The 57671-nt window shown below is 59.8% G+C and carries 49 protein-coding genes, 1 tRNA gene and 3 pseudogenes (2 of these 53 cut by a window edge); 34 read left to right on the forward strand and 19 right to left on the reverse strand.

The window, feature by feature from the left end:
- From dnaG to BLS87_RS09460, 7 genes and pseudogenes are all read left to right on the forward strand, one after another.
- A protein-coding gene (dnaG, locus tag BLS87_RS09430; RefSeq protein WP_074752234.1) for a DNA primase crosses the window boundary here: on the forward strand, positions 1-916 show its 3' portion. The gene continues 1055 nt to the left of window position 1, outside the view; only the last 916 of its 1971 coding nucleotides appear in the window; its start codon lies beyond the left edge, outside the window; it ends in the stop codon at positions 914-916.
- Positions 917-983: 67 nt separating this feature from the next.
- Complete coding sequence (gene rpoD, locus BLS87_RS09435; RefSeq protein WP_074752235.1) at positions 984-2828, forward strand: RNA polymerase sigma factor RpoD; 1845 nt, start codon at positions 984-986, stop codon at positions 2826-2828.
- Positions 2829-3251: 423 nt separating this feature from the next.
- Positions 3252-6209, forward strand: a pseudogene (locus BLS87_RS09440) (sensor domain-containing protein); the annotation flags it as partial.
- 16 nt (positions 6210-6225) lie between these two features.
- Positions 6226-6302 (forward strand) — tRNA-Ile (locus tag BLS87_RS09445).
- A 106-nt stretch (positions 6303-6408) separates the two neighbouring features.
- A pseudogene (locus tag BLS87_RS09450) lies at positions 6409-6795 on the forward strand (hypothetical protein); the annotation flags it as partial.
- 226 nt (positions 6796-7021) lie between these two features.
- Positions 7022-7366 (forward strand): annotated as a pseudogene (locus BLS87_RS09455) (type II toxin-antitoxin system RelE/ParE family toxin).
- Positions 7367-7503: 137 nt separating this feature from the next.
- The gene (locus BLS87_RS09460) at positions 7504-7788 is read left to right on the forward strand and encodes a helix-turn-helix domain-containing protein (protein WP_074752236.1); all 285 of its coding nucleotides are present in this window, start codon (positions 7504-7506) and stop codon (positions 7786-7788) included.
- Between the two features lie 81 nt (positions 7789-7869).
- On the opposite strand, the gene BLS87_RS09465 is transcribed toward BLS87_RS09460, so the two are convergent.
- Positions 7870-8562: a CatB-related O-acetyltransferase gene (locus BLS87_RS09465; protein WP_074752237.1), complete on the reverse strand. Its 693-nt coding sequence runs from the start codon at positions 8560-8562 to the stop codon at positions 7870-7872.
- Positions 8563-8681: 119 nt separating this feature from the next.
- On the opposite strand from BLS87_RS09465, the gene BLS87_RS09470 reads away from it, so the two are divergent.
- Positions 8682-9728 (forward strand): FUSC family protein, encoded by a 1047-nt coding sequence (locus BLS87_RS09470; protein WP_074752238.1) that lies wholly within the window; start codon positions 8682-8684, stop codon positions 9726-9728.
- 22 nt (positions 9729-9750) lie between these two features.
- Here the strand turns inward: BLS87_RS09470 and ppk2 are convergent, their stop codons facing one another.
- The 5 genes from ppk2 to BLS87_RS09495 all read right to left on the reverse strand — a co-directional run bounded on the left by ppk2 (position 9751) and on the right by BLS87_RS09495 (position 14924).
- Positions 9751-10674 carry a polyphosphate kinase 2 gene (gene ppk2 / locus BLS87_RS09475; protein ID WP_074752239.1) on the reverse strand — a complete coding sequence of 308 codons (924 nt, stop codon included), beginning with the start codon at positions 10672-10674 and terminating at the stop codon, positions 9751-9753.
- 125 nt (positions 10675-10799) lie between these two features.
- Positions 10800-11564, reverse strand: coding sequence for a DeoR/GlpR family DNA-binding transcription regulator (locus BLS87_RS09480; protein WP_074752240.1), 765 nt, complete (start codon positions 11562-11564; stop codon positions 10800-10802).
- Positions 11565-11618: 54 nt separating this feature from the next.
- Positions 11619-12620, reverse strand: a complete 1002-nt coding sequence (gene pdxA / locus BLS87_RS09485) for a 4-hydroxythreonine-4-phosphate dehydrogenase PdxA (RefSeq protein ID WP_074752241.1) — start codon at positions 12618-12620, stop codon at positions 11619-11621.
- Positions 12613-13908 carry a four-carbon acid sugar kinase family protein gene (locus BLS87_RS09490; protein ID WP_074752242.1) on the reverse strand — a complete coding sequence of 432 codons (1296 nt, stop codon included), beginning with the start codon at positions 13906-13908 and terminating at the stop codon, positions 12613-12615. The genes pdxA and BLS87_RS09490 overlap by 8 nt, the downstream gene beginning before the upstream one ends.
- Positions 13905-14924: a 2-keto-3-deoxygluconate permease gene (locus BLS87_RS09495; protein ID WP_074752243.1), complete on the reverse strand. Its 1020-nt coding sequence runs from the start codon at positions 14922-14924 to the stop codon at positions 13905-13907. Before BLS87_RS09495 ends, BLS87_RS09490 begins: the two co-directional genes overlap by 4 nt.
- Before the next feature lie 264 nt (positions 14925-15188).
- On the opposite strand from BLS87_RS09495, the gene BLS87_RS09500 reads away from it, so the two are divergent.
- The 11 genes from BLS87_RS09500 to BLS87_RS09555 all read left to right on the forward strand — a co-directional run bounded on the left by BLS87_RS09500 (position 15189) and on the right by BLS87_RS09555 (position 27592).
- Positions 15189-15956: a class II aldolase/adducin family protein gene (locus tag BLS87_RS09500; RefSeq protein WP_244165821.1), complete on the forward strand. Its 768-nt coding sequence runs from the start codon at positions 15189-15191 to the stop codon at positions 15954-15956.
- Between the two features lie 455 nt (positions 15957-16411).
- On the forward strand, positions 16412-16873 hold the full coding sequence (locus BLS87_RS09510) for an Lrp/AsnC family transcriptional regulator (protein WP_062385556.1): 462 nt from the start codon (positions 16412-16414) through the stop codon (positions 16871-16873).
- A 139-nt stretch (positions 16874-17012) separates the two neighbouring features.
- Positions 17013-18707, forward strand: coding sequence for a flavin monoamine oxidase family protein (locus tag BLS87_RS09515; protein WP_074752246.1), 1695 nt, complete (start codon positions 17013-17015; stop codon positions 18705-18707).
- A gap of 11 nt (positions 18708-18718) precedes the next feature.
- The gene (locus BLS87_RS09520) at positions 18719-19519 is read left to right on the forward strand and encodes a carbon-nitrogen hydrolase family protein (protein WP_074752247.1); all 801 of its coding nucleotides are present in this window, start codon (positions 18719-18721) and stop codon (positions 19517-19519) included.
- 223 nt (positions 19520-19742) lie between these two features.
- Entirely contained in the window at positions 19743-22199 is a 2457-nt protein-coding gene (gene pqqF / locus BLS87_RS09525) for a pyrroloquinoline quinone biosynthesis protein PqqF (RefSeq protein WP_074752248.1), read from the forward strand.
- A gap of 156 nt (positions 22200-22355) precedes the next feature.
- Entirely contained in the window at positions 22356-22427 is a 72-nt protein-coding gene (pqqA, locus tag BLS87_RS09530) for a pyrroloquinoline quinone precursor peptide PqqA (protein ID WP_008365141.1), read from the forward strand.
- A gap of 94 nt (positions 22428-22521) precedes the next feature.
- A complete protein-coding gene (gene pqqB / locus BLS87_RS09535) occupies positions 22522-23433 on the forward strand; it encodes a pyrroloquinoline quinone biosynthesis protein PqqB (protein ID WP_062385268.1) in 912 nt (303 codons plus the stop codon).
- A 174-nt stretch (positions 23434-23607) separates the two neighbouring features.
- On the forward strand, positions 23608-24363 hold the full coding sequence (gene pqqC, locus BLS87_RS09540; protein ID WP_074752519.1) for a pyrroloquinoline-quinone synthase PqqC: 756 nt from the start codon (positions 23608-23610) through the stop codon (positions 24361-24363).
- Positions 24360-24635, forward strand: a complete 276-nt coding sequence (pqqD, locus tag BLS87_RS09545; RefSeq protein ID WP_074752249.1) for a pyrroloquinoline quinone biosynthesis peptide chaperone PqqD — start codon at positions 24360-24362, stop codon at positions 24633-24635. The genes pqqC and pqqD overlap by 4 nt, the downstream gene beginning before the upstream one ends.
- 34 nt (positions 24636-24669) lie before the next feature.
- Positions 24670-25800: a pyrroloquinoline quinone biosynthesis protein PqqE gene (gene pqqE, locus BLS87_RS09550; protein WP_074752518.1), complete on the forward strand. Its 1131-nt coding sequence runs from the start codon at positions 24670-24672 to the stop codon at positions 25798-25800.
- On the forward strand, positions 25766-27592 hold the full coding sequence (locus BLS87_RS09555; RefSeq protein ID WP_074752250.1) for an alpha/beta hydrolase family protein: 1827 nt from the start codon (positions 25766-25768) through the stop codon (positions 27590-27592). Before pqqE ends, BLS87_RS09555 begins: the two co-directional genes overlap by 35 nt.
- 222 nt (positions 27593-27814) lie before the next feature.
- Here BLS87_RS09555 and BLS87_RS09560 read toward each other — a convergent pair whose 3' ends face one another.
- From BLS87_RS09560 to BLS87_RS09570, 3 genes are all read right to left on the reverse strand, one after another.
- Complete coding sequence (locus tag BLS87_RS09560) at positions 27815-27976, reverse strand: YqaE/Pmp3 family membrane protein (protein ID WP_074752251.1); 162 nt, start codon at positions 27974-27976, stop codon at positions 27815-27817.
- A gap of 189 nt (positions 27977-28165) precedes the next feature.
- A complete protein-coding gene (locus BLS87_RS09565; RefSeq protein WP_074752252.1) occupies positions 28166-28867 on the reverse strand; it encodes an aminotransferase class III-fold pyridoxal phosphate-dependent enzyme in 702 nt (233 codons plus the stop codon).
- On the reverse strand, positions 28864-29562 hold the full coding sequence (locus BLS87_RS09570) for an MOSC domain-containing protein (protein WP_074752253.1): 699 nt from the start codon (positions 29560-29562) through the stop codon (positions 28864-28866). Before BLS87_RS09570 ends, BLS87_RS09565 begins: the two co-directional genes overlap by 4 nt.
- 102 nt (positions 29563-29664) lie before the next feature.
- Between BLS87_RS09570 and BLS87_RS09575 the strand changes: the two genes are divergently transcribed.
- Positions 29665-30573 (forward strand): LysR family transcriptional regulator, encoded by a 909-nt coding sequence (locus BLS87_RS09575; protein ID WP_074752254.1) that lies wholly within the window; start codon positions 29665-29667, stop codon positions 30571-30573.
- Positions 30574-30820: 247 nt separating this feature from the next.
- Here BLS87_RS09575 and BLS87_RS09580 read toward each other — a convergent pair whose 3' ends face one another.
- From BLS87_RS09580 to BLS87_RS09595, 4 genes are all read right to left on the reverse strand, one after another.
- On the reverse strand, positions 30821-32599 hold the full coding sequence (locus tag BLS87_RS09580) for an acyl-CoA dehydrogenase C-terminal domain-containing protein (RefSeq protein WP_074752520.1): 1779 nt from the start codon (positions 32597-32599) through the stop codon (positions 30821-30823).
- Positions 32600-32822: 223 nt separating this feature from the next.
- A complete protein-coding gene (locus tag BLS87_RS09585; protein ID WP_074752255.1) occupies positions 32823-34118 on the reverse strand; it encodes a GGDEF domain-containing protein in 1296 nt (431 codons plus the stop codon).
- A 280-nt stretch (positions 34119-34398) separates the two neighbouring features.
- Positions 34399-36204, reverse strand: coding sequence for a phenylacyl-CoA dehydrogenase (locus BLS87_RS09590; RefSeq protein ID WP_074752256.1), 1806 nt, complete (start codon positions 36202-36204; stop codon positions 34399-34401).
- 368 nt (positions 36205-36572) lie between these two features.
- Positions 36573-36869: a pyrroloquinoline quinone biosynthesis protein PqqE gene (locus BLS87_RS09595; protein WP_074752257.1), complete on the reverse strand. Its 297-nt coding sequence runs from the start codon at positions 36867-36869 to the stop codon at positions 36573-36575.
- Between the two features lie 321 nt (positions 36870-37190).
- On the opposite strand from BLS87_RS09595, the gene BLS87_RS09600 reads away from it, so the two are divergent.
- From BLS87_RS09600 to BLS87_RS09625, 6 genes are all read left to right on the forward strand, one after another.
- Positions 37191-38000 (forward strand): helix-turn-helix transcriptional regulator, encoded by an 810-nt coding sequence (locus tag BLS87_RS09600; protein ID WP_074752521.1) that lies wholly within the window; start codon positions 37191-37193, stop codon positions 37998-38000.
- A gap of 209 nt (positions 38001-38209) precedes the next feature.
- Positions 38210-39346, forward strand: coding sequence for an ABC transporter ATP-binding protein (locus BLS87_RS09605; protein ID WP_074752522.1), 1137 nt, complete (start codon positions 38210-38212; stop codon positions 39344-39346).
- A gap of 63 nt (positions 39347-39409) precedes the next feature.
- On the forward strand, positions 39410-40561 hold the full coding sequence (locus BLS87_RS09610; protein WP_074752258.1) for an ABC transporter substrate-binding protein: 1152 nt from the start codon (positions 39410-39412) through the stop codon (positions 40559-40561).
- A 30-nt stretch (positions 40562-40591) separates the two neighbouring features.
- A complete protein-coding gene (locus BLS87_RS09615) occupies positions 40592-41521 on the forward strand; it encodes an ABC transporter permease (protein ID WP_074752259.1) in 930 nt (309 codons plus the stop codon).
- Between the two features lies 1 nt (position 41522).
- Positions 41523-42341, forward strand: coding sequence for an ABC transporter permease (locus tag BLS87_RS09620; protein WP_074752260.1), 819 nt, complete (start codon positions 41523-41525; stop codon positions 42339-42341).
- Positions 42334-43806: an aldehyde dehydrogenase family protein gene (locus tag BLS87_RS09625; RefSeq protein ID WP_074752261.1), complete on the forward strand. Its 1473-nt coding sequence runs from the start codon at positions 42334-42336 to the stop codon at positions 43804-43806. Before BLS87_RS09620 ends, BLS87_RS09625 begins: the two co-directional genes overlap by 8 nt.
- A 134-nt stretch (positions 43807-43940) precedes the next feature.
- On the opposite strand, the gene bioD is transcribed toward BLS87_RS09625, so the two are convergent.
- The 5 genes from bioD to bioB form a co-directional block, all read right to left on the reverse strand.
- Positions 43941-44621, reverse strand: coding sequence for a dethiobiotin synthase (bioD, locus tag BLS87_RS09630; RefSeq protein WP_074752523.1), 681 nt, complete (start codon positions 44619-44621; stop codon positions 43941-43943).
- Between the two features lie 88 nt (positions 44622-44709).
- Complete coding sequence (gene bioC / locus BLS87_RS09635; RefSeq protein ID WP_083370653.1) at positions 44710-45558, reverse strand: malonyl-ACP O-methyltransferase BioC; 849 nt, start codon at positions 45556-45558, stop codon at positions 44710-44712.
- Positions 45551-46282: an alpha/beta fold hydrolase gene (locus BLS87_RS09640; RefSeq protein ID WP_074752262.1), complete on the reverse strand. Its 732-nt coding sequence runs from the start codon at positions 46280-46282 to the stop codon at positions 45551-45553. Before BLS87_RS09640 ends, bioC begins: the two co-directional genes overlap by 8 nt.
- Entirely contained in the window at positions 46275-47465 is a 1191-nt protein-coding gene (gene bioF / locus BLS87_RS09645; RefSeq protein ID WP_074752263.1) for an 8-amino-7-oxononanoate synthase, read from the reverse strand. Before bioF ends, BLS87_RS09640 begins: the two co-directional genes overlap by 8 nt.
- Before the next feature lie 138 nt (positions 47466-47603).
- The gene (gene bioB, locus BLS87_RS09650) at positions 47604-48659 is read right to left on the reverse strand and encodes a biotin synthase BioB (RefSeq protein ID WP_062385290.1); all 1056 of its coding nucleotides are present in this window, start codon (positions 48657-48659) and stop codon (positions 47604-47606) included.
- Between the two features lie 108 nt (positions 48660-48767).
- Between bioB and BLS87_RS09655 the strand changes: the two genes are divergently transcribed.
- The 8 genes from BLS87_RS09655 (at position 48768) to rarD (ending at position 57227) form a co-directional block, all read left to right on the forward strand.
- Positions 48768-49502: a ComF family protein gene (locus BLS87_RS09655; protein ID WP_074752264.1), complete on the forward strand. Its 735-nt coding sequence runs from the start codon at positions 48768-48770 to the stop codon at positions 49500-49502.
- 202 nt (positions 49503-49704) lie between these two features.
- Positions 49705-49836 carry a hypothetical protein gene (locus tag BLS87_RS34905; protein WP_279616209.1) on the forward strand — a complete coding sequence of 44 codons (132 nt, stop codon included), beginning with the start codon at positions 49705-49707 and terminating at the stop codon, positions 49834-49836.
- Between the two features lie 55 nt (positions 49837-49891).
- Positions 49892-50392, forward strand: a complete 501-nt coding sequence (locus tag BLS87_RS09660) for a glycine-rich domain-containing protein (RefSeq protein WP_074752265.1) — start codon at positions 49892-49894, stop codon at positions 50390-50392.
- The gene (locus BLS87_RS09665; RefSeq protein ID WP_074752266.1) at positions 50379-51644 is read left to right on the forward strand and encodes a hypothetical protein; all 1266 of its coding nucleotides are present in this window, start codon (positions 50379-50381) and stop codon (positions 51642-51644) included. The genes BLS87_RS09660 and BLS87_RS09665 overlap by 14 nt, the downstream gene beginning before the upstream one ends.
- Before the next feature lie 517 nt (positions 51645-52161).
- Positions 52162-52926: a TOBE domain-containing protein gene (locus tag BLS87_RS09670; RefSeq protein ID WP_074752525.1), complete on the forward strand. Its 765-nt coding sequence runs from the start codon at positions 52162-52164 to the stop codon at positions 52924-52926.
- A 104-nt stretch (positions 52927-53030) separates the two neighbouring features.
- On the forward strand, positions 53031-54959 hold the full coding sequence (locus BLS87_RS09675) for a PhoX family protein (protein WP_074752267.1): 1929 nt from the start codon (positions 53031-53033) through the stop codon (positions 54957-54959).
- Positions 54960-55217: 258 nt separating this feature from the next.
- Positions 55218-56192 (forward strand): serine/threonine protein kinase, encoded by a 975-nt coding sequence (locus BLS87_RS09680; protein ID WP_074752268.1) that lies wholly within the window; start codon positions 55218-55220, stop codon positions 56190-56192.
- Between the two features lie 141 nt (positions 56193-56333).
- Positions 56334-57227 (forward strand): EamA family transporter RarD, encoded by an 894-nt coding sequence (rarD, locus tag BLS87_RS09685; RefSeq protein ID WP_074752269.1) that lies wholly within the window; start codon positions 56334-56336, stop codon positions 57225-57227.
- 96 nt (positions 57228-57323) lie between these two features.
- On the opposite strand, the gene BLS87_RS09690 is transcribed toward rarD, so the two are convergent.
- Positions 57324-57671, reverse strand: the 3' portion of a protein-coding gene (locus BLS87_RS09690; RefSeq protein ID WP_074752270.1) for a glycine cleavage system transcriptional repressor. The gene runs 171 nt beyond the window's last position; 348 of the gene's 519 nt are visible here — the last part of the coding sequence; the start codon falls outside the window, past its right edge; it ends in the stop codon at positions 57324-57326.

The following is a 57671-nucleotide window of genomic DNA, read 5'->3' on the forward strand; positions in this document are numbered from 1 at the left end:
TCGCGCCGAAGGCACGGATGCCTTCAAGGCGAGGATCAACCAGCATGCACAACCGCTGGCTGATTATTTCTTTGAGCAACTGACCAAAGAAGCCGATCCGCGCTCGCTGGAAGGCAAGGCGCACATGGTGACGCTGGCAGCGCCGCTGATCGAAAAAGTGCCAGGGGCCAACCTGCGTGAACTGATGCGCCGCCGTCTGAAGGAGATTACCGGCCTGGACACGGCAGCCGTGAACCAGTTGGTGCAGAGCGCACCAGCCGAGGCGCCGCCCGCCTACGATCCAGGTTTCGACTACGATTCAGTGCCGGACTACAGCGACTACCAACCGCATGACGCGTACGAAGCCCAGCAAGAGTGGACGCCAAAAGCGCCCGGCGGTCAGCAGAAAAAATGGGAAAACAAGCCTTGGGAGAAAGGCAAGAAATGGGACAGGAACGGCAAGCGGCCCGACTTTGAACCCCGGGCACCCCGCACACCGGCAACGGTTGAGCCACCGACACTGACCGCACTCAGGACCTTACTGCATCACCCTGAGCTGTCGCAGAAGGTGGAAGATGCCAGCCATTTTGCAGCCGAAGACAACGTTTACTCGCAACTGCTTGTCGCATTGCTCGAAGCGCTGCAAAAAAATCCCAAGCTGCGATCGCTGCAATTGATCGCTCGCTGGCACGGGACCGATCAAGGACGATTATTAAGACAACTGGCGGAAAAGGAATGGCTGATCTCGGCCGATAACCTTGAACAACAGTTTTTCGACACTATAACTAGCTTGTCCGCCCGCCAACGCGAGCGAAGCCTGGATCAATTGATCAGGAAGGAACGGCAGACAGGGTTGAGCGCAGATGAAAAAGTTCAGCTTCTCAACCTGTTAAATCGCAAAGTTCCTGCACAAACCCCGACCTCAACTGGCGCGTGAGGTCCTAGCTCGGGTATAATCCTCGGCTTGTTTTTTGCCCGCCAAGACCTTCAGTGGATAGGGTGTTATGTCCGGAAAAGCGCAACAGCAGTCTCGCCTCAAAGAGTTGATCAGCCGTGGTCGTGAGCAGGGTTACCTGACTTACGCGGAGGTCAACGACCACCTGCCGGAGGATATTTCAGATCCGGAACAGGTGGAAGACATCATCCGCATGATTAACGACATGGGGATCAACGTATTCGAGAGTGCTCCGGATGCGGACGCCCTTCTGTTGGCCGAAGCTGACACTGACGAAGCGGCCGCTGAAGAAGCAGCCGCAGCGTTGGCGGCAGTCGAAACCGACATCGGTCGCACGACAGACCCGGTGCGCATGTATATGCGCGAAATGGGTACGGTCGAGCTTCTGACACGTGAAGGCGAGATCGAAATCGCCAAACGTATCGAAGAAGGCATCCGTGAAGTGATGGGCGCTATCGCGCACTTCCCGGGCACGGTCGAGCACATTCTCTCCGAATACACTCGGGTTACCACCGAAGGTGGTCGCCTGTCCGACGTTCTGAGCGGCTATATCGACCCGGACGACGGCATTGCGCCGCCAGCCGAAGTCCCTCCGCCGATCGATCAGAAAGCCGAAAAGGCTGACGCCGCGGACGATGACGACGAAGAGTCGGACAGCGATGACGAGGAAGAGGCCGAAAGCGGTCCGGACCCTGTCGTGGCTGCCCAGCGCTTCGGTGCCGTTTCCGATCAGATGGCAATCACCCTCAAGGCCCTGAAAAAGCACGGTCGTGGCAGCAAGCAGGCCAACGAAGAGCTTCTGGCTCTGGCCGAGCTGTTCATGCCGATCAAACTGGTTCCAAAACAGTTTGAAGGCCTGGTCGAGCGTGTTCGCAGCGCCCTGGAGCGTCTGCGTGCACAAGAGCGTGCCATCATGCAGCTGTGTGTACGTGATGCACGCATGCCGCGCGCCGACTTCCTGCGCCAGTTCCCGGGTAACGAAGTCGATCAGAGCTGGACCGACGCACTGGCCAAAGGCAAAAGCAAATACGCTGAAGCCATTGGTCGCCTGCAAGCCGACATTCAACGTTGCCAGCAGAAGCTGACAGCGCTGGAAGAAGAAACCGGCTTGACCGTCCTGGAAATCAAGGACATCAACCGTCGCATGTCGATCGGTGAGGCCAAGGCCCGCCGTGCGAAGAAAGAGATGGTTGAAGCGAACCTGCGTCTGGTGATCTCGATCGCCAAGAAGTACACCAACCGCGGCCTGCAATTCCTCGATCTGATCCAGGAAGGCAACATCGGCCTGATGAAAGCGGTGGACAAGTTCGAATACCGTCGTGGTTACAAGTTCTCGACCTATGCCACCTGGTGGATCCGTCAGGCGATCACTCGCTCGATCGCCGACCAGGCCCGCACCATCCGTATTCCGGTGCACATGATCGAGACGATCAACAAGCTCAACCGTATTTCCCGCCAGATGCTGCAGGAAATGGGTCGTGAACCGACGCCGGAAGAGCTGGGCGAACGCATGGAAATGCCTGAGGATAAAATCCGCAAGGTATTGAAGATCGCAAAAGAGCCGATCTCCATGGAAACCCCGATCGGTGACGACGAAGATTCGCACCTGGGTGACTTCATCGAAGACTCGACCATGCAGTCGCCAATCGATGTCGCCACTGTTGAAAGCTTGAAAGAAGCGACGCGCGAAGTGCTCTCGGGCCTCACCGCCCGCGAAGCCAAGGTTCTGCGCATGCGTTTCGGTATCGACATGAATACTGACCACACCCTTGAGGAAGTCGGTAAGCAGTTCGATGTAACCCGTGAGCGTATCCGTCAGATCGAAGCCAAGGCGCTGCGCAAGCTGCGTCACCCGACCCGAAGCGAACATCTGCGTTCGTTCCTGGACGAGTAAGCGAAAAACGCGTCAACCAAAACCCCCGGCCCTGCCGGGGGTTTTGCGTTTTAAAGAATAAGATTTCGGCAGTGTGCCACCTTCCTCCAGCCCGACTACACTCGACTCATTCTCACCATTGAAACTATTGAGGCTGCCATGTTTTGGATGCCGGCCATTGTTTTCTTGTGCTTGATGGGGTCGACAAACGTCGACGCTCAGGTTCTTCCCCAAGGGGAAACGACCTCGCAGGGCATGCATGAGAAATCAATGCAGAGTACGGATGCTGCACCGCCCGACATCGAACACCCAGGCGACGCCCGTGCACAGGAGGCCTCTGAGGATCACCTTCCGACCATCAGCGGTCATTTGTACGCTCCAGCGAGCGAACTCCCGCAAACGTCTACCGATGCACCCCCTTTTACCTCGCCGGAACCTCTGCGTTTTTGGCGCGATTTCCTGCTCTACGGCCTGCCCGGCCTGCTGTTGCTGTCTTCGATCCTGGCGGTTGTCGTGCGCATCAACCGGCGCCTCAGCTCGGAAATCTCACGACGCGTCGCACTCGAACAGGAACTTCGCAGCAGCGAGTATCACTATCGCGGCATGATCGAGAGCCTGTCGGCCATTGCCTGGGAAGCCAACACGCACGACTACTCCTATAACTACGTTTCCCCGCACGCCGAGAACCTGCTCGGCTACCCGCTGCACCAATGGCGCCGATCGGGCTTCTGGCGCAGCATCGTGCATCAGGCCGATCTGGAGCGGGCTGAAACCTACTGCGACCAGCAAACAAGACTGGGCAACGATCACAGCGTGGATTACCGGGTGATCAGCGCCGACGGACGAGTGGTCTGGGTGCGGGACATCGTCAGCCTCATCACCTATGGCCGCGAGCCTGTCATGCGCGGATTGATGATCGACATCAGCGAGGCCAAGCAAACCGAAGAAGCCTTGCGCCTGTCTGAAGGCAAATTTGCCTCCGTGTTCGCTCAATGCCCGGACATCCTGGTGATCGCGCGGCTGTCCGATGGCTGCTTTCTGGAAGCCAACCAGGCCTTCGTCGAGCAGATCGGCCTGTCCGCCAGCGAAATCATCGGGAAGACCCCGAGCGAACTGAATATCTGGGGAATTCCGGACATCGGGCCAAGCCTGCTGCAGCGCCTGCAAAAGGGCAGCATCCGCAACCTGGAGATGCCGTTCCGGCGCAATAACGGACAGACGTTTACTGGCCTGTTATCGGCGGAGCCTTTCGATCTGGACTCAACGCCGGCGCTCGTCGTGGTCGTGCGCGACATCACCCCGCTCAAGGAAGCCCAGCAGCAACTGCAGATGTCCGAGGAGAAGTTCGCCAAAGCGTTTCACTCCTCCCCCGACGGCCTGTTGATTACCCGGCAAAGCGACGGCTTGCTGGTGGAAGTCAACGATGGCTTCAGCCGTATCACCGGTTATCACAGCGCGCTTTCACTGGACCGCACGACGCTGGACCTGGGCATCTGGGTCGACCTGAACGAGCGTCAGCAGTTGCTCGAGCAACTGAATCGCGACGGGTTCGTTAAAGACTTCACCAGCCATATTCGTCGCAGGGACGGGCAAATCAGGCTGTGCGAAATTTCATCGCGACCGCTGCCGATTGGCGGTGAAGATTGCATGCTGACCATCGCTCGGGACATCACTGAACGGCACCAGATGCAGGAGAAGCTGCAACTGGCGGCCACGGTGTTCGAGAGCACCGCTGAGGGTGTCTTGATCACCGATACTCGCCAGCGCATCAACGCGGTCAACCGGGCCTTCAGTGAGATCACGGGTTATAGCGAAGGTGAAGCGATCGGTGAAACCCCTCGCCTGCTCGCCTCGGGTCTGCACGACAGCGCGTTCTATGCCGCCATGTGGTATCAGCTGACGGCCGAAGGCCATTGGCAGGGCGAGATCAGTAATCGACGCAAGAACGGCGAAATCTACCCGAGCTGGCTGACCATCAGCGCTGTACGTAATCGCGACAAGTTCATCACCCACTTCGTCGCGGTGTTCGCCGACATCTCCAGCCTCAAGCAGGCTCAGGCGCGACTGGATTACCAGGCCCACCACGACCCACTGACCGGTCTGCCAAACCGCACCCTGTTCGAAAGCCGCTTGCACGCCGCACTCAGCCATTGCAAAGAGGCCAAGAGCCTCGGCGCCGTACTGTTCCTGGACCTCGACCGGTTCAAGCACATCAACGACAGCCTCGGCCATCCGGTCGGCGACTTGCTGCTCAAGGGCATTGCTCAGCGGCTGAAGGAAAACCTGCGGGATATCGACACGGTTGCGCGGTTGGGCGGCGATGAATTCATCATTCTTCTGCCCGGCCTTCAAACGGCAGGCGATGCCGATGTCATCGCCACCAAACTGCTGAACAGCTTCTCGGCGCCATTTCAGGCCGGGGAGCACGAGTTCTTCATCAGCACCAGCATCGGCACGGCGCTGTTCCCCACCGACGGAGCAGACGTCGCGACGCTGATCAAGAATGCCGACGCCGCTATGTACCGCTCCAAGGCCAAAGGCCGTAATCGCGTCGAGAACTACACCCGGGACTTGACCGCCCAGGCCAGTGAACGCATCGCCCTGGAGCACGAGCTGCGCCGGGCGATCGAGCGCAATGAATTCACGCTGTCCTACCAACCGAAGGTCAGCCTGCTGACACAACGGTTGGTCGGTGCGGAGGCTCTGATTCGCTGGACTCACCCCACGTTCGGAGAAGTCCCACCGGAACGCTTCATTCCTCTGGCGGAAGAGAACGGCATGATCCTGCAGATCGGCGAGTGGGTGCTCGAAATGGCCTGCCAGCAGCTGCATCAGTGGAACCAGCGGTATGACGTGTTCGGGTCACTGTCTGTAAACCTCGCAGGGGCACAGCTGCGCCAACCCAATCTGGTCACGCGCATCGAGCAACTGCTGACTCAATACGAGCTCCAGCCGGGCTGCCTGCAACTGGAGATCACCGAAAACTTCATCATGTCGCAAACCGAGGAAGCCCTGTCGGTGTTGCATCGCCTTAAAAAGCTCGGCGTGCAACTGGCGATCGACGATTTCGGCACAGGCTACTCGTCACTGAGCTACCTCAAACGCTTGCCACTGGACATCCTCAAGATCGACCAGTCATTCGTACGCGGCCTCCCCGACGACCCTCACGACGCCGCCATCGTTCGCGCCATCATCGCCCTGGGCCGCAGCATGCAACTGACCGTCATCGCCGAAGGCGTGGAGAACCTCGAACAGCAGCGATTCCTGGCCGATGAAGGCTGCGAACAGATCCAGGGCTACATCGTCAGCCTGCCCCTGCGCCCCGAAGAATTCTGCGCGACGTTTCTTCGTATAACGGTTTCGGACTTTTCGGATAGCACAGCTCGGAAACCATCGTTATAATCCGCCGCCTGACTGAGGGCCTATAGCTCAGTTGGTTAGAGCAGAGGACTCATAATCCTTTGGTCCACGGTTCGAGTCCGTGTGGGCCCACCATATAAATCAAGGGCTGCAGCGCTGCTGCAGTTTCGAGAGGGTGTTTTGGAATGCCCCCGAGGTACAGTTTCGGTACAGTCCGTGCCGATGTCCTTCGGAGAACAGCATGGCAACTCTCGTAAAAACCCCTTCCGGTACATGGAAAGCAGTCATCCGAAAACAAGGATGGCCCACAGCTTCCAAGACTTTCCGCACCAAACGTGACGCTGAGGACTGGTCACGTCGAGCCGAAGACGAGATGGTCAGAGGCGTCTACATTCAGCGAAGCGGCTCAGAGCGCATGACTCTAGAGGCGGCCCTGAAGCGTTATCTTTCCGAAGTCACTCCCACCAAGAAGCTCTCCACTCAGCGTGGCGAAACGAGCAAGGCAAAAAAGCTCACCGCCGAGTTGGGTAAGTACTCGCTCGCAGCTTTATCCAGCGAGATCATCGCAGCTTACCGCGACAAGCGACTGTTTCAGCCTGCTGACCGGAAACGGACACTAACCAGCAACAGAACGGTATCGAGCCTGACAGCCACAAGGCCTGCACTCAACTGGCATATATTCATTTCGAGATAAGTTTTCGTCGACCGATTGGTCTTATATCGATATCGAGATAAATTGCGTTTACTGACGGCACTATCCCCCTACAGGAGCCCATGATGAGTCAGCGGGGGATTAAGTGAGACCGTAAGCGCTATGGAGGGTCGGCAAATGGCAAACGCAAGGCAATATTTCTATGCAAGGAATCAGATCAAGGCAGGACGGCGTCAAACCAATCGTATGGGTGGGCACCAGTAAAGAAGATATGGGTGACTTTCCACCCGTCGCTCGACAACGAGCCGGGTATTAGCTGGAACTGATCCAGGAGGGCGATGAACCTGCCGACTGGAAGCCGATGGAAAGCGTAGGGCAAGGTGTGCGGGAGATCCGCATCACGTGTAAAGATGGGGCTTTTCGCGTGTTTTATGTGGTGAAGCGGTCGGACGGCATCTATGTCCTTCATGCGTTTCGCAAAACCACTGAAAAGACGGAAAAGCGCGACATTGACTTGGCTGCAACCAGGTACAAGTCGCTGGACTGATGAGACGTGACGCCCCCTGGAATTAGGGGGCTTCAACACCCCTTCCGTTTATGGCAAGGGGTAAAGTCGCAGCCTTCGTTCATACTCATGTGCTTTTCTAATCTAAATGCAACAGAAGCAGGAATGAGGGATAAATAATGGCAAACGAACGCTCTAGCTCTGTGTGGGATGCGTTGGTTGATTCGCCAGAAGAAGCCGAGAATCTTCGGCTGCGCTCCAAGCTGATGCGAGTGCTGACCAAGACTGTACGGTCGTGGGATCTGCCGCAAAAAGATGCGGCACGACAGCTCCACGTTACCCAGCCGCGTCTGAGTGAGCTGCTGAACGGGAAGATTGATAAGTTCTCCCTGGATGCTCTGGTGAACCTGTTGGCCTGCGCAAATTTGGAAGTCGATATAACCGTTAAAGAAAAAGTCGCCTGATCAGGGCGTGCGAATTATGAAGGGCTGACCTTAGGGCGGCCTTTTTCGTTTCTATGGTGATCACCCCGATCACCCGAAGCTTCAAAGCATTTCACACCCTTCACGGCTGATCTTCATTCTGCGATACCGTGCTTTGGCGCTCGCACTGCCTGCGTCCAACGCCTGCAAGAATGCCTCGGGGCGGTCCATTGGCAGCGTCTTCAATTCGGCGATATCCCTCTCCCACCACTCGCTCGCCAAGAGACGTTCGATGATGTCAGGCGAATGTCGGTAGCGAATGATTTTGGCAGGGAATCCCGCGACGATGGCGTAAGGCGGAACGTCTTGAGTGACGACCGCGCGGGTGGCGATGATGGCGCCGGTGCCGACTGTCACGCCTTCCATGATCATCGCGCTGTGGCCAATCCAGACATCGTGCCCAATCTCGGTCATGTCGGTCCGGGCGTTATAGATCAGTGGCGCGTCGGTGTACTGGAAGGGATGCGAACTCACCCAGTCACTGGGGTGGGTGTATTTTTCCTGGCCGATGAAGACGTCGGACGCGATGGAGCAGAAACGGCCGATGGACGACACCAGCGAGAGGTGTGTGCCGCTTCGAATGTAGGTGTGTGCGCCAATTTCGACGTGACGCGCGCGCAGTTCGACGTGTCCCAGTTCGACGCAGTCCTCGATGATCAGCTCGCTGCGTTTGCTCATCGACTCCAGACCACCCGCGAGCTTGGCGCCGCGTTTCTTGATCCAGCGTTTCCAGTAGAGATTTTTCAGGAACTGCAAAAGTTTTACCTCGTCGCCGGGCGTCGGGATTTCAGAGGCGGCAAGCCTATCAGAAGCCGGGGCGCCACACGTTTGCCAAACGGCTGGATATTTTCGCTTCCCCAAGGGTCTGTAACCCCATGAATACGCCTTTACTGCCTCACTGGCTTCGCCGGGTCCTGCGCCCCTTGCTGGATCCGTACCGCCGCTATCGCCACGCGCGCTACATTCATGCCGGTCGCATCGTGGTCGGTCTGCTGGTGTCGATCCTGCTCACGACGGGGATCCACCTGCCCCATGGCGAATGGGCGTCCGTCACCATGCTGATCGTGATTGGCGGTTTGCAGCATCACGGCAATATCGGCAAGAAGTCGGTAGAACGGGCGTACGGCACATTGATTGGTGCAGCGTTGGGCCTGGCCGTGGTGGCGCAGGAAAGCTATCTGGGCATGCCTCTGCTGACCTACGTGGTCATGTCGCTGATCTGTGGCTTCTTCGCGTATCACGCCATCGGCAAGGGCGGTTACACGGCGCTGCTGTCGGCGATTACGCTGTTTATCGTGGCGGGCCATGGCGATAACCCGATTACCGACGGGCTTTGGCGCACGGTGGATATCCTGATCGGGATCGCGCTGGCCCTGGCGTTTTCCTTCGCCCTGCCGCTGTATGCGGTGTACTCGTGGCGCTACAACCTGGCCACCGGGCTGCGGGACTGCGCCAAGGTGTACGAACGCATCAGCAGCGGGCAGTCGATTACCGCCGACGAGCATTTGAAGCTGCTCGCACGGCTCAACGCAACGATGCTGCAGCTGCGCTCGTTAATGCCGTCCGTGTCGAAAGAAGTGAAGATTTCGCTGGTCGAACTGGACGCCATCCAAGGCCATTACCGCATGTGCCTGAGCACGCTGGAGATCCTGTCGAACCTGCGTCCGGCCGACTTGGGCAACGTGGGCATGAATGCCGAGCAGCGTCGAATCCGGCGCATGCTCATCGGGATGGCGAGGGCGTTGAAGACGGGCGCCACGGAGCGTCTGGAGCGCCCTACCGAATCCTTGGCAGTAGGCCCGGAAACGCCCGCTGCTTCAGCCGAAGTACTGGGTTATCAGTTGATGACCCGGCAACTGGCGCTGAACATCGAAGGCCTTCAGCAGAGGCTGGCGAAGACGGCGAAGCAGTGGAAGATCTGATCTTCGCCGTCAACGGGTTCGGTCAATACCGGGACGGCACGACCATGTCGCGCGGCACAGGCGCGCGCAGGTAGTTGGCATTGTATTCGCGCTCGGGCAACACCACCTGTGGCGACTCCACGTCGCCGCGCGGGATCTGCTCCAGCAAGTGGTGAATGCAGTTCAGGCGTGCGCGCTTCTTGTCATCCGCCTCAACGATCCACCACGGCGCGACGTCAGTGTGTGAGCGGGTGAGCATTTCCTCTTTGGCACGGGTGTAGTCCTCCCAGCGACGACGGGATTCCAGGTCCATTGGCGACAGCTTCCACTGTTTCAGCGGATCGTGAATACGCATGAGGAAGCGGCGGTATTGCTCATCGTCGGTGATCGAGAACCAGTACTTGATGAGGATGATGCCCGAGCGCACCAGCATCTTTTCGAACTCGGGCACGGTGCGGAAAAACTCTTCGTATTCGTCGTTATCGCAGAACCCCATGACCCGCTCGACACCTGCGCGGTTGTACCAACTGCGGTCGAACAGCACCATTTCACCGGCGGCCGGCAGGTGCGAAACGTAGCGCTGGAAATACCACTGGGTGCGTTCGCGCTCGCTCGGCGCCGTCAGTGCGGCGACCCGGCAAACACGCGGGTTCAGGCGTTGAGTGATGCGCTTGATCGCGCCGCCCTTCCCGGCTGCGTCGCGCCCTTCGAACAACACCACGACCTTGAGCTTCTGACTGACGACCCAGTCCTGCAACTTGACCAGCTCACCCTGCAGGCGCAGCAACTCGCGGAAGTAGACGCGTCGATCAATGCCCTTCGGCACCTCTTCACCCAGGCCGGAGAGCAGCTCGTCCAGACGCGCATCGTCGTACTCCATTTCCAGCTCTTCGTCGAAGCTGTCGAGAATATCGGCGCGTATATAGTGGGCGGTTTCGGACAAATCCAGATGCTGGCTATCGGTCATGGCGGGGCTCCCGGCGCGGATTCAGAGGGTCTAACGTCAGAAGGCCGATTTAGACATGCCGGGAGTGACAGCTGAATGACAAAACGATGACTGCGAGGAAAAGTCCTACAGAGGCCGTGTCTCTTCTAAACGGTTTCGACAGTAATCTGCTGAACTGCGCGGAACGGCGCCAGCGATGCTTCATCCGCTTGGGATGAGGTAATCAGCGTCCATTCGCGTTCGATGGGCGTCCAGTGTTGCTGACGAGCGCGGCCGAGTTTTTCGGCATCCGCGAGGACGAACACCTGCGCGGCGCGCCTGATGATGCATTCCTTCAAGTACGCCTGTTGATCGCTGGCTTCGCACAGACCGAATTCGGCGACCACTCCGTCAGCGCCCATGAACGCCTTGTCGACGCTCAAGCGGCTCAAGGTCAGTTCAGCCAGCGGCCCGAGCGTGCTCATGCTCGAACCCCGAAGGTCGCCGCCGATCAGCGTCAGGCGAATCCCCGGTGCGTTGGCCAGCGTCATCACCGCCAGAAGGTTGTTGGTGACCACGTGCACGTTTTGGCGCGAACACAGGTGCAACGCCAGCGCCGCACACGTGGTGCCACCGTCGAGCAGCACCGTGTCGCCCTCGTCAACATGCAGCGCCGCCGCTTTGGCGATGATGTCTTTCTGATCGCGCTGGGTCGCCTTGCGCTCTTCCAGCGACGCTTCCGGCTCATGCACGCCAATCAGCGCCGTGGCACCGCCGTGGGTACGCACCAGATGCCGCTGTTTGGCGAGCATGGTGAGGTCGCGCCGCACGGTGGCTTCCGACACGCCAAGCGCAGCGCTCAGTTGCTCGACATTGGTGTCGCGGGCGCGCACCAGTTCGAGAATGGCGCGATGACGGTCGGTGGCTTTCATGGGCGGCCTCGTAAGGGAAAGGCCGCTGATCTTACACGACCGAGGCCTGACACCTCACCCCCGACGCGTGGCCAGTTCAGCGCCCTGGCGCAGCGCTTCGAGCAGACTGCGTTCGTCGGCGATGCCCTTACCGGCGATGTCGAATGCAGTGCCGTGATCCACCGAGGTCCGGATCACTTCCAGGCCTACGGTGACGTTGACCCCCGCTTCCAGACCCAGCACTTTCACCGGACCATGGCCCTGATCGTGGTACATCGCGACCACCAGATCGAAATCGCCACGCCCCGCGCGGAAGAAGAGCGTGTCCGCTGGCAGCGGACCAGTCACATCCAGCCCTTGCGCCTGCAACAACTTCACCGCCGGGATGATTTTTTCCTCTTCTTCGCCATAACCGAACAGGCCGTTCTCGCCCGCGTGCGGGTTGATGCCGCACACGCCAATACGCGGCCTGGCGATGCCGGCCTTGATCAGCGTGGCATTACCGCGCTCGATGGTGCGCTGCACCAGGCCCGGTTCGATCTTGCGGATCGCATCAATGATGCCAATGTGCGTGGTCACGTGAATGACCCGCAGGTGCGGTGCGACCAGCATCATCGAGACTTCGTCGACGTGGGTCAGGTGCGCCAGCATCTCGGTGTGGCCTGGGTATTTGTGGCCGCCGGCGTGCAGCGCTTCTTTATTAAGCGGTGCGGTACAGATCGCGTCGATCTGCCCCGCTTCGGCCAGTTGCACGGCCCGCGCGATGTATTGAAATGCGCCGTCGCCGGCAATGGGTGACAGCTGACCGAAGGGCAGATCGGCGGGAATGAGGTTCAAGTCGATGCAGTCGATGGTGCCTGGCTCGTACTGCGCCTCCGAAGCCTCTTTGATGCGACGAATCTTCGCGCTGCCTTTGACGATTTCGTTTGCCAGTTCCAGACGTCCGGCATCACCGATCACCAGCGGACGGCACTGCTGATACACAACATCGTGGGTCAGGCTCTTGACGATGATTTCCGGACCTACGCCTGCGGCGTCGCCCATGGTGATGCCGATGATGGGCAAATAGTTACTCATGATGTTTACCTTGTAGCGCAGAATTCTTGACCGAGCCTGCGGCGTATTCCGCAGGCTCTACAGCGTTATTCATGTGCAGCCACGCCGCGTAGAGCGCGTGGTCGGTGCCGAACGCACCGGCCTTGGTGACAACACCGGGACGATGGCCGTGGCGTGTAGCGATCGGGCGCCCGAACGCAACGCCCGCTTCGATTTCACAGAGCAGTTGCAGGCTGCCGATACCCACCGCTTCGAGCATGGCTCGCGCGGTTTCACCGCCCGTGGCGACCAGACCGCCGACGTGAGCGAAGTGAGGTCGCACCAGCGCGGCCAGCAAGGTCGACAGCCGCGCACCTTCGGCCGGATCAAAGGCCTCGTCCCGGCCGATGCGCAACAGCAGGTCCTCGCCACGACGCAGGTACTCGCCAATACGCATTTCCCAACCGGCCCAATCCGCGTGTGACATGCCCTGACGCAGCACGGAAGGCGGCACGACGAGCTCGCCGATGGATGCGCGCTCCTTAAGCATCGCGCATTGACGTTGGGAAACGTCGGACAGGCTGCCGACCAAAACCAACGTAGGCGCGTGTTTTTCACGTGCGAACACGGGACTAGTGCCCGACGCCGACAACACATCAGGCAACGCCGCAAGTTCACGCGCCAGCCCACCGGATCCCACCCAGAACAAGGGCGCTGATAAGTTCGCGGTGACGATCGCCAGCGTCCTCAGGTCCTCGGCGGTTTGCGCATCGACGATCAGCGCCTGGATATCGCTGCCAGCCATTTCGACAATGTGACCGGCCAGCGCATCAGCGTCGCCACGCAAGGTATCCAATGTCAGCTTGGCGGTTCGCAGACCTGCGCCTTCAAGCAGGGTATCGATGTTGGCCGAACGGTCTGCGTGCTCCAGCTTCCAAGTGTCGGTGGTTTCCAGCGGCTGACCGTTGACCAGCACCCTGCCTTGCAGCGTGGTGCGCCCGGTTGCAGGAAAGGCCGGCGCGACGATCGCCAGACCCGCGTGCGACTGGAGTGCAGCGACTTCCGACGCCCAGTTGCCGCGCAGGGTCGAGTCGATCTTCTTGTACAGTCGCTGCCCCGGTTTGAGCAGCGTCCGGTACGCCGTCAGCGTGTGCTCAGCGGCTTGCGCGACAGACAGGCGACGGGTGTCGGTATCAATGGCGACCACGCTTGCATCGCCGGTGTCATGGGACGCATCAAGGGTCACCACCGTGCTCAGTCCGGCGCCCGCGAAGGCAATCGCGCAATCCGCCGCACCGGACAGATCATCGGCAATGATCAGCAATGTCATCGAACCACCTCCCGCTCCGCAGCCACCTTCACCGGCTCGTCGTTCACCGGCGTGTCAGCGTGACGCGCTTTGTAGCGTTTGGCGACGGACGCGGTAAGAATCGGCGACAAAACAGCGGTGACCACCACGCACGCCGCCACCAGCAAGGTCGCGGAATTTGCAGCGTCGGTGTAGACCGGATTCGCTGCCGCCACCAGCGCGGGGACTGCCGCCGCATTACCCGCCGTGTTGGCCGCTGCGACGCCCGCAACGCCGGTCCCGCCCGACACCCGGTCGGCGAAATACAGCGGAATGCCGGTCAGCACGACCACCGCCAGGCCCAGGCCAATACCCAACAAGCCCGCCTGCCAGACCTTGTGCAGGTCGAGGCTGGCGCCCAGCGCCAAGGCAAAGAACGGAATCATCACCGGCACAGCCTTGGCCAGAAAGTCGCGCATCTCGCGGTCAAGATTACCCAGCAACATGCCCAGCAGCAGCGGCAGGATTGCCCCCACCAGCGTAGGCCACGGAAACGCCGCCAACCCGGCGACACCCAGCGTGACCATGGTCAGGAACGGACCGGACTCCAGCGACATGACCGAGTAAGCGCCGACGTCTTCGGACCGCCCGTATTGGCCCATCAGTGCCATGTACAACCCGCCGTTGGTGTCGTTCATGGCGGCAACCACCGCCAGCGTCGACAGCCCGGCGAAGATGCCCGAAGTGATCGGTTGCTCCCCCAGGAAGTGCCCCATGATCACGCCGATCACGATGGCGGTTCCGACCTTGGTGCCAAACAGCACGCCACCTTTCTTCAACAGATACGGTGTGGCTTTGATGTCGATGCTGGCGCCCATGCACACGTAGAACACCGCGAGAATAGGCAGCGAACCGGTGAACAGTGCGTTGGTGAACGAGCCGAAGAACTTCGGCATGTCAGGCAGAAACGTTGCGACGAGCGAGCCGATCAGCAGGGGCACGATCATCATGCCGCCGGGTACACGTTCAATGGTGCGCTTGATAGGAATCTGGGCCACGGGAGCACTCCTTATTCTTATAGTGGGGCAGTGGTGTGATGCATCAGGCTAAAGGCTTGAATTTGAGCGAAACGATCATCTTTGTGATCAGTTCACGCAAATCAGCTTATTGCATTCGCACAAATCGCGCAAACCGATCAACAAAATGATCACTTCGAGCAAATGAAGCGATAAGACTTCGCGTGATGGCGGACCAGCACTCGACGTCGACGAAACAGGCTGGCAGGCTGCACCCAGCGCAAAATGAAACCACTGGAGCCCGACATGTCCCACGCGTACAGCCCGCAGGAATGGCAACTCAGGCAAGAACTGGCCGCCTGTTATCGCCTGATCGCTCATTACAGGATGACCGACCTGATCTTCACCCACCTTTCCCTGCGCATCCCCGGCCCCGAGCATCACTTTCTGATCAACCCTTACGGCCTGATGTTCGAGGAGATCACGGCCTCGAACCTGGTGAAGATCGATCTTCACGGCAATAAGGTCGAGGCTTCGCCGTACCCGGTGAACCCCGCGGGTTTCGTGATTCACAGCGCCATTCACAGTGCACGGGAAGATGCTCAGTGCGTTCTGCACACGCACACCAAGGCGGGGTGCGCGGTGGCTGCGCAGACGTGCGGCTTACTGCCGGTGAACCAGATCTCGATGGAGTTCTATGGCCGCGTCGGCTACCACGACTACGAAGGCATCGCCCTGGATTTCAGTGAGCAACAGCGCCTGGTGGCCGATCTGGGGGATAACGCGGTGATGATCTTGCGCAACCACGGTTTATTGACCGTGGGCGAGAGCGTGAAGCAGGCTTTTCTGCGCATGTACTACCTGGAGAAAGCCTGTGAGATTCAGGTCACGGCGCAAGCCAGTGGCAACCTGCTCTTGCCGCCTGAAGAGGTCTGCCGGCGCACGGAAAGACAATTCAACGCACCCGGCCAAGGTGTTGCGGAGGGGGAGCTGAGCGATCTGGACGCCGTGGATTTTGCCTGGGCGGCCTTGCTGCGCCTGCTGGATCGCGTGGCACCGGGGTACAAGGATTGATCGGGAGTCTCTAGCGAAAGCGCCGGGCCGGCTTCCATTCATGCTGCGCCCCCGCTCCCTGTGGGAGACGTCGGAGGTTACGACGGCAGCGAAGGCGGTGGGTCAGTCACCGGTGATGTCACTGTCCCACCGCATTCGCCACTGTCGTAACCTCCAGCAGCTCCCACAGGTCTTGCGGCAGCCACAGGTTCTGGGTCTATCCAGTTCAGAGGTGTTGAGGCAGTCACAGGTTCTGGGTCTGCCCGGTTCAGAGGTCTTGAGGCAGCAACAGGTTCTGTGGTCTCCCCGGTACCTGTGGGAGACGTCGGAGGTTACGACGGCAGCGAAGGCGGTGGGTCGGTCTTTATTGATGCTGGGGGTCTTATGAGCCTGCAAGCCTGCACCTACAGGAGTAATGCCTGACCAGGCGTTCGACAACGGGTAACATTGCGCCCTTGCCGAAGGAGATTCACCTCTTGCCTGACACTCGCCCTCCCGCTCTGGACGACATCGACCGCCAGTTGATCGCGGCCTTGCAGATCAATGCGCGCGAGCCCGTCGCCAATCTGGCTCGCCAGCTGGGCATCGCTCGCACCACCGTGACGTCGCGGCTGGCACGTCTCGAGAAGGCGAAAATCATCACCGGCTACGGCGTGAGACTGAGCCAGCGTGTGGTGGATGGCGGCTTGCAGGCGTATGTCGGGATCACCGTGCAGCCTCGTTCCGGCAAGGAAGTGCTGCGGCGGTTGAGTGCGCTGGCTCAGGTGCAGCAGTTGTGCGCCGTCAGTGGCGAATTCGATTACGTGGCCTGGCTGCGCACCGATTCGCCCGAACAACTGGATCAATTGCTGGACCTTATCGGCAGCGTCGATGGCGTGGAAAAGACCACCACGTCGATCATCCTCAGCAGCAAGATCGATCGCGGACAGCCGGTTTAGGGCTATTTGATCAAAGTGACGTCAACCTTCGTCACTTTGTCTAAGATCTCTACATAACGACGACACTCTGCGTCTTATTAACGTCTCAACTGTTATCTAGACTTGTTCCCTTTCGCGCCCCAGTCGAACAAGGTCAGTCATGAAGAACAATCGCCATCCCGCCGACGGAAAAAAACCGATCACGATTTTCGGCCCGGACTTTCCGTTCGCCTTCGATGACTGGATCGAGCACCCGGCCGGTCTGGGCAGCATCCCGACCGAGAACCTTGGAAAAGAAGTCGCCATTGTGGGTGCAGGCATCGCAGGCCTCGTCGCTGCGTATGAGCTGATGAAGCTTGGCCTCAAACCCGTCGTGTACGAAGCGTCGAAAATGGGCGGGCGCTTGCGCTCCCAGAAGTTCGAAGGCGCCGAGGGGATCATCGCCGAACTGGGCGGAATGCGTTTTCCGGTGTCCTCCACAGCGTTCTATCACTACGTCGACAAACTGGGCCTTGAGTCCAAACCGTTTCCCAACCCGCTGACCGCAGCGTCCGGCAGCACCGTGATCGACCTGGAAGGCACGACGCACTACGCACAGAAGCTGTCGGACTTGCCTGCGCTGTTTCAGGAAGTGGCCGACGCCTGGGCCGATGCCCTCGAAGACGGCGCGCAGTTCGCGGACATTCAGCAGGCCATCCGTGACCGCGATGTCCCGCGCCTCAAGGAACTGTGGGACAAGCTGGTGCCGCTGTGGGACGACCGCACCTTCTACGACTTCGTCGCCACCTCCAAAGCCTTCGCCAAACTGTCGTTCTATCACCGTGAAGTGTTCGGCCAGGTCGGGTTCGGCACCGGCGGCTGGGACTCGGACTTCCCGAACTCGATGCTGGAAATCTTCCGCGTGGTCATGACCAACTGCGACGATCACCAGCACCTGATCGTCGGCGGCGTGGAACAAGTACCGCTCGGCATCTGGCGTCACGCCCCCGAGCGCTGCGCGCACTGGCCGGAAGGCACCAGCCTCTCGACGCTGCACCACGGCGCACCGCGTACGGGTGTGAAGCGCATCGCACGCGCGGCCGACGGCCAATTCGCCGTCACCGACAACTGGGGCGATACCCGTCATTACGACGCTGTTCTGGCGACCTGCCAAAGCTGGTTGCTGACCACGCAGATCGAGTGCGAAGAGTCGTTGTTCTCCCAGAAGATGTGGATGGCACTGGACCGCACGCGCTACATGCAGTCATCGAAAACCTTCGTCATGGTCGACCGCCCGTTCTGGAAGGACAAAGACCCGGAAACCGGCCGTGATCTGATGAGCATGACGCTGACCGATCGCCTGACCCGCGGCACCTACCTGTTCGATAACGGCACTTACTCCAACGGCGTCGAAAAGCCGGGCGTGATCTGCCTGTCGTATTCGTGGATGAGCGACGCGCTGAAAATGCTTCCGCACCCGGTGGAAAAGCGCGTCAGCCTGGCGCTCGGCGCGCTGAAAAAGATCTACCCGAAGGTCGATATCGCCGCGCGCATCATCGGCGACCCGATCACCGTGTCGTGGGAAGCCGACCCGCATTTCCTCGGCGCCTTCAAAGGCGCGCTGCCAGGCCACTATCGCTACAACCAGCGTATGTATGCGCACTTCATGCAAAAGGACATGCCCGACGATCAGCGCGGCATTTTCATCGCGGGCGACGACGTGTCATGGACGCCTGCCTGGGTTGAAGGCGCCGTGCAGACCTCGCTCAACGCGGTGTGGGGCATCATGACCCACTTTGGCGGCAAGACCCACGCCGAGAACCCGGGCCCGGGCGACGTGTTTCACGAAATCGGCCCGATCGTTTTGCCGGAATAAGGAGCCTGCTCATGCGCGTCGCGCTCTATCAATGCCCACCGTTGCCGCGGGATGTCAGCGGCAACCTGCAACGTCTCAACACACGGGCGATCGAAGCGGCGGCGCAAGGCGCGTCGCTGCTGGTATGCCCCGAGATGTTTCTCAGCGGCTACAACATCGGCGCGCAGGCCGCTCGTTTGCTGGCGCAACGCAGTGATGGCCCGGCAGCGCAGGCCATCTCGGCCATTGCTCAGGCGACCGAAGTGGCGATTCTGTACGGCTATCCCGAGTTGGGCGCTGACGGTCAGATTTACAACGCCGTGCAATTGATCGACGCCCACGGTTCGCGTCTCTGCAATTACCGTAAGACTCATCTGTACGGCGAACTGGACAAGTCGATGTTCAGTGCAGGCGAAGAGCATTTCCCCATCGTGGAATTCAACGGCTGGAAGCTGGGATTCCTGATCTGCTACGACGTGGAGTTTCCCGAAAACACGCGGCGTCTAGCGCTGGAAGGGGTTGATCTGATTCTGGTCCCGACCGCGAACATGGCCCCCTATGACTTCGTCGCTGAAGTCACCGTGCGGGCGCGCGCTTTCGAAAACCAGTGCTATCTGGTTTACGCCAACTACTGCGGCAGTGAGGGCGACATTCATTACTGCGGCTTGAGCAGTGTCTGTGCGCCGGACGGCAAACAGGTCGGCCTGGCGGGTCAGGATGAAACGCTGGTGGTCGCGGACCTAGACCGGCAATTGATGAGCGAATCGCAGGCCATCAATACCTACTTCAAGGATCGACGCCCCGGGTTTTACGCAGGCCTGGTCAAGGACTGAACAAGACACCGCTCCTCAGGAGATCACCGGGTACTCTGTGGGAGCGAATTCATTCGCGAAAGACCTCACAGCCGACATAGATGTGTCGCCTGCATTGGCCAATCGCGAATGAATTCGCTCCCACAGGGTGCTGGCGTACCTCCGAATCAGGCGTGCTCCGCACCCTTTCTGCCGTTATCCGCTAGCATGACCACTCACTTTCCCGAGCGCTGCGGAAAACGTCATGCCTGTCTCTGATTCATCCACCCATCGTTCGCTGACCCTTTCCAACGGCCTGCGCGTGTCGCTGTGTTCGGCGCCGCGTCTGAAACGGTGTGCGGCGGCATTGCGGGTAGCGGCAGGCAGTCATGATGTGCCCGAACAGTGGCCAGGACTGGCGCACTTTCTTGAGCATCTGTTCTTTCTCGGGACCGAGCGTTTTCCCGCCGACGAAAATCTTATGACCTACGTCCAGCGCCATGGCGGGCAGCTCAACGCCAGCACCCGAGAACGCATCACTGACTTCTTTTTCGAGTTACCGGCGGCCGTGTTTGCCGAGGGTCTGGACCGGTTGTGCGAGATGCTGGCTCACCCGCGCCTGACGATGGCCGATCAGTTGCGTGAACGGGAGGTGCTGCATGCGGAGTTCATCGCCTGGTCGCGAGACGCCGCGTCACGCAATCACCTGAAACGGCTGCAGCCGATATCGCCCTTGCATCCCCTTCGCTGGTTTCATGCGGGGAACCGCTTCAGTCTGCCGGTCCCGCGTCCGGCATTTCAGCAGGCGTTGCAGGACTTCTACCGGCAGTACTACCAAGCAGGTCAGATGACCTTGAGCCTGGCGGGACCGCAATCGCTGGAAGCATTGCAGGCGCTGGCCGAGACCTACGGAAGCTATTTCGCCAAGGGCCGTCGGATTGATCAGCGCACGCCTCCGGCACTGATGGACACCTCCGCCGGGCCGCATGCAGAAGAGGCTCCGAGACAGGTCCATCTGATGTTCGCCTGCGAGGGATTGCCACAAGGTCATGAGCAGGCTGCCGCGTTTCTCTGCACCTGGATGAATAACGCGCAGCCGGGCGGCCTGGTGGCGACACTGCGCGATCGGCGGCTGATCGAATCGCTCAGGGCAGAGGTGTTGTACGAGTTTGACGGGCAGGTTTTGATCAGCGTCGAAGCGGTGATCACCGACGTCCTCGCTACGGAAGGAACGCCTTTCACTGTAGGAGCGCGCTTGCCCGCGAAGACGTCAGAGGTGCGCACGCAGATTTCAGACCTGCTACTCAACTGGCTGACCTTCTTCAAAGCGCATTACCACCCATTGCTCAACGAATACGCCCTGCTCGAACAACGTCGCCTTGCCGTCGATGGCGCATTGGCGCTTGCCCGACATTACAGCGGCGAGACGACAACCGAACCCGGTCTATCGGATCAGGCAATTCGTGCCGTGGATGCGTTGCTCGAAACCCTCACGCCGCAGACGCTGTTGCAGCCAAGTCCTGAAATCGCGGAACGCCCATTGCTGAGCGCCGACTGGCGGCTGCCCGAGCCCAATCCTTTTCTGCGACCAAAACTTCAGACAGAAAGCCTCTCGGCGCCGCTGCCGTCATTGACCTTCAGTGAAGTGCTGCCAGCCAACGGCGAAACCACCGCCTATCTTCGCTGGACGCTGCCTGCACCGCACCCAAAGCTCGCCCTCATGCTCAACGACAGCCTGAAATCGCTGACCGCCGATGCCCGGCAAGCAGGCGTGGCGCTGACTTTCAGCGCTTACGGAAACTTCTGGCAATTAAAAGCGAGTGGGCTGGCTGAACCACTTCCCACCGTGCTGGAACAGGCGCTGCGGTTGCTCGGTCAGCCAGACGCACAGACGCTCTCGCGTTATGGACAACCCAGCCAGGAGCCTGCGCCGATCCCGATTCGCCAACTGCTCAAAACGCTTCCTGATCATTTTTTGAACAGCATCAACACCGCAGAAACCCGAGACGTGGAAAGCATCTGGGCTAACGCCCGCTGGATCGGCTTCGCGACCGGTCTGGATGAGATCGCCCAGCGCAAACTCACTCACGCCCTGCGGCTGATGCCCGGTGTCGCCGAGGAAAAACCCAGTCACCCACCCGTCCTGGCGCCGGGCAAACGCTGGCAACACGAGACGTCGGATGCCTCCGAAGATGCGGTGCTGGTGTTCTACCCCACGCCGTCGACACTGATCGAAGACGAGGCGATGTGGCGATTGTTCGCACAGTTGGTACAAGCGCCGTTCTATCAGCGCCTGCGTGTCGAACTGCAACTGGGCTACGCAGTATTCAGCGGTTTCCGACAGATTGCCGGGCAAAGCGGGCTGTTGTTTGGCGTGCAGTCACCCAGCGCCAGCGCCGGACAGTTGATCGACCACATCGAGTCCTTCATGGTGACACTGCCTGACCGGATCAAAGACGCTCACCTCCCCGCGCAGATCACCGCGCTTCAGAGCCAACTCGATCCCGCGACCCTGGACAGTTCGCAGGCGGCCGAAATGCTGTGGCAGGCTCACCTGGCCGGGCATTCAGCGCGTTACCTTGAGCGTCTGCAACATTCGTTTGCACATTTGCAGCCCGAAGAACTGAAGCGCGCCGCCAGTCGGGTAGCGCTACCTGAAACCACGGTCTTGTGCCTGTCCAATCGCCCCAGCCCAAGCGTGGCGGCACCTGCAGCCAGATGATCCTTGCGGGAAATGCAAAAAGCTTTATCTGATATTTCATCGTTGGAACGGCGTTATTTTTAGTAACATAGCTCCCTAAGCATTTGAACGTCTCCTCTCGCAGGTGTACTAAAGATGTACTTACCCACCGTTGCATTAACCCAGAAGGAGTCTTTTATGTGGACTAAACCTGCTTACACTGATCTGCGTATCGGCTTTGAAGTCACCATGTACTTCGCAAGCCGTTGATTTCTGCGCGGTGAGAAGCCTCGGTTCGCCGGGGCTTTTTTGTTAGAGGATTCCAGATTTTCGGGCGCAGCAGCCCACTCGGTACGGAGCACACATGCACATCCAGATTCTCGGCTCGGCGGCGGGCGGCGGTTTCCCTCAATGGAACTGCAACTGCGTCAACTGCGCAGGCTTTCGCGACGGCAGCCTGCGGGCGCACGCTCGCACTCAGTCGTCCATTGCCCTGTCGGACGACGGCGTGAACTGGGTCCTGTGCAACGCCTCCCCCGACATTCGCGCTCAACTGCAAGGCTTCGCCCCCATGCAACCCAATCGGGGCCTGCGTGACACGGGCATCAGCGCGATCATCCTGATGGACAGCCAGATCGACCACACCACCGGCCTGCTGAGCCTGCGCGAAGGTTGTCCGCATCAGGTCTGGTGCACTGACATGGTCCATGAAGACCTGACCACAGGCTTTCCGCTGTTCACCATGCTCAAGCACTGGAATGGCGGTCTGGACTGGAACCGCATCGAACTGGAAGGCAGCTTCGTCATTCCCGCCTGCCCGAACCTGCGCTTCACACCGTTTCCGCTGCGCAGCGCTGCCCCGCCCTACTCGCCTCACCGCTTCGACCCACACCCCGGCGACAACATCGGGCTGATGGTCGAAGACCTTCGCACCGGCGGTAAATTGTTCTACGCACCAGGCCTGGGCAAGGTCGATGATGCCCTCATGGAAAAGATGAGCGGCGCCGACTGTCTGCTGGTGGACGGCACGATGTGGGACGACGATGAAATGAAACGCCGAGGCGTGGGCACGCGAACCGGCACCGAGATGGGTCACCTGGCGCAGAACGGCCCCGGCGGCATGCTGGAAGTGCTGGAAAAACTGCCCAGACAGCGCAAGGTGCTCATCCACATCAACAACACCAACCCGATCCTCGACGAGGATTCGCCCGAACGCGCAGAGCTGGCCCGCCGTGAGGTTGAAGTGGCGTTTGATGGCATGAGCATCGAGCTTTAAAGCTGATCGTTAAAGACTGAGCTCAACCGTGGACTCGAACTGTGGGAGCGAATTTATTCGCGATGGTCTTCCAGGCGACGCATTTCCGTCGCTCGATCCATTTTCGCGAATGAATTCGCTCCCACAGAAATATACCCACAGGATCTGTGATAAATGGGTAAGGAACATGCCGACATGAGCGAAGCAAAGCCGCTGTCACCCGCTGAATTCGAACAGGCCTTGCGTGCCAAGGGCGCGTATTACCACATCTACCACCCGTTTCACGTGGCGATGTACGAAGGCCGCGCGACCCGCGAGCAGATTCAGGGCTGGGTCGCCAACCGCTTCTACTATCAGGTGAACATCCCCCTGAAAGACGCGGCGATTCTGGCCAACTGCCCCGACCGCGAGATTCGTCGCGAGTGGATTCAGCGCCTGCTCGACCACGACGGCGCGCCCGGAGAAGACGGCGGTATCGAGGCCTGGTTGCGTCTGGGACAGGCCGTCGGGCTGGACCCGGATCAACTGCGCTCGCAGGAACTGGTCCTGCCGGGCGTACGATTTGCCGTCGATGCGTACGTGAATTTCGCCCGTCGCGCCAACTGGCAGGAAGCGGCCAGCAGCTCGCTGACCGAACTGTTCGCCCCGCAGATCCACCAGTCGCGGCTGGACAACTGGCCGCAGCACTACCCGTGGATCGATCCGGCCGGCTACGAATACTTCCGCACACGCCTCGGCCAGGCACGTCGCGATGTCGAGCACGGGCTGGCGATCACGTTGCAGCACTACACGACGCGGGAAGGTCAGCAACGCATGCTGGAAATCCTGCAGTTCAAACTCGACATTTTGTGGAGCATGCTGGACGCCATGACCATGGCATACGAGCTGAAGCGGCCGCCCTACCACAGCGTCACTGACCAGCGCGTCTGGCACAAAGGAATTGCCCTATGAGTTTCAATCGCGAACAAGTGCCCAGCTGGCGCCGGGGTTACCGTTTCCAGTTCGAGCCGGCGCAGAATGGCCACGTGCTGCTGTACCCGGAAGGGATGATCAAGCTCAACGAAAGCGCCAGCGAGATCGGTGGCCTGATCGATGGTCAGCGTACGGTGGGTGCGATTATCGGCCTGCTTGATGAAAAATTCCCCGGTGTTCCCGAGCTCGGCATCGACGTCGAGCAATTCATGGAGGTCGCTCGTGCAGAACACTGGATCGAACTCGCCTGAGCCTGGTTCAGCGCCAGTTCATGAGCAGCCGTACATTCCGCCGACGCCCGCCGTCGGCCTGCCACTGTGGCTGCTCGCCGAGCTGACCTATCGCTGCCCGCTGCAATGCCCGTACTGCTCCAACCCGCTGGATTTTGCCAAACAGGGGCAGGAACTGAGCACCGAGCAGTGGTTCAAGGTGATGGCCGAAGCCCGGCAGATGGGTGCCGCGCAGATCGGATTTTCTGGCGGTGAGCCGCTGGTGCGGCAGGACCTGGCCGAGCTGATCGCGGAGGCTCGACGGCTGGGTTTCTACACCAACCTGATCACCTCCGGCATCGGCTTGACCGAGCAGAAGATCATCGACTTCAAGGAAGCCGGTCTGGACCATATCCAGATCAGCTTTCAAGCCAGCGACGAGCAAGTGAACAACATGCTCGCCGGCTCGAAAAAGGCCTTCGCGCAGAAGCTTGAGATGGCCCGCGCAGTGAAGAAGCACGGCTACCCGATGGTGCTCAACTTCGTGACGCACCGGCACAACATCGACAAGATCGACAAGATCATCGAGCTTTGCGTGGCGCTGGAAGCCGACTTCGTCGAGTTGGCGACCTGCCAGTTCTACGGCTGGGCGCACCTGAATCGCGTCGGGTTACTGCCTACCCAGGATCAGTTGGTGCGTGCCGAACGCATCACCAATGAGTACCGCGAGAAACTGGCTGTCGACAATCATCCGGTCAAACTGATTTTCGTGACGCCCGACTACTACGAGGAACGCCCGAAAGCCTGCATGAACGGCTGGGGCAACCTGTTCCTGACCGTCACCCCGGACGGCACCGCCCTGCCGTGCCACGGCGCGCGACAGATGCCCATCCAGTTCCCGAATGTGCGCGACCACACCCTGCAGCACATTTGGTACGACTCCTTCGGCTTCAACCGTTTTCGCGGTTACGAATGGATGAAGGAGCCCTGTCGCTCCTGTGATGAGAAGGAAAAAGACTTCGGCGGATGCCGTTGTCAGGCGTTCATGCTCACGGGCGACGCCAGCAACGCGGACCCGGTGTGCAGCAAATCGCCTCAGCACAACCTCATCACCCAAGCCCGCGACGAAGCCGAGTATGCTAGCCAGACCATCGAGCAACTGGCCTTCCGCAATGAACGAAACTCGCGCCTCATCGCAAAATCCTGACCTGTTCTCTGCTGCCGAGGCTGTGGCGGCAGGGATCGATTTCGCTGAACTGAGCGTCAGTCCCGCTGGCCTTTTCTGGAATGAATTCCGCCCGCAGGACGCGGCCTCGCGCATCTGGCGCTGGAGCAACGGCGCCCTTTCATGCCTGACACCGGAGGGTTTCAGTGTTCGCAGCCGCGTCTACGAATACGGCGGAGGGTCGTTCTGCCTGACCGACGATGCGGTCGTCTTCGTCAACGAAGCCGATCAACAGATCTACCTACAGCCCTTCGACTCCCCCACGCCACATGCCCTGACGCAAGGCGACAAACGCTACGGCGATGTCCGATGTGCACGTGGGCACATTCTGGCCGTTGAGGAAGATCAGGATGTTCATCGTCTGGTCTCCATCGCCCTCGTGGACGGCCGCCGTGATGTGCTGGCAGAAGGCGCCGACTTTTATGCATCGCCAACCCTCAGCCCGACAGGTGATCGCCTGGTGTGGATCGAGTGGTGGCGCCCGCACCAACCCTGGACCTCCACGCGACTGATGAGCGTCGAGCGCCAGCCCGATGGCAACTGGGGACGCGCCCATTGCCTCGCCGGCGGTTTGGGCCTGGAGGCGCTGCAGCAACCTCGCTTCGACGACGCAGGTCGGTTGTATTGCCTGACCGATCGCGCCGGTTTCTGGCAGCCGTGGGTGGAAACGCTGGACGGCTTCGAAGCGTTGCCCGCCGCCGAGGCAGACCACGCGCCTGCGCCTTGGCAACTGGGGGGTTCGAGCTGGCTGCCGCTGAACGATGGCGCCTATCTGGCGAGCTGGTCGGAAGACGGCACAGGCGTATTGGGATTACGTGCGGCGGACGGCTCGCTGGAAGACTTCAGCGGTGAATACACCCGCTTCCGCAGCCTGGCGGTTGACGATCAATACCTCTATTGCATCGCTGCCTCGGCAATCAAGCCTGCAGCCGTGGTGGCGATCAGTCGCTCGGACAAACGCGTTAACGTGCTGGCGGGCGGTGTCGCGCCGTTACCCGCCGACCGTATCAGTCGCCCGCAACCGCTGCGCTATCCCAGCGGCAAGGCCGAAGCGCACGGTTACTTCTACCCCGCCATGAATGGGGAGGACAAACCCCCGCTGGTAGTGTTCGTCCACGGCGGTCCGACATCCGCCTGTTATCCCGTGCTCGACCCGCGCATCCAGTTCTGGACGCAACGCGGCTTCGCGGTCGCCGACCTCAACTATCGAGGCAGCACCGGTTATGGCCGCGCGTATCGGCAGGCGTTGTTTCTGGAATGGGGCGTGGTCGACGTTGAAGACGCTTGCGCAGTCGTCGAACACTTGGGGGAAAGAGGCCTGATCGACCCGAACAACGCCTTCATTCGTGGCGGCAGTGCAGGCGGTTACACAACCCTGTGTGCGCTGGCGTTCAAGGACGTGTTCCGCGCGGGCGCGAGTCTGTACGGCGTCAGCGATCCCTTGGCGCTGGCTGAAGCCACCCATAAGTTTGAGGCCGATTATCTGGATTGGCTGATCGGCGACCCGGACATCGACATGGCCCGCTACCGCGAACGCACCCCATTGCTGCATGCCGACCAGATCAAAGTGCCGGTGATCTTCTTTCAAGGTGAGCTCGACGCCGTGGTCGTCCCCGCGCAGACCCGCGACATGCTCGACGCCCTTCTGGAAAAAGGCATTGCCGCCGAAGGCCATTTCTACCCCGAAGAACGCCACGGCTTTCGCAAAGCCAGCAACTTGGCTCATGCACTGGAAACCGAATGGGCGTTCTACCGCAAGGTGATGGGCAGCTGAAGAGACACGCGGCGGCTGATTTTGCTGCCGCTGCGCGGCAGATCGCGGGACAAGCCACGCTCCTACAGTTTCGGCGTGAATCAGCAGCACGCAGCACATCGCCAGATCACGATCTTGGGTTTATCGAGACACCGCTTCTGGCCGGAGACCGTAGGAGCGTGGCTTGTCCCGCGATCTGGCGCGAAGCGGCAGCAGATTCGGTAAATGCGTGCGGCGCCGGAATTACTTCCGGCTGGCGATGATGTACACCGCGTGGATGATGCCAGGGATGTAACCGAGCAGGGTCAGCAGGATATTGAGCCAGAAGGCGCCCGCGAAGCCGACTTGCAGGAACACGCCCAAGGGTGGCAGCAGGATGGCGATGATGATGCGAATGATGTCCATGGGTGAAGCTCCTGATTGAGAAGATGGCCCATTCGGGCCACACAGCTAATCGACATTGCGCGATTGCAGGGGTTCCGCCACGCATAGCAACACGCCATCAACGAGCACAAAAAAACGCCCCGCACCCAGGAGACCGGTGCAGGGCGAAGCGTACGAAACGCAAGACGGTATACGGATTTCAGAGACGGACTAGGCCATGAGTGCGCTAGGCACCGCGTGCCGTTGCGGCTTGGCGGGTGGGCGTGGACGCGCGGATTGTATCGAGGAGGGTTCCTCCACCCAGCCCGGCAGCTCGTCGACCACTGCAGTGCACGCAGCGCCACGGGCCAATAACGCCGCGCTGCGCGGGCTGCGATTGGAATGGTCACCCAGTACAACGATATCGGCACGCACGCCGTAGAAGTCTTCGCAGAGCAGGCCGCCCTGTTGCCCGACCGTGCCGCGCGCTTCATTGAAAATCAGCAGAATGTTCAGCTCGCGGCAGAGCTTGGCCACGCCATGCACATACGCCTGCGACGCGGGCGTAATGACACTTTCACCTTGAATCGGCTCCAGCACGACCGCGACCGTGGTGGAATCCACTGCCGCAGCCATCGCGGCCAAGTCGTTGAAAGGCACACGGCTGAACCCTGTCGCCATTGACGCAATCAGCGGATCAAAACGACCACCGCTGGCGACGACCACACCACACTGGCCACGGCGATGATGCTCGCCCCACTTGCGCGCCAGCGTCATTGCGCCGCCAAACGCACCCTCTTCATCAGCGAACAACCCTGCCTGATCGCTGCCGGTGCGTTGGCGCAGGCGCTGAAGAGGCGATAGCAACGCCGGAGAATCAACGGGGACGGCGCGATTCGCGTCAGTCCTTCGCAACAGTTTGAACAGATTCATGCGCGCAGCCCTTCCAGCGGCAGGCCCAGCAGACGATCGCTCCAGTCCTCGACGCGTCCGGTGCGCAGGCGTTTGAGGGCGATGTCCCGCCAGCGAGAAGACAGCGCCGGGCAGTCGACCAGTTTTTTCAGGCCCGCATGCTCCAGCGGCTCCTGGTAAAAACTGCGCAACGCCCACGCGATCGTCAGACCCGGATAGCTGCGCTGAATCAATTCGAAGGAATCATCGGGGCTGACGAAGCCGGGCTTCAGCACCCGGTAAAACCAGCCGCAGCGCCCGGTGTCCTGCGCATGTTGCGGCAGGTCCTCAATCCCCCAACTGTGACTCAGGCGATAGCACGGCGAGCGCGGCTGGCTGATCTGCAGCAACGCCCCGCCCCAACGAAACATGTCGCCCAGGCAGGCATGTTCTTCGGTCAGGCCGTGGGAAGAGAGATTTTCGCCGAACGCCGGTGCGCGCCAGTCAATGTGCGGGTAATGCTTGCGCCAGTATTCATAGTGTTCGGAGGGATAGTGATGCAGGGCGCGCTCCGGCCCGGTATGGAAGCGCGGGTCACCGTGTTCGTCGGTGCCAAGGCCCTGCGGCCAGAGCCATAAGCGCCGGTCCAATCGGTGCTTGTCGATATCGCTGATCAATCCATGACCCAGATTTTTCGCTTTACCTATGTAAACACCTTCGACCTGGACACTGTTCATTGCGCGTTATGGCCCTGTAACCCTCGTGAGTTGGGGGTAGACTATGCCTCGTGCGTCAAAACGACCATTTCGATTTTCCAGCCATTTCGATAAGACTTACTTATGGATTTCCGCCAACTGCGTTATTTCGTCGCGGTCTACGAAGAAGGTCATGTCGGCCGCGCTGCCGAGCGTCTGTCGTTGTCGCAACCGGCCCTTTCGCAACAGATTCGTCTACTCGAACACGGCCTCGACGTCAGCCTGTTCGAACGCAGCAGTAAACGCCTCCTGCCAACCCTCGCCGCGCACACGCTGTACAACCATGCCGTCCCGCTGCTTGAAGGGATGCAGCGCGCCCGCGATGCACTGCGCAACTTCAAGGGTCAGTCGCAACGGACGCTGGCCATCGGCGTAATGCAGACCGTGCACTCCAGCCTGGTTCCGCAGATGCTTGAACACGTGCGCAAGGAGCAGCCGCATCTGGTGGTGCAGATCTACGAACTGAGCGCGATGGAAATCGAGCGTCGCCTGCTAAACGGCTCGCTGGACATCGGCATCAGCTACCTGCCGCCCCGCCAGCCGGGGCTGCATGGCATGCTGCTGTACGAAGACGAACTGAAGCTGGTCATCCCGGCGAATCACCCGTTGCGCGAATTCAAGAAAGTCTCGATGAGCCAGGCGGCCGAACTGCCCATGCTGCTTTTAGGCGAAGAGTTCCAGGTGCGGCAGATCTGGCAGAGCCAATTGAGCAATCTGGGTCGCCGCCCGCACGTTCAGGCTGAACTGAACAACATGGCCGGCATTCTCGACAGCTTGTCCCACATGAAGCTTGCCACCGTGCTGCCGGGTCGCGCGCAGGATATTCAAGAGAACGAAGAACTGTTGTGGAAACCGCTGAGCGAACCGAGGGTGCCATTGCAGATCGGACTTGTGTATCGAGATGCCTTACGACAGCAAACGACGCTGGAGCTGCTGAAGTCGGTACTGGAAGAAGTGGTCAATCCCACACCCGCCGCGCTGGAGAGGTTGTGAGGCAGAAGGAGGGATTTTCAAACCGCAGATAAAAGAAAACCCCGCCGAGGCGAGGTTTTCCAGACTGTTTCCCTGTGACTTCCCTTTCGTCCCGCCATCCTGGCAGGTAGTCCCTACGTGTCCATGTTGTCTGTTTGCGCATCCTGCGCGACGTCCATGTAGTTAGATTAATCTTGGATCCATTAGAGCGATAGAGCCAGTTTGTCATCACGTCGTGTAAGCAAATGCTTACACGACGGATACATGATCAAAACTGCGAAGCATCCAGCAGATAGAGCGACTCACTGCCCGCCTTAACCGAGGCGGCCAGCGAATGGATTCTCGGCAACAAACGCGCGAAGTAAAAGCGCGCAGTGCCCAGCTTGCTGACGTAGAAATCCTCCTGGGCTTCTTTACCGAGCGCTGCCTTGGCCGACATTGCCCACATGTAGGCGTAGGCCGTGTAGCCGAACGCATGCAGGTATTCGACGGAGGCCGCACCGATTTCGTTCGGGTTAGTCCGCGCCCGGTCGAGGACCCAGTCAGTCAACTCGTCAAGCGTCGTCAACGCAGCAGCCAACGGCTTGGTGAATTCACTCAGCGCACTGTCGGAAGACGCGATGAATGCGCGAATCTCGTCGGAGAACAGCTTGTAGTACGCGCCACCGCTGGCGACGACTTTGCGCCCCATCAGGTCGAGCGCTTGAATGCCGTTGGTGCCTTCGTAGATCTGGGTGATGCGCACGTCACGCACCAGTTGCTCCTGGCCCCACTCACGAATGTAGCCATGGCCGCCGAACACCTGCTGGCCATGCACGGTGGTGTCGAGGCCCATGTCCGTCAGGAAGGCCTTGGCCACCGGCGTCAGCAACGCAACCAGCGCATCGGCGCGTTCGCGCACGCTGGCGTCTTCGCTGTACTTGGCGGTGTCCAGTTGCATGGCGACGTAGGTGGAGAACGCACGGCCGCCTTCGTTCAAGGCCTTCATGGTCAGCAGCATGCGACGCACATCAGGGTGAACGATGATCGGGTCGGCGACGGTGTCCTTGGACTGAGCACCGGTCGGCGCACGGCTTTGCAGGCGATCGCGGGCGTATTCGATAGCGTTCTGGTAGGAGCGCTCGCCCGAGGCCAGACCCTGAATGCCAACGCCCAGACGCTCGTAGTTCATCATCGTGAACATCGCCGCCAGGCCTTTGTTTGGCTCACCGACCAGATAGCCCTCGGCCTGATCGAAGTTCATCACGCAGGTGGCCGACGCCTGAATGCCCATTTTGTGTTCGATCGAGCCGCAGGAAACCGTGTTTCGAGCACCCAGACTGCCGTCACCGTTGACCAGGAATTTAGGCACCAGGAACAGCGAAATGCCTTTCGGGCCCGCGGGCGCATCAGGCAGCTTGGCCAGCACCAGATGAATGATGTTTTCGGTGAGGTCGTGCTCGCCGCCGGTGATGAAAATCTTGGTGCCGCTGATTTTGTAGGAACCGTCAGCCTGAGGCTCGGCCTTTGTGCGCATAATCCCCAGATCGGTGCCGGCGTGCGCCTCGGTCAAACACATGGAGCCGGCCCAGATACCCGCATACATGTTTGGCAGGTAGGTGGCCTTCAAATCCTCACTGGCGTGGTTATTGATCGACACACACGCGCCGGAGGTGAGCATCGGATACAGCCCAAATGCCAGGCTCGACGAGTTGACCATTTCTTCGACCTGCGCCGAGACCGCCTTCGGCATGCCCATGCCGCCAAACTCAGGGTTACCGCCGACGCCGACCCAGCCGCCTTCGGCATAGGTTTTGTAAGCCTGGACGAAACCCGCCGGCGTGGTCACGGCGGTGTCTTTCCAGTGGCAGCCTTCTTCGTCGGCCGCACGGCTCAACGGCGCAACGGATTTGCCGGTGACCTTGCCGGCCTCCTCGAGAATGGCCTCGACGGTTTCTGCATCCACCGCTTCGGACAGCTCGGGCAATGTGGCCCAGAGCCTGGAGACTTCGAACACTTCATTCAGGACGAAGCGCATATCGCGCAAAGGCGCTTTGTAGTCAGCCATGGCAAACCTCGCAAACAGCAGCAAATAACCCGGAAAAAGGGACGCCGCAGTCATTCAGCGGCGTCGATGTGTCAGTGAATCCGAGTGTACATGAACACCATTTGCGACACATAGGGTCAGGTAGTGACCATTTATCTAATTAAGGTCACAAATAACCAGAATGCATTCAAAGGCCTTCACAGAGCCGTGAAAGCCTTTGATTACAAGGGAAAGGGAATCCGGATCAGCTGGCGGCGGCCATTCTCACAACGCCGCGCTTGTTCGTCTGACCGTGTGATATCACGCAATTTCGGCCCGCACCTTTGGCCGCATAGAGCGCCTGATCCGCCGCTTTGAGCACTTCTTCCGGATTGCGATGTTCCGGCTGGCGCTCAGCGACGCCTATGCTGACCGTGACCGACACCGTCGAAGCTTGCGAGCCCGCCCGGCGCTGGCGACCCTGCTGATCATCCTGCGGCCGACTGTCCGGGTTACGCAGGTGAATCGCGTAGTTGGCGATGGTTTCGCGGATCACTTCCAGGTGCGGCATGCACTCCTCCAGCGTCTTGCCCGCGAAGACAATTGCAAACTCCTCTCCGCCGTAGCGATACGCGCGGCCGCCGCCGTTGGTGATCTTCGACAGCTTGCTGGCAACTAGGCGCAGCACCTGATCGCCGACGTCGTGACCGTGGGTGTCGTTGAATTTTTTGAAATGATCAACGTCGCTCATGGCCAACACGTAGTTGCGGCCCAGGCGCTGCATCCGTTCGTTGAGTGCGCGTCGTCCGGGCAAGCCGGTCAGCTCGTCACGGAACGCCATCTGATAGGCCTCATGCGCAACCGCCGAGGCGATCATCAACATCACCTGGCTGCACATGATGTTCAGCGTGAACGGCAGAATGAATGTTTTGGGCAACGCCCAGAACAGTCCGAGCAGACCCACCAGTTGCGCCGCGTGCAGCGGACGGGGTTTGCGGATGTACTGCGTGATGAGCACCGCGAAAGCGATCAGGAAGGTCGCGTAAGACAGCTGGATCAGGCTCATCCACTCGCCGTGCAGCGACGGCCAGCGGATGTCGGCCAACCAGGCCAGCAATGCTTCGGGGAAGCTTTGCTCAAGCCCAAGCGCCACGCTGCCCACCGCCACGAAAACGGCCAGACGGGCGACGAGGTCCTGAAACAGGTGCGTGCGTTCTTCCCAGGCGGCGTAGAGCGCGAACATTACCGGTAGCAACAGACAACACAGGTGGAACACCACCGCAGCGTCGTCGCGGACCTTGCCGTTGTCCCGGTAGTAATCGGTTTGTGTGTCGAGCAGGAAATACGCGGTGTACACGGTGATCATCAGAAACAGTTCACGCTGGCGTTTATAAACGCCGCAATACGCACCACCGAGCAACAGCACCAACGTGGGGAGCACGTTGAACAGTGAGGTGAAGAAGACGTTGAGGTCCTTGACGTACGCAGCCGCGAGTCCGGCGATCAACAACGCCAGTGACGGTAAAAAATGGCTGAGACGTGCGGCGGAAGGGCGCAGCAAGAGGAATGTCTCCTACTTGTACAAATCAAATGGCATTGTGCCTGTATCGGCCAGATCATAGATTTGATGAGGAGAATTTGTGAGATGGATCACTCTTTTTTGCGTCACCTCAGACCTGTAGGAGCGCGCTTGCCCGCGAATGGATGGCACATTCACCACCATTGCAATGGATGTACTGACCTGATCGCGGGCAAGTGCGCTCCTACAGATCGGCGGTGCGCACAAAAAAGCCGCTCACCCCGAAGGACAAGCGGCTTTGAGGTAAAACCCTGCGGCTGACTCAGTAAGCCAGGCCGAAGTGCTCTTCGTTCATGTCCATCAGGTTGTTGGCGCCCGACAGCATGGCCGCAACGTGAGTGCGGGTGCGCGGCAGGATGCGCTGGAAGTAGAAACGAGCGGTCTGCAGCTTCGCGGTGTAGAACGCCTCTTCCGTGGTGCCAGCCGCCAGTTTTTCGGCTGCGACACGTGCCATGTCAGCCCAGAAGTACGCCAGGCACACATAACCGGAGAACATCAGGTAATCCACCGAAGCGGCACCGACTTCTTCGCGGTCTTTCATGGCGGCCATGCCGACCTTCATGGTCAACTCGCCCCACTCTTTGTTCAGCGCAGCCAGCGGCGTCACGAATTCGTTGACGACCTCATTGCCTTCCTGCGACTGGCAGAACTTGTGAACGATCTTGGTGAAGCCCTTCAGCGCCTCGCCCTGCGTCATCAGCACTTTACGGCCCAGCAGGTCGAGAGCCTGAACGCCGGTGGTGCCTTCGTACAGCATCGAGATACGGCTGTCGCGCACGTTCTGCTCCATGCCCCACTCGGCGATAAAGCCGTGGCCGCCATAGATCTGCACGCCGTGGTTGGCCGACTCGAAACCGACTTCAGTCATGAACGCCTTGGCGATCGGAGTCATAAAGGCCAGCAGGCCGTCAGCTTGCTTCTTGGCTTCGGCGTCATCGCTGTATTTGACGATGTCGACCTGTTTGGCCGTGAAGTAAACCATCGCACGTGTGCCTTCGGCGAAAGCCTTCATGGTCAGCAGCATGCGACGTACGTCAGGGTGGACGATGATTGGGTCAGCGGCTTTTTCAGGCGCTTTCGGGCCGGTCAGCGAACGCATTTGCAGACGCTCGCGGGCGTATTTCAGACCACCCTGGAAGCCGATCTCGGCGTGAGCCAGACCTTGCAACGCAGTGCCCAGACGCGCGGTGTTCATAAAGGTGAACATGCAGTTCAGGCCTTTGTTCGCCGGGCCGATCAGGAAACCGGTGGCGCCGTCGAAGTTCATCACGCAGGTGGCGTTGCCGTGGATACCCATCTTGTGTTCCAGCGAGCCGCAGTTCACTGCATTGCGCTCGCCGACGCTGCCGTCAGCGGATGGCAGGAACTTAGGAACGATGAACAGCGAGATGCCTTTGGTGCCCGCAGGCGCGTCGGGCAGGCGGGCCAGTACGATGTGGACGATGTTATCGGCCATGTCGTGTTCGCCAGCGGAAATGAAGATCTTGGTGCCAGAGACTTTGTAGGAACCATCAGCCTGAGGCTCGGCCTTGGTGCGCAGCATGCCCAGGTCGGTACCGCAGTGAGGTTCGGTCAGGCACATGGTGCCGGTCCACTCGCCCGACACCAGCTTGGTCAGGTAAGCCTCTTGCTGCTCAGGGGTGCCGTGCTCGGAGATGGTGTTCATCGCGCCATGGGACAGGCCTGGGTACATGCCCCACGACCAGTTGGCTTCGCCGACCATTTCGCTGACGGCCAGACCCAGCGACTCAGGCAGGCCTTGGCCGCCGTGCGCAACGTCATGGGCCAGGCTTGGCCAGCCGCCTTCGACGAATTGTTTGTAAGCCTCTTTGAAGCCGGTCGGCGTTTTAACGCCGGACTCGCTCCAGGTGCAGCCTTCGGTGTCACCCACACGATTCAGCGGTGCCAGTACCTGCTCACAAAACTTGGCGCCTTCCTCGAGAATGGCGTCGACCATGTCAGGCGTGGCGTCCTGGCATGCTGGCAGACTCTGATAGTGCGCTTCGTAACCAAGCAGTTCGTCACGAACGAAGCGAATATCACGCAAGGGGGCCTTGTAGTCAGGCATAGCGATAAACCTCTGCTGATGAATCCTGGAATTGGATGACCGTTCGGTCACTGCGGGGACTGGCCCCTACGCCGACGTCGATTGTTTTGCCCGGCGGTCAAACAGGTGTTTGAAACATACGTTTACGCCCAATCCTTGTCAAGGGTGCGTCACGCACCTTTCATCGTCGGCGCGTTGAACATCAGGCAGGAAAAGGCCCGCAGCAAGGATCGCGACTGAGTCGAATAACGTTGAGTCTAGTTGAGGAGGCGTTGCGAACGGCCGTCAGAAGCCCGTGATTCGGACGGCTGATAAGGCGTTATTCAGAAGGAAGGCGCACAACGAAAACGTGCGCCTAAGCGCACGTTGGAGAAAGCATCAAGCAGAGGTCAGGCGTACGTGTCGATAAGCGTACCAAGCATTTCGTCACTGGCTTTTTCGACTTTAACGCCCGCCTGGACCTGGATCTTGCCCTGGGTCAGTTCGACGATATTGGTGGCCATGTCGGAGGCCGGAGGACGATCAACCGCACGCAAACGCTCAAGCTGGAAATCGGAAGACTGGGTGCGTCCGGACACTTCCGTCGCCGGGCTGGCCAACTGGGTGGCGGCCTGATCGACACGGTTCTGCCCGACCTGGATAGCACTCAGGCCTGGATACAGCGTGTTGTTCAGTGAAATTTGCATGACCACGGTCCTCTGTTCATCAAGCGAACAGTCAGTATTGAAACAGACGACGGGGGAAAACGCCCGACAAAAACAGTAATGGCACTGGGCCTGCTAATAGAGACGACCCCCGAACTGCAGATAACCGCCCCCGCCTCACAGACGTAGCAACCGGTAACACGCGCTGCCAGAAAAGGGTGCAGCGCGAAACAATCCGAGGCATCACCTTAACCGGTCCGGCCCGTGCACGCCGCAGTCAAACCCTCGAACTGTGCAGTGGCGCACATCCTGCATCCTGTGCTGAACTGCCCTTCTCTCACGGATCAGTTGTCGAACGCCGCCATGCGCCCAAAGGAACTGAAACACTGGACCACCGGAATCGCCCATCTTCTCGACCTTCCGGGCGGTGCAGCGCGTCTGGGCGGATTGAGTCAGTGGCTCAAGCAGATTGCGCCGGTGGACCACTTCGTCCTGTTCGTTTATGAAGGCAATCACCGTCCTTTGGCGTTGTTCGACACGTTCCCTCCCGACAAACGCAAGATCTACGTCGACGACTATCAGGTCGGGCCTTACTTGCTCGATCCGTTTTATCTCGCGTGTACACGCAAACAACCGCCAGGCCTGTGGCGGTTGCGGCAGTTCGCCCCCGACCACTTCTACCTCAGCGAATACTATCTGGCGTATTACCAGCAGACGGGACTGGCCGAGGAAGTCGCGTTCTTCATCGATCTGGGCGGTGACGCCATGGCGGTGTTGTCGTTGATGCGCGCCACGGCCAGCTGTGCGTTCAGCCGCGATGAACTGCAGTTGATCGAGTGCGCGCAGGCCATCGTCGAGCAGGTCATCACCGAAGCCTGGCGTCAGCATCGCGAGCAACAGCCGCGCTCGGCACAGGATCTGGACTTCAAGGTCCACGCTGCTTTCGATCATTTCGGCGATCACATCCTCACCGGACGCGAGCAGGAAATTGTTCGCCTGTTGCTGCGCGGGCATTCCAGCGCGTCGGTGGCAGAACAGCTTTCCATCAGTCCAGGCACCGTGAAAATTCATCGCAAGAACATCTACGCCAAGCTCGGCATCGGCAGTCAGGCCGAGCTTCTAGGGCTGTTCATCCGCGAGCTGACCGGGCCGGACGTCGCCGTTTCCGCCTGATCCAACACCTTTGTAACTGTCGCCCCTGCCTCTCGTCTTTGTAGGAGCCAGCTTGCCGGCGCCTACATAAAATCGCCCCTTGAAAGTTGATCTCGACTCGGCTGTCCAGAAACGACCTCTATCCCCCAAGGGATATATACAGCGCAAAACCGCGATTGCTAGTTTGGCCTCCATTGCAGCGAACCCTGCACGGAATGCGAGAGCCCATGATGAGCGACAGTCGCCACGAAAACGATATCGAGTTCTGCAACGTAGAGAAACACTACGGGAACCTCAAGGCCGTCAATAACCTGAGTTTTCAGGTCAAGCGCGGCACCTTTCACTCCTTCCTCGGCGGCTCGGGCTGCGGCAAGACCACCACGCTGCGCATGATCGCAGGCTTCGATCAGCCGACCCTTGGCGAAGTGCGTCTGGCCGGCAAGAACGTCGCCGGCGTGCCGGCTTATCAGCGTCCGGTGAACATGGTCTTCCAGCACTACGCGCTGTTTCCCCACATGACCGTGTCGCAAAACATCGCCTACGGCCTGCGCTATCTCACCCCTCGCCCCGACAAGAAAGAACAGCAACGCCGCGCGGACGAAGCACTGGAGATGGTTCGCCTGTCCGGGCTCGGGCATCGCAAGCCGAGCGAATTATCGGGCGGTCAGCAACAACGTGTGGCGCTCGCCCGGGCACTGGTGAACAAACCCACCGTGCTCTTGCTTGATGAGCCGCTGGCCGCGCTGGACCGCAAGCTGCGTAAAGAAATGCAATCCGAACTGCTGCGCTTGCAACGGGAAGTCGGCATCACCTTCGTGCTGGTCACCCACGATCAGGAAGAAGCGCTGTCGATGAGCGACAGCATCAGCGTCATGCACAGCGGATCGATCATCCAGACCGCATCTCCCGAACAACTCTACGAGGCACCGGCCACGCGCTATGTCGCCGACTTCATCGGCGAATCCAATCTGTTCAACGGCACGGTGCGCCACGTGCAGGGCAATTCGGCCGTGCTGCGCACCGAACAAGGCATTGAGCTGAGCAGCCCGTTGACGCCGAACGGCGCCCCGTTGAGCGCTAACACCGAGGGCTGCATCGCCGTGCGCCCAGAGCTGATCGACATCGCCGCAAAGGGCGGTCTTTACGGTCGGGACGTGACCCTGGACGGCTGCGTCGAGGACCGCATTTACCTCGGCAACATCACCGAATACCGCGTGCGCACCCAGCCGTTCGGCATCGTCTGCGTGCGTGTTCCGCGTCAGCATGGGGCGGGCGGTCAGGGCACGGTCGACCCATCGGGTTTTGAACACGGCGCCGCCGTTCAGGTGGGCTGGAACAACGCCAGCGGCCTGGCCATGGCCCTGTAGCGAATCAAGCAACGAGCAACGCCACGCTAACGATTGAATCACTTATCCGACGGGGAGAATGCCATGGACCAGAAGACCTTTATCAAGACGATGCGCAGTTGGCAGAACGGCTCGATCACGCGCCGTGACTTTCTGGGGCGCACGGGTCTTGGCATTGCCGCTGCGGTGGTCGCCACCAACATGCCGGGCTTGCTCGCGGGCAGTTCCAGCGCCAGCGCGCTGGGTGCCGAGAAGAACATCGGCGATCGTCTCGGTCTGGCGACCTGGCCCAATTACCACAGCCAGGAAAACCTCGATAACTTTGCTAAAACCACCGGCGCCCGTGTGTCGATGAGCGTGTTCGGCTCCAACGAAGAAATGCTCGCCAAGCTGCAGGCCGGTGGCAGCGGCTGGGACGTATTGGTGCCGACCAACTACACCATCAGCACCTACGTCAAACTGGGCCTGATCGAACCACTGGACCTGGCTCGCATTCCCAATTTCGACCCGTCGGCGTTCCAGGAAAAATTCATGGCCCAAGGCACGGTTGACGGCAAGGTTTACGCCGTGCCGAAGAACTGGGGCACCACCGGCATGGCCTACGACAGCGCCAAGCTCAAGGCCAAGCCGACGTCGTGGAAAGAATTCTGGGCGATTGCCAAGGACCAGGCCGACGGCCGCACCATGGTTCATGACTATCAATTGACCGCCATCGGCAACGCGCTGAAATCCTTCGGCTACAGCTTCAACTCGCTGGACCCCAAAGAGCTGGCCGATGCCGAGAAGCTGCTGATAGAGGTCAAGCCGCACCTGTTCGCCATCAACTCGGACATCCAGCCGTCGATGCGCAGTGGCGACGCGATCATGGCCATGTCCTGGACCGGCGATGCCTCGCAGCTGCATCGCGACATTCCGTCGATGGTCTACGCGCTGGGCAAGGAAGGCGGCGAACTGTGGAGCGACTTCTTCGCCATCCCCAAAAGCGCCGAGCACAAGGACGCCGCCTACGCGTTCATCAATTACCTGCTCGACCCACAACACAACAAGCTGGAAGTGCTGAGCCACGGCTACCCGAGCGGCGACAAGCGCGTCGATGCGTTGCTGCCGACGGCCATGCTCAACGACCCGATCATGTACCCGGCCGCCGAGCAATTGAGCCCGCTGGAGTTCGGTGCCGCCGCGACCCTGACCAGTCCACTGCGCGCCGAACTGATGGCCCGTTTCAAATCCGCATGATCCCTGGCTATGAGCAATAAGGAACCGCACATGGATGCCGTCATCAACCCTGCCACCCGGCACGCCGAGGCGAGCGCGGACGCCGACAGTCAGCGCGCGCAAGACAAGCGGCGCAGCCTGGGCCGACGCATCACACTGCTGATGCTGCTGCCGTCGACCCTGTGGTTCCTGCTGCTTCTGGTGATGCCGCTGGTGATCATTCTGGTCTTCAGCTTTGGCGAGCGCAGCGCCGTCGGCGGTTACGCCGGCGGCCTGACCCTGGCCAACTACCTCAACCTCGGCTCCCGCGCGGCGGCGTTCGGCAACACGCTGGTACTGGCGCCGCTGGGAACGCTGGTGTGCCTGCTGGCGGCCTATCCGCTGGCCTATTTTCTCGCGGTCAAGGCCGGCAAGAATCGCTCGCTGTTGCTGACGCTGGTGATCGTGCCGTTCTGGACCAGCTTTCTGATTCGGACCTACGCGTGGATCTTCATCCTCAGCGGCAAGGGCATCCCGGCCTTGCTGGCGAGCGTCGGTCTGGACGACGTGCGCCTGATCAACACGCCATACGCCGTGCTGATCGGCATCGTCTATGGCTACCTGCCGCTGATGGTGTTTCCGATCTACGTCAGCCTGGAAAAGCTCGACAAACGCCTGCTGGAGGCCTCGGCCGATCTGGGCGCCAGCGCCTTTGACAGTTTTCGCAGGATTACCTTGCCGTTGTCGGCACCGGGGATCATCACCGGGGTCATGCTGGTGTTCATTCTGTTGATGGGCGAGTTCCTGATCCCGGCCGTGCTCGGTGGTGGCAAGGTGTTCTTCGTCGGCAACGCGCTGGTGGACCTGTTCCTGCAATCGCGCAACTGGCCGTTTGGCAGTGCGCTGGCGATGACACTGGTGGCGATCATGCTGGTGATCATCGGCGTCTATCTGAAGCTGGTCGCCCGATTCGGCGGCAAGCCTGGCGAAGGAGCGCTCTAAGATGTGGCTGCGGACCTACTCCACTTCGCTGTACCTGTTTCTCTACCTGCCGATTGCCTTGATCATGCTGTTCAGTTTCAACGCCGGGCGCAGCGGGCTGGCCTTCGAATGCTGCTCGGTGCAGTGGTTCGGTCGCGCGTTCAGCAACCCGTTCATCATGGAAGCGTTGGGCAACAGCGCCTTGATCGCCAGTTGCTCGGCGGTTCTGGCCACCCTGTTCGGCACGCTGGCCGTGTTCGGCCTGCAACGCGCTGGCGCCAAAGTTCGCCTGGTGTTCGACGCCCTGACTTACTGCGCGATCATCATCCCCGGCATCGTGATCGGCATCTCGACGCTGATCGCCTTTATCAGCGTGTTCGACCTGATCAACCCGTTGCTCGCCCAACTGATCCCGAGCTTTCCAAAGCTCAACATGGGTTTCTTCACCGTGGTCGCCGCGCACTCGCTGTTCACCATGGCCTTGGTCATGGTGATCGTGCGCAGCCGCGTCGACTCTCTGGACAAAGCGCTGCAGGAAGCGTCGGCGGACTTGTACGCGCCGCCGCTGGAAACCTTCTGGCGCGTGACGCTGCCGCAGATCACCCCGGCGATCATGGCGGGCTTTCTGCTGGCATTCACCTTCAGCTTCGACGACTTCATCATCGCGTTCTTCGTCGCAGGCCCTGAAACCACGCTGCCGATCTACATCTTTTCGTCCATCCGGCGCGGCGTGACACCCGAGATCAACGCCGTCTCGACCGTGATCATCTGCGCCTCGCTGGCCCTGCTGTTCACCTCCCGTTACCTGCAAAACCGCCGCACAGGAGCCTCACATGCGTGATCAGTTGTACATCAACGGCGAGTGGGTCAGCCCGGACCTGGGCGGCTACCTGGACGTCATCGACCCAGCGACGGAACAGGTCCTGCAACGGGTTGCGGCAGGCACCGAAGAAGACATCGATCACGCCGTGCGCGCGGCACGCCGGGCCTTCGACAGTGACTGGGGGCACACGACCGGGGCGCAACGTGCGGTATGGCTGGAGGCCTTGGCTGATGAACTCCAGGGTTCGCAGGACGAGCTGGCAACCCTCGAAGTGCACGACAACGGCAAGCCCTTGCCCGAGGCCCAGTGGGACATCGGCGACGCGATTGCCTGCTTCCGCTATTACGCAGGCTTGGCACGTGAACTCGACGGTCGGCAGGATCAGCCTTTGGCCTTGCCCGATGACCGCTTCCGTTGCCGCACGCGGCTAGAACCCATCGGCGTCGCGGGCCAGATCATTCCCTGGAATTACCCGCTGCTGATGGCGGCGTGGAAGGTGGCACCCGCGCTGGCGGCCGGTGCGACGGTGGTATTGAAACCTTCGGAACTGACGCCGTTGACCGCGCTTGAACTGGCCGGGGCGGCCGATCGAATCGGCCTGCCAGCGGGCGTGCTGAACATCGTGACCGGTTTGGGCGCCGATGCAGGCAGTCCGCTAACGCTGCATCCCGGGGTCGACAAGCTGGCCTTCACCGGCAGTGTCCCGACCGGCTCGAAAATCATGTCGGCGGCCGCCAGTGACATCAAGAACATCAGCCTTGAGCTGGGCGGCAAATCGGCGTTCATCGTGTTCGACGATGCCGACGTCGAGGCGGCGGTGGAGTGGATTCTGTTCGGAATTTTCTGGAACCAGGGCCAGGTCTGCAGCGCGACGTCGCGGTTGCTGGTGCAGGACAACATCGCGGCACGACTGATCGAACGTCTGGTCGAGGAGACTCGCAAGATCACCCTCGGCCAAGGCCTTGAGCCGGGCGTGTTGCTGGGGCCGCTGGTCAGTCGTGGTCAGCACGAAAAGGTGTTGGGTTTCGTCGATCAGGGCGTCGCCAGCGGCGCTAAGCTGCTGACGGGCGGAAAACGTCCGGCACACCTGTCCCACGGTTATTTCATGGAACCCGCGATCTTCGACGAGCCGGCGCACAACAGCATCGTCTGGCGCGAAGAAATCTTCGGCCCGGTGTTGTGCGTCAAGCGCTTCAAGGATGAGCAGCAAGCCGTGCAGATGGCCAACGCCAGCCGCTTCGGACTCGCCGCCGCCGTGATGAGTGCCGACCCACAACGCGCGACACGGGTGGCCAACCAGCTGCGCGCGGGGATCATCTGGGTCAACTGCTCGCAACCGACCTTCGTTGAAGCACCTTGGGGCGGCATGAAACACAGCGGGATCGGCCGCGAGCTGGGTCAGTGGGGGCTGGACAATTATCTGGAGGTTAAGCAGGTGACCGAGTACGTCAGCGACCAGCCATGGGGCTGGTACATCAAATAATTTCGCCTGCTCGTTCCCACACTGCGTGGCCTGGACGCTTCGCGTCTGCTGCTGGGTTGACGCAGAGCGTCAGGCGCTGCATTCCCATGCGGAGCCTGGGACGATCAATCAACGATCAATGATCGCGGAGCACGCTAATCCAGCAACTCGAGGTGCAAATGCTCGGCGACCATTTCCGGCGTGGCTTTCTTCATGTGAGGCACGCGCCCCAGGCATGGCGCCGGTAAACGCTCCGCCAGGGTGGCGAGGTTCTCTTCGAGTCGTGAGGTCTTGGGATCGATGATGTTCGCGACCCAGCCCGCCAGTTGCAGGCCGTCGTTGGCAATCGCCTCGGCAGACAACAACGCGTGGCTGATGCAGCCCAGACGCACGCCCACCACCAGAATGACCGGCAGGTCGAGTGCAATCGCAAGGTCGGACAGATTGGCCTGATCCGCCAGCGGCACACGCCAGCCACCGGCCCCCTCGATCAGCGTGAAGTCGGCCTTTTTCTCAAGAATGTGCCGCATGGGCCCGAGCAGGGATTGCACGGTCAGCGCCACGCCCGCTTCACGCGCCGCCAGATGCGGAGCGATGGGCGGTTCGAAGGCAACCGGGTTGACCTCGTTGTACGTCAGCTCGACCGAACACTCGGCGCGCAGCGCCACGGCATCAGGATTACGCAGGCCCTTGGGCTTGACGTCGCAGCCAGACGCGACGGGTTTTCCCGCCGCCGTGCTCAATCCGGATTGTCGCGCCGCATACAGCAGCCCCGTGGCAATGGTGGTCTTGCCAACGTCGGTGTCGGTTCCCGCGATGAAATACGCAGCACTCATCTTGGCGACCATCCGTTCAGATATTTTCAAACTATTGCCTACTCACTATAGCGCTCGCACGAACGGCGCTCGCCAAACCGGTCATTTTTTAAACGGCAGCCGGCTTTTCCAGCACGGCGTAAACCACCTGATAGGTCGCCGGCAGGCCTTTCTCCTGCCGAAATGCTTCATACGCCTCAATCAACGCCTGAATCCGCGCGCGGCCAGTCAAACCGCCTGGACGCCCCGGATTGATATTGTGCGCACCCAGCGCTTTCAACTCATGGGTCAGGCTGCGGACATCCGGGTAATGAAGCACGTGCGGCAACACGTCCAGGCTGCGCACCTGCAAACCACTGGCCGCGCACAGGCGCTGGTAGTCGTCGAATTCACGGAAGCGATTGACGTGGACCATGCCGTCCACCGCCTGCCAGCTGTCCCGCAGTTCGTACAGCGTGCCGACACACAGGCTGGCCAATCCGAAGACGCCGCCCGGCTGCAACACCCGATTTGCCTCGCTCAGCACGGCTGCGAAATCCGAGCACCATTGCACCGCCAGACTGGAAAACATCAGCTCGACGCTGGCATCACGCAACGGCAGGTTTTCGGCATCCCCTGCGACGTAATGCTGCGCGCCGCCCAGAGGCCGCGCGTGGTGCAGCATGCCTTCGGCGATGTCCAGCGCGATGCCTTGGCTGTCCGGAAACCTCTTTTCCAGCACACGGCTGAAATACCCGGTGCCGCTGCCCAGATCGAGCCAGCGCGCAGGCGTGATGTCTGGCAGGCGCGACATCAGCTCGCTGCCGACGGCGCGTTGCAGGTCCGCGACGCTGTCGTAGCTGGCCGCTGCTTTAGAGAAGGACGCCGCCACCTGACGCTTGTCGGGCAAATGGCGCTGGGTTGTCGCCTGTTGCTGTTTCACGGCTTTGAGCACCGCACAGTGGGAAAGATCAGTCATCACCAGACTCATGTAGGAACGCCTGGACCGCTGCGGCCACGCCGTGGGGATTTTCCAGGATGAACGCGTGACTCGCCTGTTCGATCACGCCGACTTCGATGTCGGGCAAGAGCGTGAGCAGGTCGGCCGAGGCTTCTGCCGGCACTAACGCATCGAGACCGCCAAACAGGTGCAGTTGCGGACCTCGATACGCTTGCAGCGCGGCGCGGGTGTCCATTTTTTCGAGCAGCTTCAGGCCTTCGATCAGGCCATTGCCGATGCCGTGAGGCGCGCCCGCCTTGAGCTGCCGGGACAACGCACGCGGCTCTTCAGCGCCTTGTACGCAAAGCAGGCTGAAACGCTTGAGGGTGGCGTCGGCGTCGGCTCTGCAGCCTGCGATGAACGCATCGAAGTCGGCCTGCGGCATTGCGCTCGGCCACTGGCTGCCGGCCACGAAACACACGTTGCTGGCGAACGTCGCCAACCCACAACAGCGCTCGCCACGCCGCGCCGCGAGTTCGGCAGCAAGCATGCCGCCGAGCGACCACCCGCCCAGCCAGACGTTGTCCGGCAAGGTCGAATTCAGCTCGGCGAGCCAGTCGTCGAGGTGATCATTGTCCATGTCGGGCAACGGCTCGATCTCGACATGAAGGTGCTCATCCAGCCCACGCAACGCGGCCGCCAAAGGCTCCAGCGGCGAAACACCCAAGCCCCAACCCGGCAGCAGGATCAACCGATCACGCATGGTAGGTCTCCACCGATTCACTCGTTTCCAGCAGCGGATAGCACTGCTCCAGTGCTTCCAACAATAGCCGCACCTGAGCTTCGCTGTGGGCTGCAGACAACGTCACGCGTAACCGCGCGCTGCCCGCGGGGACGGTTGGTGGTCGAATCGCCGTGACCATCAACCCGCGCTCGCGCAGCATCTGCGACAAACGCAGCGCCCGGCCGCTGTCGCCAATGACGATGGGCTGAATCGGTGTGAAGCTGTCCATCAGCTCCAGGCCGATCGCCTGGGCACCGTCGCGGAACTGCTTGATCAAGGCGTTGAGATGCTCGCGCCGCCAGTGCTCGGTGCGCAGCAGTTCAAGGCTTTTCAGCGTGGCACAAGCCAGCCCTGGCGGCTGACTGGTGGTGTAGATATACGGACGGGCGAACTGGATCAGGGTTTCGATCAGTTCCTCGCTTCCGGCGACGAAGGCGCCCGCAGTACCGAAGGATTTGCCGAGGGTGCCGATCAGCACAGGCACGTCCTCCAGACTCATCCCGAAATGCTCGACGATGCCCGCACCGTTTGCGCCCAACGGCCCGAAACCGTGGGCATCGTCGACCATCAGCCAGGCTTTTTTCGCCTTGGCGACCTTGGCCAGCGCGGGCAGGTCGGCGATGTCGCCGTCCATGCTGAACACACCGTCAGTCACCACCAGCGTGTCGCCCACGGCTTTTTCAAGCCGACTGCTCAGGCTGTCGGGGTCGTTATGCAGATAACGGGAGAATCGGGCACCGCTGAGCAGGCCGGCATCAAGCAAAGAAGCATGATTCAGCCGGTCTTCCAGCACCGTGTCACCCTGCCCCACCAACGCCGTGACAGCACCGAGGTTCGCCATGTAGCCGTTGGAGAACAGCAAGGCACGAGGACGTCCGGTCAGGTCAGCCAGTGCTTCTTCGAGTTCGTGATGCGGCGTGCTGTGGCCGATGACCAGGTGCGAGGCACCGCCACCGACACCCCAGCGCTCGGCGCCCGCTTTCCAGGCCGCGATGACATCGGGATGATTGGCCAGCCCCATGTAGTCGTTGTTGCAGAACGCCAGCAGCGGCTGGCCATCGACCACGACTTCAGGACCCTGCGGGCTTTGCAGCAACGGGCGCTGGCGATAAAGGTGTTCGGCACGACGGGCAGCGAGACGTGCGCTCAGATCGAAAGACATGCAGGCCTCGTGGTTAAGCGAAAAAAGAGGGCCTGTAGGAGCGCGCTGGCCCGCGATAAAGATCTGCCTGCGCCATCTTGGTCGACTGACACACCGCCATCGCGGGCAAGCGCGCTCCTACAAGGGGTCCGCGTGCTGTCACACCGCCGCGTCGTAAAACATCTCGCTGCTTTTCTGCTCGATCAGTGCCTGCTCGATGGCGGCCTGATGCACTTCGTCCGAGTGCTCTTCACGGGCTTCTGGCTGAATGCCCAGACGCGAGAACAGCAGCATGTCTTTGTCGGCCTGCGGGTTGGCCGTGGTCAGCAGTTTGTCGCCGTAGAAGATCGAGTTCGCGCCGGCAAAAAACGCCAGGGCCTGCATCTGATCGTTCATGGCTTCGCGGCCTGCGGACAGGCGCACGTGGGATTTCGGCATCAAGATACGGGCGACGGCCAGCATGCGAATGAAATCGAACGGATCGACGTCTTCAGCGTTGGCGAGCGGGGTTCCCGCCACTTTCACCAGCATGTTGATCGGCACGGATTCCGGATGCTCCGGCAGGTTGGCCAGCTGAATCAGTAGGTTGGCCCGGTCATCCAGCGACTCGCCCATGCCCAGAATGCCGCCGGAGCAGATTTTCATGCCCGCATCGCGCACATAGGCCAGCGTTTGCAGACGCTCGCTGTAGGTGCGGGTGGTGATGATGCTGGTGTAGAAGTCCGGCGAGGTGTCGAGGTTGTGGTTGTAGTAATCCAGGCCCGCATCAGCCAGCGCCTTGGTTTGATCCTGATCGAGCTTGCCCAGGGTCATGCAGGTTTCCAGGCCCATTGCCTTGACGCCTTTGACCATTTCAAGCACGTACGGCATGTCTTTGGCCGACGGGTGCTTCCAGGCCGCGCCCATGCAGAAACGCGTGGAGCCGATGGCTTTGGCACGCGCCGCTTCTTCCAGCACTTGCTGGACCTGCATCAGCTTCTCTTTTTCCAGACCGGTGTTGTAGTGACCGGACTGCGGGCAGTACTTGCAGTCTTCAGGGCAGGCGCCTGTCTTGATCGACAGCAGCGTGGAAACCTGAACGCGGTTGGCGTCGAAATGAGCGCGATGCACGGTTTGCGCTTGAAACAGCAGGTCATTGAACGGTTGTGTGAACAACGCCCGGACCTCGGCTAGATTCCAGTCGTGACGCAAAGTGGCATTGATGCTGGCGCTCATGGGCGGCTCCTTGATGTTTTTTGGCGAGTACCCGGGCGGTTAAGCACGCTGGCCAACCTGAAAGTCCACAAGCACAACACGGATGTTCGGCATATTTAAGGAAGAGGCATGCGCTGTCAACCACACAACGGGCACCAGGTTTACATATGGTTAAAAAACATACAGACCTGTCTGTTATGCGATGAACAGACGGATTCTGACGCGTCGATCTGCATAGCCTGCGAGAGTGATCTGCCTTGGCTCATCGACCAATGCGAGCGCTGCGCCTTGCCCATGCCGATGTCCGGGTTGACCTGCGCGCAGTGCACACGGCAATCGCCAGCGTTCAACGAAGTCGTCGTGCCGTGGCTTTACGACTTCCCCATCGACGCTTTGGTCACACGCTTCAAACATCAGGGCAAATGGCCGCTGGGTCGGCTGCTGGCCGAACTGCTCGGCCGAACCTTGCAATACCGCTATGACGAAGGCCATCCACGGCCGGATGTGCTGATCCCCGTCCCGCTGGCCAGCAAGAGAATGCGCCAACGCGGTTACAACCAGGCGGCAATGCTTGCGCAATGGTTGGGCCGCGCGCTGCAACTGCCCATAGACGAAAGAACCGTCAGACGCGTGAAGGAAACACCCGCCCAACAGGGCCTGGATGCGAAAGCAAGAAAGCGAAATTTGCGTGAAGCCTTTGCACTGAGCGATCCGGTTTACGTCGCCGGAAAACACATCGCCTTGATCGACGACGTACTGACCACAGGCTCAACCGCCGACACCCTTGCACGATTGATGATCAGCGCCGGTGCCAGGCAGGTCGATGTGTATTGTCTGGCGAGGACGCCGAAGCCGGGGGATTGAGCCGAGGTGACTACTAGACAGCACCTCAAAACCCCTAAGTTAAGCGTGAACTCACTGCAAATACAGAAATTTCCTACAACAGAAATGGATATGCACGAAGGGAACGTCTGATTTTACGCAAAGACATTGCATCCAAATATTTTCCAATCCATTAATTACTCGCCAAGCAATCCGCTGGTACTAAAAACTAAAAAGGTGAAATATGAAAGCTGAAAACTTCGCTAAAACCAGTATCAAACCTGAACAAAAACTTTCAGCAGAAGCCAAAAAATTCTTGACCACTCGTAAAAACAACGGCGGCGGTGGTCACTGCCAAGGTGGTGGCAGCTGGTAAGAGCCGTTTAACTTGCTGCCAGCGTTAATGCTGGCAGCTCTTGGCAGGATATCCTATGGACAAGCAATACAAAAAAATCCAAGACACTCTTCCTCATAGCATGAGTACCCCCGTAAATAAAAACCACGAACCCACGCTAGAACAGGCCGTCCACCATATCAACAACATCGATTTCTCGTTGATCCAAAAGAAAATCTGCGCTAAAGACGCGTTAACCTGCAGAGTCTGGTCTGAAACCGAGGCAGAGATCGCTATTCAGTACTATAAAAATTTCCTGTATTTGAACAAGAAATATCTACACCAGTTCTCAATCATACCTCCCATGTTGGAAGTGGATGAAATTTGGCACCATCACATCTTGGACACACGCCAATACTTTAAAGATTGCCATTCTATCTTCGGATATTACTTCCACCACTACCCGTACTTTGGAACTCGCGGAACTCCAGACAAACGAAACCTTGACACTGCTTTCAATGTCGCTCAGACACTGCACGAAAAAGAATTCGGAAGCAAAATGCTTGCCATCTGGAGTGACAGCGATGCACTACTATAGCCAGTCCATCAGGACCGCCTTAGCGCCATTCATCATGAGCCGCCTTATTGCGTTAAGCGGCATTTCGTTTGTATTCATACTGGTCGCGCACAAGGCACCGGAAGATCTGGGTCTATTCTCTTACGTCCTCGCCTTGCTAACTGTTATTTCAACTGTTTTTCCTCTGCTCTTGGCGACCGCAGGCAACAATGCCGCTTCTCTAATGGACAAACCAGCGGAGTTGAACAGCTTTTTTTCAGGTGGATTCACCCTATCGTTAGCAGTAGGTGCCTTAACAGCCGCGGCTTGTTTTCTTGCCGTGCAAGTAGCTACGAACTTTAGCGGCACTCAGCATTGGGATGAGGAGAGCTTCTGGTCAATTTCTCTTGTTTACATACTGGCAACCCCCCTCATAGCGACAAACAATTTCCTTCAAATGTTTTTTGAATCGACTGGCAAAGCTAATCGCGTTGCAGAGACCAAGTTAAAAATCACGCTCTTCTGCTCAGCCGTCCTAATGCTGTCATGCGTAATCTCCAATAGAGAAGATTTCAAACTGTGCGCCATGCTCTATTTTCCGCTATCAGAGGCCATGACATTACTCCTTCTTACCAAACCACTCAGTAAAAAACGCTACTACTCTCCACGAGACGCGAAAAAGATATTATCTCCATCACTCCGTGGCGGGCTTCCAATTGCGGCAGGAATGACTGGTCAAAAAGTATACTTCTATTTACTTATGGAGCGCCTAGCGAGAGTTGGCAGCGGACTAACAGCAGAGCTCTCTGTGTTTATGACCGTCGCAGGAATACTACTTATCCCCTCACTCGCCTTGGCACAAATACATAGCTTCCAGGTAAGCCAGCACCGCAGCCAGTCCAAAGATCTTTATCGTAGTGGGCTAGTTTGGAACGCCGGGATATTTCTACTCACCGCCTTCGTCATCTCACTACTCGGAAAATACGCATTTTACATAGTAGGTGGCGAGCTTATGCATTACCGAAGCCAACTACTAGCCACCGTAATTCTATTCATTTTTTCGACTTCGCTTTTGTCGCTAGCGGTTGCACACTTGCGTGCGAATGGCGAGACGTTAATGCCACAGCTGCTGATTAACGTAATCATGCTGGGATTGCTTATGCCGCTACTGTATTGCCTGGAGCCGCATCAATCGAGTCTGGAAATATTTTTGATGCTCCAGAGCGGGGCTGCCGCTCTCAGTTTCTCGCTGTTGGGGTTGCGAATTGCTCATATTCATAAAACTAACAGGTAGCCACCTCATCATTGAACGGTGTCAGCGGACGCCCCATTCATTGGACGACGAAATATTCAGACGGGATCTACCCCTTTGGCAACGATACGAAGTGCAGTCTTCTTCTCTGTCAACAAACGAGCTCAAACGGCCACCTCCCTCCGCTTCGTGTATTTTCGACCTGTATCCTTGAAAGCCGGGGCGAGCATTCTTCGACTAAGGACAAGCCAAAGTGTGCGCTATGCCTGGGAGCGGCGAAACGAAGGGAGGTCGCAGTAACGATACGTACAGGTGACGGAGCTTTGGCAGGCGGGCCTTTGCTGAATCTGAACTGGGCGTGTTGCCAGCTGTTCTGCTGAGGGTTAGGGTAGTTTTCGCTTCGAAATCGAAACCCCTTCGAAGAAGGCTCCGGTCGGTATCAATGATGGAGACTGAATAGCAATCCTTTCCACAGTTCACCCACTGCGCCCGACTGGAGAACGACCCCAAGCCATTTGGCTTACACTCCGCCCTCATGTCCCCAAAAAACCAACCCATCATGTCGCTACCCACTTCTCTCACCCAACACATGGTGCGCCGCCCGCACCGTATCGCCCTGCTGCAACACATTGCCGAGCAAGGCTCGATCACGCGTGCAGCCAAAAGCGCCGGGCTGAGTTACAAAGCGGCGTGGGATGCCATCGATGAGTTGAACAATCTGGCGCAAAAGCCACTGGTCGAACGCAGTGTGGGCGGCCGTGGCGGGGGCGGTGCGAAGCTGTCGGAAGAAGGCGTCAGGGTGCTGCGCCTGTATCAGCGACTGCAGGCGTTACAGACCCAATTACTGGAAAGCCCGGAAGAAACCAGCGATCTGGCGCTGTTAAGCCGGTTGATGCTGCGCACCAGTGCACGTAATCAGTTGCACGGTCAGGTCGCGAGCATTACGCCATTGGGGCGCAACGACATGATCGGCCTGGCGCTGGCAGGCGGTCTGACGATCGATGCGCAAATCACCCACGACAGCACGTTGCGCCTTGAGCTCGAAGCAGGCACCGATGTGTTCGCCCTGATCAAGGCCAGCTGGCTGGAATTGCTGGTGCCTGAGCAGCCAGTAACAACTGGACACAATTGCCTCACCGGCAAAATCGAGGAAATCCTCGATGCCGACGACGGCCCCTGCGAGGTCAGAATTGGCCTTCCCAGCAGCCAGACCTTGTGCGCCCTGGCCGAGAAAGACCACCTCAAAGCCTTGAAACTCAAGGCGGGCAGCGATGTGAAGGTGCAGTTCGCGCCCTCCTACGTCCTGATCGGCACACCGCTTTGAACCCTCTCTTCCTGAAGTGTTACGAGGCAAGTACCGTCATCGGACAGACACAATAGCGTCATACGGGCTGCATAAGGTTTTGCCAAAACCGCAGGAAGCCCGTGATGAATCTATTAGAAGACAACCAGTCCACCGACCTCGAAACACTGGTGCGCGAGAACAGCACGGGGCTCACGCGCCGTGGCTTTATCAGTGCAGGCGCCTTGTGCGGCGCCGCGATGTTTCTGGGCGGCAATCTCCTCAGCCGCAGCGTGATGGCCGCCAGCGTCAGCGCAGGCAATAACACCCTGCTCGGCTTCGACAGCATTCCTTCCGCCACCGCCGACAGCATCAGCCTGCCGCCAGGCTACAGATCGTCGGTACTCATCAGCTGGGGCCAGCCATTGCATGCCAATGCCCCGGCGTTCGATGCCAGCGGTAAAGGCACGGCGAAAGCGCAGGAATTGCAGTTTGGCGACAACAACGACGGCATGAGCCTGTTCACTTTCCCCGGTGACAGTGCCGACACTGCCAAGCGCGCATTGATGGCGATCAACAACGAGTACACCAACTATCGCTACCTGTTCGATCACGGCAAAGAGCCGCAGTCTGCCGAGGACGTGCACAAGGCGCAGGCCAGCGAAGGTGTGTCGGTGATTGAAGTGAAGCGCGAGGGCGGGCAATGGACGTTCGTGCAGGGCTCGAAATACAACCGGCGCATTCACGGCAACACGCCCATTCACCTGAGCGGCCCCGCTGCCGGGCATGAGTGGCTCAAAACCTCCGCCGACAAGACCGGCAGGAACGTACTCGGCACGTTCCAGAATTGCGCCAACGGCAAAACGCCTTGGGGCACTTATCTGACCTGCGAAGAGAACTTCACCGATTGCTTCGGCAGCAGTGATCCTGCGCAGACATTCGACCCTGCCGCCAAGCGCTATGGGGTCGTCGCGGCGAGCAAGGAAGTGAACTGGCACCCGCACGATCCGCGCTTCGACCTGGCGAAGAACCCTAACGAGTTCAACCGTCACGGCTGGGTGGTTGAAATTGACCCGTTCGATCCGACCTCCACGCCAGTCAAACGCACGGCGCTGGGCCGCTTCAAGCATGAAAACGCCGCCCTGACCGAAACAAAGGACGGCCGCGTGGTGGTCTACATGGGCGACGACGAGCGCGGCGAGTTCATCTACAAATTCATCAGCCGCGATAAGGTCAATCACAAGAACCCGAAAGCCAATCGCGACCTGCTCGATCACGGCACGCTGTACGTGGCGCAGTTCGACAACGGCGACAGCAACGCCGACCACCCCAAGGGCCAAGGCAAGTGGATCGAACTGACCCACGGCAAGAACGGCATCGACGCCTCGAGCGGCTTTGCCAATCAGGCCGAAGTGTTGATTCATGCGCGTCTGGCCGCCAGCGTCGTCAAGGCCACGCGCATGGACCGGCCGGAGTGGATCGTGGTCAGTCCCAAGGACGGTCAGGTCTACTGCACGCTGACCAATAACGTCAAACGTGGCGAGGAAGGCCAGCCGGTCGGCGGCCCCAACCCGCGGGCGAAAAATCAGTACGGGCAGATCCTGCGCTGGCAGGAAACGGGGTCCGATGCTGCGTCCATGGCGTTCGCCTGGGATCTGTTCGTGGTGGCCGGTAATCCCGGTGTGCATGCTGGAACGCCGCAAGGCGGCTCGAGCAACATCACCCCGCAAAACATGTTCAACAGCCCCGACGGTCTGGGCTTCGACAAGGCCGGGCGGTTGTGGATTCTGACGGATGGCGACTCAACCAACGCAGGCGATTTCGCAGGCATGGGCAACAACCAGATGCTGTGCGCCGACCCGCAAAGCGGCGAGATTCGCCGGTTCATGGTCGGGCCGGTGGGTTGCGAAGTCACCGGTATCAGCTTTGCGCCAGACCAGAAGGCGCTGTTCGTCGGCATTCAGCATCCCGGCGAAAACGGCGGCTCGACCTTCCCCGAGCACCTGCCCAATGGAAAGCCAAGGTCGTCGGTGATGGTAATCACGCGGGAGGATGGCGGGGTAATTGGCGCGTGATCTGAACTAGCCGATCTGATGGCGTGTGGATAACCCACTGTGGGAGCGAATGTATTCGCGAAAAATGCGTCAGGCGATAAACATGCGTCGACTCGACGCCCGCATCGCGAATGAATTCGCTCCCACAGTGGATCAGCGTCGTGCATACATCCTCGTCCGGCGTAAAAGCCGTCTGGGGTAACGCGGTGTGTCCGCTGCCCCACGCCTGAGTTACCATGACGGGCCCGACGCGGCAGCCTGCCGCGCGCAGGAGTAAGCATGGCCCACCCGTTTGCAACACTCACACCTGACCTGGTGCTCGATGCCGTCGAAAGCATCGGTTTCGTCAGCGATGCCCGCATCCTCGCGCTCAACAGCTACGAAAACCGCGTCTATCAGGTCGGCATCGATGAAAGCCAGCCGCTGATCGCCAAGTTCTACCGGCCCAACCGCTGGACCAACGAAGCCATTCTCGAAGAACACAGCTTCACCGCCGAATTGGCCGACGTCGAAATTCCGGTGGTAGCGCCCCTGGTTCACAACGGTCAGACCCTGTTCGAACACGCAGGCTTTCGTTTCACGCTGTTCCCACGTCGCGGCGGCCGAGCGCCGGAGCCGGGCAATCTGGATCAGCTTTATCGTTTGGGCCAGTTGCTGGGGCGCATTCACGCCGTCGGCGCCACTCGCCCTTTCGAGCACCGAGAAGCCCTGGGCGTCAAAAACTTCGGCCACGACTCGCTGAACTACCTGCTGGACAACGACGTGATTCCCCGCAGCCTGCTCCCGGCCTACTCGTCGGTGGCCAAAGACCTGCTCAAGCGCGTTGAAGATGTTTACGCCGCCACGCCTCATCAGAACATCCGGATGCACGGTGACTGCCACCCCGGCAACATGATGACCCGCGATGAGATCTTCCACATTGTCGACCTCGACGACTGCCGCATGGGCCCGGCGGTGCAGGACATCTGGATGATGCTGGCCGGGGATCGCCAGGACTGCCTGAGTCAGTTGTCGGAGTTGATGGACGGCTACAACGAATTCCACGATTTCGATCCGCGAGAACTTGCGCTGATCGAACCCTTGCGCGCCCTGCGCCTGTTGCACTACAGCGCTTGGCTGGCGCGTCGCTGGGATGACCCGGCGTTCCCGCACAGCTTTTCCTGGTTCGGCACCGAGCGCTATTGGGGCGATCAGGTATTGGCCTTGCGTGAGCAACTGGCCGCCTTGAACGAGGAGCCGCTGAAGCTGTTTTGACCTGGCCGTTGTAGGCGTGAGCGTGATCGCGACTGGAAGCAGCGGACAAATGGATGCGATCAATCAATCGTTATCGCGAGCACGCCCACTCCTACGGGTATCCACCAGACCACATAAGAAAAACTTGCCGAAGGACCACCCATGCAAGCTGCCAACCCGCGTCGCGGGTACATTCTGGGCCTGACTGCCTACATCATCTGGGGACTGTTTCCGATTTACTTCAAGCTGCTGGCGTCAGTGCCCGCGCTCGAAATCATCGTCAACCGCGCGATCTGGTCGGCGATCTCCGGCTCTTTGTTGCTGCTGGTGTGGAAGCACCCTGGCTGGTGGCGTGAGCTGCGAGACAACCCCCGGCGCCTGGCGATTCTGGCGGGCAGCGGGACGCTGATCGCCGTCAACTGGCTGATTTACGTCTGGGCGGTGAACAACAACCACATGGTCGAGGCGAGCCTGGGTTACTTCATTAACCCGCTGATCAACGTCATGCTGGGGTTGGTGTTGCTGCGCGAAAGGCTGCGTCCCCTGCAGTGGCTGGCGGTGCTGTTGGCATTGGTCGGCGTGGCGCAGCAGGTCTGGCAGGTCGGCAGCCTGCCGTGGATCTCGCTCGCGCTGGCGTTCAGCTTTGGTTTCTACGGTTTGATTCGCAAGCAAGCGCCGGTCGCGGCATTGCCGGGATTGGTGGTGGAAACCTGGATTCTGGTGCCGCTGGCGGTAGGCTGGTTGCTGTTCAACCCAATGGCCCACAGCGCACAGCCCGCCTTCTGGACCACGTCCGAAGCGATCTGGCTGGCCATGGCCGGGCCGGTAACGCTCGTCCCGCTGGTGTGCTTCAACGCCGCCGCCCGGCATTTGCCCTACGCAACCCTGGGCTTTTTGCAGTACATCGCTCCGACGCTGGTGCTGTCGCTGGCCGTTTTGATGTTCGGCGAACACATGCCTTCGGCGACGCTGGTGACGTTCTTGTTCATCTGGGCGGGTCTGATCATCTACACCGTCGACGGCTGGCTGGCGATGAAACGTCGCGCGCAACGTTGATCAATCAATAAACAATTGCCTGCAACCCTCACGGGCCATCCAAGCGGTGTGAGCGAGTCAATTCGCTCACACCGCCTGGATGCGCCTGGCATCACATCACTCGTCCGCCTTCAGCTTCAACTCCACCATCAAATCGTCTGCCAGCGTCTCAAGGCGTTTCTGCAGGACGTCCAGCGACAAGGTCTGCGGCAGGCCCAGCAACGCGTTGGCACGGAACAACGGCTCGCTGCTCATGGGTGCCGGTTCGACGTTGGTCACCAGTTGCTCGACATTCACCCCCTGCTCGGTCAGCAAGCGCGTGACGTCACGCACAATGCCGGGGCGATCGTTACCCACCAGCTCCATGTTGATCGGCTTCCAGGTGCTGGACGGTTCCATGCCGATGTCGGCGAACTGCACGCGGATACCGTAAGCGGATAACCCTTCCAGCGCGTCGCGCAATTG

It is taken from the genome of Pseudomonas abietaniphila (assembly GCF_900100795.1).
Lineage (GTDB): Bacteria > Pseudomonadota > Gammaproteobacteria > Pseudomonadales > Pseudomonadaceae > Aquipseudomonas > Aquipseudomonas abietaniphila.

Coding starts and splice junctions, on each gene's coding strand:
- bioF (WP_074752263.1), bottom strand. CDS start 47,465: ATGTCTTTCGATCTGAGCGCACGTCTCGCTGCCCGTCGTGCCGAACAC.
- BLS87_RS09520 (WP_074752247.1), top strand. CDS start 18,719: ATGCGCGTCGCGCTCTATCAATGCCCACCGTTGCCGCGGGATGTCAGC.
- pqqB (WP_062385268.1), top strand. CDS start 22,522: ATGCACATCCAGATTCTCGGCTCGGCGGCGGGCGGCGGTTTCCCTCAA.
- BLS87_RS34905 (WP_279616209.1), top strand. CDS start 49,705: ATGAAAGCTGAAAACTTCGCTAAAACCAGTATCAAACCTGAACAAAAA.
- pqqC (WP_074752519.1), top strand. CDS start 23,608: ATGAGCGAAGCAAAGCCGCTGTCACCCGCTGAATTCGAACAGGCCTTG.
- ppk2 (WP_074752239.1), bottom strand. CDS start 10,674: ATGACCGATAGCCAGCATCTGGATTTGTCCGAAACCGCCCACTATATA.
- rarD (WP_074752269.1), top strand. CDS start 56,334: ATGCAAGCTGCCAACCCGCGTCGCGGGTACATTCTGGGCCTGACTGCC.
- BLS87_RS09480 (WP_074752240.1), bottom strand. CDS start 11,564: ATGAAAGCCACCGACCGTCATCGCGCCATTCTCGAACTGGTGCGCGCC.
- BLS87_RS09490 (WP_074752242.1), bottom strand. CDS start 13,908: ATGACATTGCTGATCATTGCCGATGATCTGTCCGGTGCGGCGGATTGC.
- BLS87_RS09680 (WP_074752268.1), top strand. CDS start 55,218: ATGGCCCACCCGTTTGCAACACTCACACCTGACCTGGTGCTCGATGCC.
- BLS87_RS09565 (WP_074752252.1), bottom strand. CDS start 28,867: ATGAATCTGTTCAAACTGTTGCGAAGGACTGACGCGAATCGCGCCGTC.
- BLS87_RS09610 (WP_074752258.1), top strand. CDS start 39,410: ATGGACCAGAAGACCTTTATCAAGACGATGCGCAGTTGGCAGAACGGC.
- bioB (WP_062385290.1), bottom strand. CDS start 48,659: ATGAGCGCCAGCATCAATGCCACTTTGCGTCACGACTGGAATCTAGCC.
- pqqF (WP_074752248.1), top strand. CDS start 19,743: ATGCCTGTCTCTGATTCATCCACCCATCGTTCGCTGACCCTTTCCAAC.
- BLS87_RS09570 (WP_074752253.1), bottom strand. CDS start 29,562: ATGAACAGTGTCCAGGTCGAAGGTGTTTACATAGGTAAAGCGAAAAAT.
- BLS87_RS09655 (WP_074752264.1), top strand. CDS start 48,768: ATGCGCTGTCAACCACACAACGGGCACCAGGTTTACATATGGTTAAAA.
- BLS87_RS09575 (WP_074752254.1), top strand. CDS start 29,665: ATGGATTTCCGCCAACTGCGTTATTTCGTCGCGGTCTACGAAGAAGGT.
- BLS87_RS09560 (WP_074752251.1), bottom strand. CDS start 27,976: ATGGACATCATTCGCATCATCATCGCCATCCTGCTGCCACCCTTGGGC.
- BLS87_RS09625 (WP_074752261.1), top strand. CDS start 42,334: ATGCGTGATCAGTTGTACATCAACGGCGAGTGGGTCAGCCCGGACCTG.
- BLS87_RS09595 (WP_074752257.1), bottom strand. CDS start 36,869: ATGCAAATTTCACTGAACAACACGCTGTATCCAGGCCTGAGTGCTATC.
- BLS87_RS09580 (WP_074752520.1), bottom strand. CDS start 32,599: ATGGCTGACTACAAAGCGCCTTTGCGCGATATGCGCTTCGTCCTGAAT.
- BLS87_RS09615 (WP_074752259.1), top strand. CDS start 40,592: ATGGATGCCGTCATCAACCCTGCCACCCGGCACGCCGAGGCGAGCGCG.
- BLS87_RS09555 (WP_074752250.1), top strand. CDS start 25,766: ATGAACGAAACTCGCGCCTCATCGCAAAATCCTGACCTGTTCTCTGCT.
- bioD (WP_074752523.1), bottom strand. CDS start 44,621: ATGAGTGCTGCGTATTTCATCGCGGGAACCGACACCGACGTTGGCAAG.
- bioC (WP_083370653.1), bottom strand. CDS start 45,558: ATGACTGATCTTTCCCACTGTGCGGTGCTCAAAGCCGTGAAACAGCAA.
- pdxA (WP_074752241.1), bottom strand. CDS start 12,620: ATGAGTAACTATTTGCCCATCATCGGCATCACCATGGGCGACGCCGCA.
- BLS87_RS09470 (WP_074752238.1), top strand. CDS start 8,682: ATGAATACGCCTTTACTGCCTCACTGGCTTCGCCGGGTCCTGCGCCCC.
- BLS87_RS09590 (WP_074752256.1), bottom strand. CDS start 36,204: ATGCCTGACTACAAGGCCCCCTTGCGTGATATTCGCTTCGTTCGTGAC.
- BLS87_RS09640 (WP_074752262.1), bottom strand. CDS start 46,282: ATGCGTGATCGGTTGATCCTGCTGCCGGGTTGGGGCTTGGGTGTTTCG.
- rpoD (WP_074752235.1), top strand. CDS start 984: ATGTCCGGAAAAGCGCAACAGCAGTCTCGCCTCAAAGAGTTGATCAGC.
- BLS87_RS09620 (WP_074752260.1), top strand. CDS start 41,523: ATGTGGCTGCGGACCTACTCCACTTCGCTGTACCTGTTTCTCTACCTG.
- BLS87_RS09605 (WP_074752522.1), top strand. CDS start 38,210: ATGAGCGACAGTCGCCACGAAAACGATATCGAGTTCTGCAACGTAGAG.
- BLS87_RS09665 (WP_074752266.1), top strand. CDS start 50,379: ATGCACTACTATAGCCAGTCCATCAGGACCGCCTTAGCGCCATTCATC.
- BLS87_RS09660 (WP_074752265.1), top strand. CDS start 49,892: ATGGACAAGCAATACAAAAAAATCCAAGACACTCTTCCTCATAGCATG.
- BLS87_RS09675 (WP_074752267.1), top strand. CDS start 53,031: ATGAATCTATTAGAAGACAACCAGTCCACCGACCTCGAAACACTGGTG.
- BLS87_RS09515 (WP_074752246.1), top strand. CDS start 17,013: ATGAAGAACAATCGCCATCCCGCCGACGGAAAAAAACCGATCACGATT.
- BLS87_RS09460 (WP_074752236.1), top strand. CDS start 7,504: ATGGCAAACGAACGCTCTAGCTCTGTGTGGGATGCGTTGGTTGATTCG.
- BLS87_RS09600 (WP_074752521.1), top strand. CDS start 37,191: ATGCGCCCAAAGGAACTGAAACACTGGACCACCGGAATCGCCCATCTT.
- BLS87_RS09670 (WP_074752525.1), top strand. CDS start 52,162: ATGTCGCTACCCACTTCTCTCACCCAACACATGGTGCGCCGCCCGCAC.
- BLS87_RS09500 (WP_244165821.1), top strand. CDS start 15,189: ATGTCCCACGCGTACAGCCCGCAGGAATGGCAACTCAGGCAAGAACTG.
- pqqD (WP_074752249.1), top strand. CDS start 24,360: ATGAGTTTCAATCGCGAACAAGTGCCCAGCTGGCGCCGGGGTTACCGT.